The 54,953-nt window shown below is 63.3% G+C and carries 55 protein-coding genes, 4 pseudogenes and 2 riboswitches (2 of these 61 cut by a window edge); of the genes and pseudogenes, 35 read left to right on the forward strand and 24 right to left on the reverse strand.

The genetic code is table 11. From position 1 onward, the window contains the following. Positions 1 to 1,494, forward strand: partial view of an autotransporter family protein gene (locus tag KUO17_RS03710; RefSeq protein WP_217973671.1) — the 3' portion only. Its footprint begins 939 nt before the window's first position; 1,494 of the gene's 2,433 nt are visible here — the last part of the coding sequence; its start codon lies beyond the left edge, outside the window; its stop codon occupies positions 1,492 to 1,494. A 3-nt stretch (positions 1,495 to 1,497) separates the two neighbouring features. On the opposite strand, the gene KUO17_RS03715 is transcribed toward KUO17_RS03710, so the two are convergent. Next, on the reverse strand, positions 1,498 to 2,124 hold the full coding sequence (locus KUO17_RS03715) for a LysE family translocator (RefSeq protein ID WP_217973672.1): 627 nt from the start codon (positions 2,122 to 2,124) through the stop codon (positions 1,498 to 1,500). Between the two features lie 160 nt (positions 2,125 to 2,284). Here KUO17_RS03715 and KUO17_RS03720 point away from each other — a divergent pair, with 160 nt between their 5' ends. Further along, a complete protein-coding gene (locus KUO17_RS03720) occupies positions 2,285 to 2,560 on the forward strand; it encodes a hypothetical protein (protein ID WP_217973673.1) in 276 nt (91 codons plus the stop codon). Here the strand turns inward: KUO17_RS03720 and KUO17_RS03725 are convergent. After that, positions 2,557 to 3,243 (reverse strand): metallophosphoesterase, encoded by a 687-nt coding sequence (locus KUO17_RS03725; RefSeq protein WP_217973674.1) that lies wholly within the window; start codon positions 3,241 to 3,243, stop codon positions 2,557 to 2,559. The two genes, KUO17_RS03720 and KUO17_RS03725, sit on opposite strands and share 4 nt — an antisense overlap. A 64-nt stretch (positions 3,244 to 3,307) precedes the next feature. Between KUO17_RS03725 and KUO17_RS03730 the strand changes: the two genes are divergently transcribed. From KUO17_RS03730 to KUO17_RS26515, 4 genes are all read left to right on the forward strand, one after another. Continuing rightward, positions 3,308 to 3,535, forward strand: coding sequence for a hypothetical protein (locus tag KUO17_RS03730; protein WP_217973675.1), 228 nt, complete (start codon positions 3,308 to 3,310; stop codon positions 3,533 to 3,535). A 63-nt stretch (positions 3,536 to 3,598) separates the two neighbouring features. Beyond that, positions 3,599 to 3,823, forward strand: a complete 225-nt coding sequence (locus tag KUO17_RS03735; RefSeq protein WP_217973676.1) for a hypothetical protein — start codon at positions 3,599 to 3,601, stop codon at positions 3,821 to 3,823. Between the two features lie 168 nt (positions 3,824 to 3,991). Next, entirely contained in the window at positions 3,992 to 4,357 is a 366-nt protein-coding gene (locus KUO17_RS26510; protein ID WP_255263390.1) for a hypothetical protein, read from the forward strand. Continuing rightward, positions 4,338 to 4,622: a hypothetical protein gene (locus tag KUO17_RS26515; protein ID WP_255263391.1), complete on the forward strand. Its 285-nt coding sequence runs from the start codon at positions 4,338 to 4,340 to the stop codon at positions 4,620 to 4,622. Before KUO17_RS26510 ends, KUO17_RS26515 begins: the two co-directional genes overlap by 20 nt. A gap of 154 nt (positions 4,623 to 4,776) precedes the next feature. Here the strand turns inward: KUO17_RS26515 and KUO17_RS03745 are convergent, their stop codons facing one another. The 3 genes from KUO17_RS03745 to KUO17_RS03755 form a co-directional block, all read right to left on the reverse strand. Further along, on the reverse strand, positions 4,777 to 4,953 hold the full coding sequence (locus KUO17_RS03745; RefSeq protein WP_217973677.1) for a hypothetical protein: 177 nt from the start codon (positions 4,951 to 4,953) through the stop codon (positions 4,777 to 4,779). A gap of 101 nt (positions 4,954 to 5,054) precedes the next feature. After that, positions 5,055 to 5,210, reverse strand: a complete 156-nt coding sequence (locus tag KUO17_RS03750) for a hypothetical protein (protein ID WP_217973679.1) — start codon at positions 5,208 to 5,210, stop codon at positions 5,055 to 5,057. Positions 5,211 to 5,360: 150 nt separating this feature from the next. Next, on the reverse strand, positions 5,361 to 5,981 hold the full coding sequence (locus KUO17_RS03755) for a hypothetical protein (protein ID WP_217973681.1): 621 nt from the start codon (positions 5,979 to 5,981) through the stop codon (positions 5,361 to 5,363). A 113-nt stretch (positions 5,982 to 6,094) separates the two neighbouring features. Between KUO17_RS03755 and KUO17_RS03760 the strand changes: the two genes are divergently transcribed. Further along, entirely contained in the window at positions 6,095 to 6,424 is a 330-nt protein-coding gene (locus KUO17_RS03760) for a hypothetical protein (protein WP_217973682.1), read from the forward strand. A gap of 67 nt (positions 6,425 to 6,491) precedes the next feature. Then, a complete protein-coding gene (locus tag KUO17_RS03765; RefSeq protein ID WP_217973683.1) occupies positions 6,492 to 6,659 on the forward strand; it encodes a hypothetical protein in 168 nt (55 codons plus the stop codon). A 407-nt stretch (positions 6,660 to 7,066) separates the two neighbouring features. On the opposite strand, the gene KUO17_RS03770 is transcribed toward KUO17_RS03765, so the two are convergent. Next, a complete protein-coding gene (locus KUO17_RS03770) occupies positions 7,067 to 8,125 on the reverse strand; it encodes a linear amide C-N hydrolase (RefSeq protein ID WP_217973684.1) in 1,059 nt (352 codons plus the stop codon). 76 nt (positions 8,126 to 8,201) lie between these two features. Further along, positions 8,202 to 9,020 (reverse strand): ETX/MTX2 family pore-forming toxin, encoded by an 819-nt coding sequence (locus KUO17_RS03775; RefSeq protein WP_217973686.1) that lies wholly within the window; start codon positions 9,018 to 9,020, stop codon positions 8,202 to 8,204. Positions 9,021 to 9,698: 678 nt separating this feature from the next. Here KUO17_RS03775 and KUO17_RS03780 point away from each other — a divergent pair. Both KUO17_RS03780 and KUO17_RS03785 read left to right on the forward strand, forming a co-directional pair. Continuing rightward, positions 9,699 to 11,285: an ABC-F family ATPase gene (locus KUO17_RS03780; RefSeq protein WP_217973687.1), complete on the forward strand. Its 1,587-nt coding sequence runs from the start codon at positions 9,699 to 9,701 to the stop codon at positions 11,283 to 11,285. Positions 11,286 to 11,454: 169 nt separating this feature from the next. Further along, on the forward strand, positions 11,455 to 12,645 hold the full coding sequence (locus tag KUO17_RS03785) for an MFS transporter (RefSeq protein ID WP_217973689.1): 1,191 nt from the start codon (positions 11,455 to 11,457) through the stop codon (positions 12,643 to 12,645). 155 nt (positions 12,646 to 12,800) lie between these two features. Here the strand turns inward: KUO17_RS03785 and KUO17_RS03790 are convergent, their stop codons facing one another. Next, positions 12,801 to 13,412: an FMN-dependent NADH-azoreductase gene (locus tag KUO17_RS03790; RefSeq protein ID WP_217973691.1), complete on the reverse strand. Its 612-nt coding sequence runs from the start codon at positions 13,410 to 13,412 to the stop codon at positions 12,801 to 12,803. 133 nt (positions 13,413 to 13,545) lie between these two features. On the opposite strand from KUO17_RS03790, the gene KUO17_RS03795 reads away from it, so the two are divergent. Continuing rightward, positions 13,546 to 14,454: a LysR substrate-binding domain-containing protein gene (locus KUO17_RS03795; protein ID WP_217973935.1), complete on the forward strand. Its 909-nt coding sequence runs from the start codon at positions 13,546 to 13,548 to the stop codon at positions 14,452 to 14,454. Then, positions 14,447 to 14,807: pseudogene (locus KUO17_RS03800) on the forward strand (MmcQ/YjbR family DNA-binding protein). The gene KUO17_RS03795 and the pseudogene KUO17_RS03800 overlap by 8 nt, the downstream one beginning before the upstream one ends. An 89-nt stretch (positions 14,808 to 14,896) precedes the next feature. Here the strand turns inward: KUO17_RS03800 and KUO17_RS03805 are convergent. Next, complete coding sequence (locus KUO17_RS03805; protein WP_255263392.1) at positions 14,897 to 15,298, reverse strand: DUF1294 domain-containing protein; 402 nt, start codon at positions 15,296 to 15,298, stop codon at positions 14,897 to 14,899. A gap of 1 nt (position 15,299) precedes the next feature. Further along, positions 15,300 to 16,130, reverse strand: a complete 831-nt coding sequence (locus tag KUO17_RS03810; protein WP_217973693.1) for an undecaprenyl-diphosphate phosphatase — start codon at positions 16,128 to 16,130, stop codon at positions 15,300 to 15,302. Positions 16,131 to 16,507: 377 nt separating this feature from the next. Here KUO17_RS03810 and KUO17_RS27045 point away from each other — a divergent pair. From KUO17_RS27045 to KUO17_RS03855, 10 genes and pseudogenes are all read left to right on the forward strand, one after another. Then, positions 16,508 to 17,194: pseudogene (locus KUO17_RS27045) on the forward strand (cache domain-containing protein); the annotation flags it as partial. Between the two features lie 123 nt (positions 17,195 to 17,317). Beyond that, on the forward strand, positions 17,318 to 18,052 hold the full coding sequence (locus KUO17_RS27050; protein WP_425274826.1) for a methyl-accepting chemotaxis protein: 735 nt from the start codon (positions 17,318 to 17,320) through the stop codon (positions 18,050 to 18,052). Between the two features lie 118 nt (positions 18,053 to 18,170). After that, on the forward strand, positions 18,171 to 18,737 hold the full coding sequence (gene pnuC, locus KUO17_RS03820; RefSeq protein ID WP_217973696.1) for a nicotinamide riboside transporter PnuC: 567 nt from the start codon (positions 18,171 to 18,173) through the stop codon (positions 18,735 to 18,737). Beyond that, positions 18,734 to 19,285, forward strand: coding sequence for an AAA family ATPase (locus KUO17_RS03825; protein WP_217973697.1), 552 nt, complete (start codon positions 18,734 to 18,736; stop codon positions 19,283 to 19,285). The genes pnuC and KUO17_RS03825 overlap by 4 nt, the downstream gene beginning before the upstream one ends. A 296-nt stretch (positions 19,286 to 19,581) precedes the next feature. Continuing rightward, on the forward strand, positions 19,582 to 20,031 hold the full coding sequence (locus KUO17_RS03830) for a hypothetical protein (RefSeq protein ID WP_425274822.1): 450 nt from the start codon (positions 19,582 to 19,584) through the stop codon (positions 20,029 to 20,031). 1 nt (position 20,032) lies between these two features. Continuing rightward, positions 20,033 to 20,605 (forward strand): adhesin, encoded by a 573-nt coding sequence (locus KUO17_RS03835; RefSeq protein WP_217973699.1) that lies wholly within the window; start codon positions 20,033 to 20,035, stop codon positions 20,603 to 20,605. Positions 20,606 to 20,671: 66 nt separating this feature from the next. Then, complete coding sequence (locus KUO17_RS03840; protein WP_217973700.1) at positions 20,672 to 21,658, forward strand: heme utilization protein; 987 nt, start codon at positions 20,672 to 20,674, stop codon at positions 21,656 to 21,658. Positions 21,659 to 21,718: 60 nt separating this feature from the next. Continuing rightward, on the forward strand, positions 21,719 to 22,399 hold the full coding sequence (locus KUO17_RS03845; RefSeq protein WP_217973701.1) for a C39 family peptidase: 681 nt from the start codon (positions 21,719 to 21,721) through the stop codon (positions 22,397 to 22,399). A gap of 36 nt (positions 22,400 to 22,435) precedes the next feature. Beyond that, entirely contained in the window at positions 22,436 to 23,176 is a 741-nt protein-coding gene (locus KUO17_RS03850) for a hypothetical protein (protein WP_217973702.1), read from the forward strand. A 46-nt stretch (positions 23,177 to 23,222) separates the two neighbouring features. Next, a pseudogene (locus tag KUO17_RS03855) lies at positions 23,223 to 24,513 on the forward strand (hypothetical protein). A gap of 80 nt (positions 24,514 to 24,593) precedes the next feature. Here KUO17_RS03855 and KUO17_RS03860 read toward each other — a convergent pair. After that, on the reverse strand, positions 24,594 to 25,919 hold the full coding sequence (locus tag KUO17_RS03860) for a sigma-54 dependent transcriptional regulator (protein WP_217973703.1): 1,326 nt from the start codon (positions 25,917 to 25,919) through the stop codon (positions 24,594 to 24,596). Between the two features lie 325 nt (positions 25,920 to 26,244). Here KUO17_RS03860 and KUO17_RS03865 point away from each other — a divergent pair, with 325 nt between their 5' ends. Then, entirely contained in the window at positions 26,245 to 26,511 is a 267-nt protein-coding gene (locus tag KUO17_RS03865; RefSeq protein WP_217973705.1) for a hypothetical protein, read from the forward strand. A gap of 116 nt (positions 26,512 to 26,627) precedes the next feature. Here KUO17_RS03865 and KUO17_RS03870 read toward each other — a convergent pair whose 3' ends face one another. From KUO17_RS03870 to cobW, 4 genes are all read right to left on the reverse strand, one after another. Beyond that, positions 26,628 to 27,191, reverse strand: a complete 564-nt coding sequence (locus tag KUO17_RS03870) for a vWA domain-containing protein (RefSeq protein ID WP_341869581.1) — start codon at positions 27,189 to 27,191, stop codon at positions 26,628 to 26,630. A 101-nt stretch (positions 27,192 to 27,292) separates the two neighbouring features. Then, the gene (locus KUO17_RS03875; RefSeq protein ID WP_217973707.1) at positions 27,293 to 28,297 is read right to left on the reverse strand and encodes a magnesium chelatase ATPase subunit I; all 1,005 of its coding nucleotides are present in this window, start codon (positions 28,295 to 28,297) and stop codon (positions 27,293 to 27,295) included. Between the two features lies 1 nt (position 28,298). Continuing rightward, positions 28,299 to 32,054 (reverse strand): cobaltochelatase subunit CobN, encoded by a 3,756-nt coding sequence (gene cobN, locus KUO17_RS03880; protein ID WP_217973709.1) that lies wholly within the window; start codon positions 32,052 to 32,054, stop codon positions 28,299 to 28,301. A gap of 3 nt (positions 32,055 to 32,057) precedes the next feature. Beyond that, the gene (gene cobW / locus KUO17_RS03885; RefSeq protein ID WP_217973711.1) at positions 32,058 to 33,128 is read right to left on the reverse strand and encodes a cobalamin biosynthesis protein CobW; all 1,071 of its coding nucleotides are present in this window, start codon (positions 33,126 to 33,128) and stop codon (positions 32,058 to 32,060) included. Between the two features lie 98 nt (positions 33,129 to 33,226). Next, positions 33,227 to 33,424: riboswitch (cobalamin riboswitch) on the reverse strand. A gap of 56 nt (positions 33,425 to 33,480) precedes the next feature. Continuing rightward, positions 33,481 to 33,706, forward strand: a riboswitch (cobalamin riboswitch). Between the two features lie 106 nt (positions 33,707 to 33,812). Between cobW and KUO17_RS03890 the strand changes: the two genes are divergently transcribed. The 8 genes from KUO17_RS03890 to KUO17_RS27435 all read left to right on the forward strand — a co-directional run bounded on the left by KUO17_RS03890 (position 33,813) and on the right by KUO17_RS27435 (position 40,420). Beyond that, positions 33,813 to 34,001: a CbtB domain-containing protein gene (locus KUO17_RS03890; RefSeq protein WP_217973713.1), complete on the forward strand. Its 189-nt coding sequence runs from the start codon at positions 33,813 to 33,815 to the stop codon at positions 33,999 to 34,001. 11 nt (positions 34,002 to 34,012) lie between these two features. Further along, positions 34,013 to 34,702 (forward strand): CbtA family protein, encoded by a 690-nt coding sequence (locus KUO17_RS03895; protein ID WP_217973715.1) that lies wholly within the window; start codon positions 34,013 to 34,015, stop codon positions 34,700 to 34,702. Next, positions 34,702 to 35,106 (forward strand): cobalamin biosynthesis protein, encoded by a 405-nt coding sequence (locus KUO17_RS03900; RefSeq protein ID WP_217973716.1) that lies wholly within the window; start codon positions 34,702 to 34,704, stop codon positions 35,104 to 35,106. The genes KUO17_RS03895 and KUO17_RS03900 overlap by 1 nt, the downstream gene beginning before the upstream one ends. A 28-nt stretch (positions 35,107 to 35,134) precedes the next feature. Then, on the forward strand, positions 35,135 to 35,881 hold the full coding sequence (cobM, locus tag KUO17_RS03905) for a precorrin-4 C(11)-methyltransferase (RefSeq protein ID WP_217973717.1): 747 nt from the start codon (positions 35,135 to 35,137) through the stop codon (positions 35,879 to 35,881). A gap of 67 nt (positions 35,882 to 35,948) precedes the next feature. After that, positions 35,949 to 36,194, forward strand: coding sequence for a DUF1272 domain-containing protein (locus KUO17_RS03910; RefSeq protein WP_217973718.1), 246 nt, complete (start codon positions 35,949 to 35,951; stop codon positions 36,192 to 36,194). Positions 36,195 to 36,500: 306 nt separating this feature from the next. After that, complete coding sequence (locus KUO17_RS03915; protein ID WP_217973720.1) at positions 36,501 to 37,115, forward strand: response regulator transcription factor; 615 nt, start codon at positions 36,501 to 36,503, stop codon at positions 37,113 to 37,115. 7 nt (positions 37,116 to 37,122) lie between these two features. Further along, positions 37,123 to 38,910, forward strand: a complete 1,788-nt coding sequence (locus KUO17_RS27430; RefSeq protein WP_255263394.1) for a transporter substrate-binding domain-containing protein — start codon at positions 37,123 to 37,125, stop codon at positions 38,908 to 38,910. A gap of 61 nt (positions 38,911 to 38,971) precedes the next feature. Continuing rightward, positions 38,972 to 40,420, forward strand: coding sequence for an ATP-binding protein (locus tag KUO17_RS27435; protein ID WP_255263407.1), 1,449 nt, complete (start codon positions 38,972 to 38,974; stop codon positions 40,418 to 40,420). Positions 40,421 to 40,427: 7 nt separating this feature from the next. On the opposite strand, the gene KUO17_RS27060 is transcribed toward KUO17_RS27435, so the two are convergent. The 3 genes and pseudogenes from KUO17_RS27060 to gntR form a co-directional block, all read right to left on the reverse strand. Then, on the reverse strand, positions 40,428 to 40,922 hold the full coding sequence (locus tag KUO17_RS27060) for a methyl-accepting chemotaxis protein (RefSeq protein WP_425274827.1): 495 nt from the start codon (positions 40,920 to 40,922) through the stop codon (positions 40,428 to 40,430). Positions 40,923 to 40,964: 42 nt separating this feature from the next. After that, positions 40,965 to 41,747, reverse strand: a pseudogene (locus KUO17_RS27065) (PAS domain-containing protein); the annotation flags it as partial. Positions 41,748 to 41,836: 89 nt separating this feature from the next. Continuing rightward, positions 41,837 to 42,856 carry an HTH-type transcriptional regulator GntR gene (gene gntR, locus KUO17_RS03930; RefSeq protein ID WP_217973723.1) on the reverse strand — a complete coding sequence of 340 codons (1,020 nt, stop codon included), beginning with the start codon at positions 42,854 to 42,856 and terminating at the stop codon, positions 41,837 to 41,839. A gap of 207 nt (positions 42,857 to 43,063) precedes the next feature. On the opposite strand from gntR, the gene KUO17_RS03935 reads away from it, so the two are divergent. Both KUO17_RS03935 and KUO17_RS03940 read left to right on the forward strand, forming a co-directional pair. Continuing rightward, complete coding sequence (locus tag KUO17_RS03935; protein WP_217973725.1) at positions 43,064 to 43,603, forward strand: gluconokinase; 540 nt, start codon at positions 43,064 to 43,066, stop codon at positions 43,601 to 43,603. A gap of 98 nt (positions 43,604 to 43,701) precedes the next feature. Continuing rightward, on the forward strand, positions 43,702 to 45,054 hold the full coding sequence (locus KUO17_RS03940; protein ID WP_217973727.1) for a GntP family permease: 1,353 nt from the start codon (positions 43,702 to 43,704) through the stop codon (positions 45,052 to 45,054). 86 nt (positions 45,055 to 45,140) lie between these two features. Here KUO17_RS03940 and yiaY read toward each other — a convergent pair whose 3' ends face one another. The 3 genes from yiaY to KUO17_RS03955 form a co-directional block, all read right to left on the reverse strand. Next, entirely contained in the window at positions 45,141 to 46,289 is a 1,149-nt protein-coding gene (gene yiaY / locus KUO17_RS03945; protein WP_217973728.1) for an L-threonine dehydrogenase, read from the reverse strand. 76 nt (positions 46,290 to 46,365) lie between these two features. Beyond that, positions 46,366 to 47,928 carry a threonine ammonia-lyase, biosynthetic gene (ilvA, locus tag KUO17_RS03950; RefSeq protein ID WP_217973729.1) on the reverse strand — a complete coding sequence of 521 codons (1,563 nt, stop codon included), beginning with the start codon at positions 47,926 to 47,928 and terminating at the stop codon, positions 46,366 to 46,368. A gap of 316 nt (positions 47,929 to 48,244) precedes the next feature. Continuing rightward, the gene (locus KUO17_RS03955) at positions 48,245 to 48,916 is read right to left on the reverse strand and encodes a DUF3313 domain-containing protein (protein WP_217973731.1); all 672 of its coding nucleotides are present in this window, start codon (positions 48,914 to 48,916) and stop codon (positions 48,245 to 48,247) included. An 82-nt stretch (positions 48,917 to 48,998) separates the two neighbouring features. Here KUO17_RS03955 and KUO17_RS03960 point away from each other — a divergent pair, with 82 nt between their 5' ends. Together KUO17_RS03960 and KUO17_RS03965 are read left to right on the forward strand one after the other, a co-directional pair. Next, positions 48,999 to 49,646 carry a DUF1345 domain-containing protein gene (locus tag KUO17_RS03960; protein WP_217973732.1) on the forward strand — a complete coding sequence of 216 codons (648 nt, stop codon included), beginning with the start codon at positions 48,999 to 49,001 and terminating at the stop codon, positions 49,644 to 49,646. Between the two features lie 377 nt (positions 49,647 to 50,023). Next, the gene (locus KUO17_RS03965; protein ID WP_217973734.1) at positions 50,024 to 50,281 is read left to right on the forward strand and encodes a DUF1652 domain-containing protein; all 258 of its coding nucleotides are present in this window, start codon (positions 50,024 to 50,026) and stop codon (positions 50,279 to 50,281) included. A 3-nt stretch (positions 50,282 to 50,284) separates the two neighbouring features. Here the strand turns inward: KUO17_RS03965 and KUO17_RS03970 are convergent, their stop codons facing one another. The 3 genes from KUO17_RS03970 to KUO17_RS03980 all read right to left on the reverse strand — a co-directional run. Then, positions 50,285 to 52,363 (reverse strand): putative bifunctional diguanylate cyclase/phosphodiesterase, encoded by a 2,079-nt coding sequence (locus KUO17_RS03970; protein ID WP_217973736.1) that lies wholly within the window; start codon positions 52,361 to 52,363, stop codon positions 50,285 to 50,287. 188 nt (positions 52,364 to 52,551) lie between these two features. Then, entirely contained in the window at positions 52,552 to 54,039 is a 1,488-nt protein-coding gene (locus tag KUO17_RS03975) for an efflux transporter outer membrane subunit (RefSeq protein ID WP_217973737.1), read from the reverse strand. Then, a protein-coding gene (locus tag KUO17_RS03980) for an efflux RND transporter permease subunit (protein WP_217973739.1) crosses the window boundary here: on the reverse strand, positions 54,036 to 54,953 show its final stretch. 2,190 nt of this gene lie beyond the right edge of the window; 918 of the gene's 3,108 nt are visible here — the last part of the coding sequence; the start codon falls outside the window, past its right edge; its stop codon occupies positions 54,036 to 54,038. The genes KUO17_RS03975 and KUO17_RS03980 overlap by 4 nt, the downstream gene beginning before the upstream one ends.

Genomic DNA, 54,953 nt, shown 5'->3' on the forward strand with positions numbered 1-54,953 from the left:
CAGCTGATCTCCCGCAGCGGGCAGGTCACAGCCGTCACATCCGGCCAGCAGGTGACGGTCAAAAATGCCGGGGTCATCGACCTCGGCAGCGGCGCTGACGCACAGGGTCAACTGGCGCTCAACGGCCACTACGTGGGCAACAACGCCGTGCTGCGGCTCAACAGCGTGCTGGCAGGCGACGGCGCAGCATCCGACAGGCTGGTGATACACCAGGGCACGCTGGAGGGCGCTACCCGCCTCGACATCACCAACCTGGGCGGGCGTGGTGCAACCACGTCTGCCAACGGCATCGAAGTGGTAAGGGCCGCCGCCGGCACGACCAGCAGCGCGACGGCGTTCAGCCTGGGGCAGCCACTGTCGGCCGGACCTTATCAGTATTACCTGTTCAAAGGCGGCGTGACCGCCGACAGCGAGAACAGCTGGTACCTGCGTTCGAGCGTGGTGGCTGCGCCACCGCCGGGGCAGCCTGCGCCGTCGGTGCCTGTCGCCGCGCCGGGCACCCCACTGCTGCCTGGCGCAACGGCCGGCCACCCCATCGTGCTGTATCGCGCCGAGGTACCGGTGTATGCCACTGCCAGCCGCGCGGCGGCCTTGATTACACGCACCAGCCTGGCCACCTTCCACCAGCGCCAGGGCGAGCAGACGCTGCTCAAGGAAGACGGCGCAGTGGCCGCGGGCTGGGGGCGTACGTTCGGCGAGCACGTGCGCCGGCACTGGTCAGGTACCGTCTCGCCCAGCCTGGCGGGTAATCTGAGTGGGTTTCAGGTGGGCCATGACCTATACGCGCGGCGCACCGACAGCGGCTATCGCCAGCACGTCGGCGTGTCGATCAGCCACACGCGGCTCAGCGGTGCTGTCAAAGGCTTTGCCTTGGGTTTCGTCGACACCGCGGTGGGCGACATCAAGCTCGACGGTGACAGTGTGGGGGCCTACTGGACGCTGATGGCGCCGCAACAGTGGTACCTGGACACGGTGCTGCAATACACCGACCTGCAGGGTCGGGCCCGTTCAGAGCGCGGGGTGAAGCTCGACCTGAACGGCCATGCGCTGGCGGCATCGGTGGAAACGGGCTATCCGCTGGCGCTGAGGGATCGCTGGGTGATCGAACCGCAACTGCAACTGATTGCCCAGAACGTCGAGTTCGATACCCGCAGCGACGGCATCTCGCGTGTGAGCCAGCGTAGCCAGACCCAATGGACGGGGCGCCTGGGAGCCCGCGTGAGGGGCCACTACATGGCTGGCGGTGTTGCCCTGCAACCCGTTGTGCGCAGCAACCTGTGGCGTAGCTTCGGCGGCCACGACACCCTCGCGTTTGACTCGATCAACCCGATCAGCACCGATCAGGCCGGCACCTGGATGGAGATCGGCGCTGGCTTGAGTGCGCAGTTGAGCCCCGCCGTGGCGGTCTACGCCGGGGCCAACTACAGCGCCAACCTCGATAGTCGCCAACAGGCGTCGGTGGGCGGCACCCTGGGCCTGCGGGTGAGCTGGTGACGTTCAGGCGCGCCGCGCGGCCAACAGTCCTGCCCCGGCCACGCTCAACAGCGTGGCACTGACACGGTTGAACACACGGCGCGGCCCGGGCTGGCTGAACCAGCGCTGCATATAGGCACCCAGCCAGCCGTAGAGCGCAATGGCGACCCACTCCAGCAGCAGGAACAGACCGCCCAGCCAGGCGAACTGCTCGCTCACCGGCGTAGGGCTGGCGACATTGACGAATTGCGGCAGGAAGGCGGTAAAGATAAGGATCGCCTTCGGGTTGCCAGCGGCCACCAGGAATTCCTGACGCGCCAGGTGCAACGTCCCCAGGGTGCGCCCGTCGGCCTGCGCCGCCTCGCCTACCGGGGCCCGCCACAATTGCCAGGCAATGTAGAACAGGTAGCCGGCGCCCAGCACCTTGACCAGCAGGAACAGGTATTCGCTGGTGTGCAACACCACTGCCAGGCCCATGGCGGCCAGCACGATCATGCCGGCGAATGCCAGCAGGCGACCGGCGCCGGCCACGCAGGCGGTATGCAGGCCATAACGGCTGGCGTTGTTGAGCGACAGCAAGTTGTTGGGGCCCGGTGCCATATTCAGCGCAAAACAGGCGGGGACGAACAATGCGAGGGTGGCGAGGTCCATGGCAGGCTCCAGCGGCTTGAGCAGCGAGTGTCGAGGCACCGCCGGTGCCCGTCAAGTAGGGTATGATCGCGTGCTTTCCCGACAGCCGCCAAGGAGGCAACGATGTTCGAACGCAGCGCGTGGGGCGTGCCCGTTGATTGAGTTCTTTGTGATAGGGGCCTTGCTGATCATCATCGCCGTCGGGCTGGTGGCGGTGAATCTGTACTTCCTGTCCATCGGCAGCGTACACGGCTACATCAATCACCGGATCGGTGGCGGACGGCATGTGGTGTACACGCTGCGCGATAACGCCGATGCCTTTTACCTCACGATTACAGCGAATCTGGTGTTCTGCGCCGGGATGGCCATAGTCGGTGTGATCCTGGCTTGGTATGCCCTGCGCCAGTTGCGCAAGCGTCCGACCAAGCCCAACGGCGAACCGTGGTGGTTCATCTAACGTGGGTTGACCAGCGTGAGGTGGGCAAGGTCCAGCAGGCTGAAATGGCCGCTGGCCCAGCCAGCTGTATCGATATGCCAGACATTGCCCAGCACCCGCACCTCGCGCAGTGGTGTATGCCCGACCACCAGCGCGCGCAGACCGCCCACACCAGACGCATCGTCCTGCTGCAGGCGCCGTCGCGACCACTGGCAGACCTCTTGGATATCGGCCGCTGGCGCGTGCTTGAAGTGCTCGCATAACGACTGCCAGTGGGCGAACGGACAATCAGCGTGCAGCAAGCCGATCAGGCCCTCGGCCGTGTCCAGTTGCAGGGCCAGCGGCATCCGTTCGAACGCCGCCGCGAACCGAGCCTGAAGCTTCGCGTCCAGGTCAAGAAACCAGCCGCCGCCACTGGCCCGGTACAGGCCACGGTCCAGCCACTGGCCACGCACATGGGCAATGGCCAACGCCTCGTGATTACCCTGCACGGCATGAAACCAGGGCAGGCTCAGCCAGGCCAGGGCCTGTTCACTGTGCGGGCCGCGATCGACCAGGTCGCCCACACTGAAAAGGCGGTCGGTGACAGGGTCGAAGCCAACAGCATCCAGCGCCTGTTGCAGGCGCGCAAAATGCCCGTGCACATCACCGACTGCAAGGTCGCGACCGCGTGGATTGGCGCTCAGGCGCTGTACACCGTTCATGCTCGCTCCTCTTCGGACGGTTGCACACCTGTTAGACTGGCGCTTTTTGAGGGAATCGTCACCCATGGGCATCAAGAAATCCTCCGCCGAACTCAAGCGCGACCTTAAGCTGGTGGCGACCAGCCTGGAGCGTACGGCGGGTGAAATCAGCAAGCTGGCAGAGCGCATCAAGGATGTGGACGTGGTGGCGGTACTGCACCTGATGAACCGCCTTTACCGCGACTCGGACAAGCTCAAGGCCTACGCCGACGAGGTCAAGGACGGGCGTATCGTGCGTGGTAAATCCGACTGAGGGTGCCCCGGGACGTTTCGCGGCTGGCTGCTACACTTAGTTCGCTGACGGGAGGAATACACCATGTCCGACAAAGAGATCACCACCCTGCTGACCCTGATCAACCACCGCCAGGACCGTTTGGCTGTGGCCTGCAAGGAAATTGCCGACTGGATCGACCGTCAGGGCGACATCCCTGTAGCGGGCAAGATCCGCGACACACTCAAAGCTGTCGAAGCCGACGAGGTGCTGGTGAAAAAGACCCTGACCACGCTGACGCTGGATCGCCCGCTACCCCGGTTTCGCTAGCACTTGCGGGTAAGCCCACTGTTTGCCAGGTGCGCGCTGCCATTGCAGCGCACTCACTCGTGCCCCAGTTGCCGGGTAGCCGCCAGGGATAATGGCCTGGCAATATCACTCAAAGCACATTAAATTCCCCGTCGCCTCTCCATCACCGATCAGGGAATGAATGTAATCATGAAGCTTTTCTACGCACTTGCCATTGCGGCGCTGGCTTTGGTCGGCTGTGACAAACAGCCAGAATCCTCGACAACCGGCAGCGCAACGGCCCAGTGCCACAAGGACACCGACTGCAAGGGCGATCGGATCTGCGAAGCGGGTGTCTGCACCTCGCCACAGTCGGCCGCCAACCTCACCGGCGCCAAGCCTGAGCCTGCCCTGCAAGCCCCTGCCGCGCCGTCGATGGCCTACACGCCGATGGCGATCAGTGACGACCAGGTCGGCGGTGTATTCACCCTGGACACCCGTGAAATGGGGGGGCGCCGCGATCAACTACGTCTCCCGTGCCGGTGTGGTCAACGTCATGGAGTTCGTGGTCGATGATGTCGACCTCACCACCTATGTCGGCGTAGAAAAGGCCTATGCCTTTGGCGGCAAGTACCTGCTGGTGGTATCGACCGGTGAATCGGGCATGTCCTGCCCCGCCACCACCTATGCGTTCACCTATGACAGCGCCTCGGAATCGGTCACCGGCAAGACCGAGATCGATGGCTGCTCCGAGAACGTCGAGGCACTGGCCGAGGGCAACAAGCTGACCGTGAAGAAGGAAGGCAAGGCCAGCGTGTTCTACAACGGCGACGTCAAGTAATCCACGCCTGCAAGGACGTGCTGGACAAGGGGTCCATTCAGGACGGTGCGTCATGCTGAGCGCCGACCATGACCTAGCCGTACACTACCCGATCAGGCTCACCGCCGCTGGGGGATAATCTGAAAAGCCCGGCATTGCGCCGGGCTTTTTGCCATCAGTCATTGGGCAGTGGCATGTCTTCATCGTCTGGCACCCCATCGCCACTGGCGGGGTCCTTCCAATCCTCGGGTCGGTCCTCAGGCACCACCTGCGGGCGTCCAAGCGGGTCGATGTCTTCGGGCTCCGAAGGCTGAGCAGGGTCTTGTCCTTGGGCAATCGATTGGTCAGTCATATTCACCTCGCCATGAGCCCCGGAAAAGCCGGGCCTCAATGGTTCGAGAGCACTGCAGTGAAGTGGTGCGTGCGAGGCGACGAATGGGCCCGGTTCAGCCGTTACTGATCGTGCTCGACATCGTCCAGCAATCCCCAGGCGTCATCCTCCTCGTCATCGAACAGCGGGTCGACTTCCTGCTCGCACACGCCATGGTCATCATGAAACTCGTGATCGAGCAGGTGATCGTGTTCGGGTTCATGGAGGTCATCGTTCATCGGTGGTGTCCGCAGTGTTGCTGGAAGTAGGGCCGGTATTTAACCAGACTGCACAGCTGTTCCATAGCACGCCACGTCTCTCCAGGTGATCTGCCGCCAGCAACGCCTTGTCATCGCGGCCTTGGGCCTTGATTGATGCGTTGGCGTGTATCAGCGACGCCCGCCTTGCCTGGAGAAATTTATGACCACGCCGGCGTCTTCCCCCTGGCCGGTCAGCAAGAGTTCGGCAGCGCGAATGCTGCGCACTGAAGCAGACAGCATTGCACTCATGCTGGGGTAATTACTGCGGACATCGACACCTTCAAGAAAGGTGTAGGTGAAGTCACCGGACTTCGCGCCGGCACGTTCATAGCTGGAGAGCCTGGCTGCATAGTCCTCTTGGTCTGGCGACCGCCATTTCAGCTCAAAAAGGTCCAGTTGCGTCTTGCCATCGGACATTGCCACGAGCGTGAGCGACTGCCTCAGCGCCCCTAGGGCAGACGCATACAGGTCCTGGTCGAACCTGCTCACCAGCGAAACAGTCGTGAGCTTGGCGTCTGAGAAAAACAGCGCAAGGGAAAATTTCTCGCCGTTGAAATCGACGTCGTCCTTGCACATCGCGGCAGCGCCGACGTACTCGGTACAGTCATAAAAGCCCTTGGCCGCGGTGTAGGCTTTTTGCGGCGAACCGTAGGTAAAGTCCTTGAAGAGGTTATCCTGTGCCGCCGCTGCAGCACACATGCCCAGCAGCATCGCCAAGGTGGTCCCGGCAGACACAATAGTTCTTGCCATCAGGCACATCCTTACACTGTGATAGCCTTGCCGACGCAGGCCCCCCCCACAGCAGCGTATGACACGAGGGGTTGCTTGCCAGATGACATGGCCACATGACAGGGAGTTGCGGGTTGGAACACGTTCTAAGGCATCTTGCCGTATCAGGCTTAATGCTGGTCATCTTTCTATCAGTGGTCTGGCGCCTGGGCAACACTCGGCGCTGGGAGCTGCGCGTTGAAGAAGACCTGGCGGCGGCGTTGCAGCGGTTTAACATCATGCAGCATGATCTGCTCATGGATCAGGTCGTACGCCCAGGCCCGAGCAGGATGGGCCAGGTTTATCGCATTCTGCATGACCGGCAGGGGCATTATTTTCTGTACCTGCACATGCAGGGCCACAAAGGCATGCTCAAGCCACTGACCCCGGAACAGGCGTTGCTGGCCGTGAAGATGAACGCCTGATGCCGCCTCGATTCAGCGGCGCCACACGGTTACGGAAATTTACTGACATGCCAAAGGATGATGCCTGATGTGGCTGCTTGAGCTTGTGTCCGACCTGCTCGTGGCACTGGGCAATTACCAGTCGCCAAACTGGAAACCGCGCCGAGTCTTTACCCGCGGCTTTGTCGCGTTCTGCGTGTTCGTGGCGGTGTTTGAGTTGTTCACGTTGTACATGATGTTCGGCGGGCGCGAGTAACACTCATTCGCCGCCGATGCATCGGGGTTTCAGCCAGGAGCTGGCCTCAGGCCCGGCGGTACTTTGACCAGAGCGCCGTTGCGAGCAGTACTACACCGGGAATGAGCAAGCCCACTGCGGTGTAGCCGAATGCCGGTTGGCCCGAAAGGCCTACAGCGGCAAAGCCAAGGCCAACGGCAGTCATTGGGCCGCCTGCGATGAGGAATGGGTTGCGCGTTGTCCTGCTCATGTCTGTCCTCCTGTGGGTCGCCCATTTAACCATACAAACCCGCACGGGCAGGTATGCTCTGGCGCGGCAGCACTGAAAGCGTCAGTTGCGATAAGGTGATCCAGCATAGGGATGCGCTTGTCGACGCGTCTTCCAGCACTGCCAATACCTTCTAAGCAACAGAGGTACTCAAGGCAAGTCAAAGGCCCTCGAATTCAAACGGTGCGGACTCCTTGAAGTGAGCGGAGACTTCACCCGAGTAAATCGTTGCCTGGTGCGGACCCAGGTCCAGTTTTCTGACTTTTCCGGTTGCCTTGCTGAAGTCAAGCTTCTTCAGGTCAACCCAGAACGTGTTAGGGGTTACAGCGGACTCAAAAAAATACTGCTTCTGCTTATGATCCACCACGGTGCGCCAGCGGGTGAACGAAATCAGGGGTTGGTCTGGCGTCGTGAAACCGAAGGGCACAGAGACATTTCTGATCACGCTGAAGACGCTGGCCAGTGTAAACCGTGCATCCTGATTCTTGGGTAGCGCGTTCACATAGAACGAGGCCCGAGCAAAGCGATCTGGGGAACGGTTAGTACCCGGCAACTCCTCTGTGCCATCAATGGTTTGCCAATAGGCGTTCATTTCCAACTGCTTTTCAAATACCGGAGAGTTCGTCATCACCTGGTATCGCCTGGCATGGTGAATGACCTGCCTCCCACCGATGTACTCGATGATAGCGCTATCGCCTGTTGCATCGGATATCGAGAGGTGCAACGTCGCCAGGCGTGTCTCGCCAGGGGCTGGTTTGCTCACGATGTGGAGCGGCTTGGCCTCCAGCGACTCGACCGCTTCAGCCACTGTCTTGAAATTATCCAATACATATTGAGCCCACGCCGCGACACTGAGCCCTGCCTTGCCCCGGTCAATGTCGGGATACTCTGACTCGGCCAGCCAGAGCAGGTTGGCCGCCAAGCCCACTTCATTGATGCCATCTGTCGTGGAAATATCATACCCCGACGCAATGACACTGCCATATTTAGAGGTCCAGACAAGTGAAAGTGGCCCTGCCGCCCCCTCGCGGTGCATACCCTGCGGGAATACCCACAAGTTGGTTTCGATATCCTTTGTCCAGTCCATTGAGCGTGCGGTCATTACCTGCTGATTGTCCCCAAGGTATACCAGCCGTGTGCACGCGTGCACGACCGGTAATGATGAGCAGAATCCAACCAGAGCCAATGCAACTCCTTTTGCTGCGGGTGACAGTTTCATTCCTTTGATTCCTTGGATGGGCTGTTTTATCAACAGGCGCGGGCACAAGGGCCCGCGCCTGTTCATTCACGCAGCATCAAGCGGTTTCGCAATCAATATCAGCCAGTCTCGCCACGCCGGCACCTGGTGTCGCGGGGATAAGCGTGTAGGCCTTCAATACTTTGGACGGATCGCCAATTGGGCTCTCGGTAAGTTCCAGCCGGGTACCAATACCTGCCACGCCATCAAAACTCCCATCACCCGAATAAAAAACCTGATTGCCGCGCACGGTAAAACCGGCCTGAGGGAATTTGGTGAAAATATCAGCAACCGAATGGAACCAGTAATAGTGACCATCAATTTTGCTGGGGCTGTTGCTGCACACAGAGCCACTCAATGTAAATTTGTTGTGAAAGTTCTGCGTGACCCTGCTTTCATCAATGATAAGCACCGACTGCACCTGGGTTTTGGCAGGGACAATGACCGGTTGCGCGACCTCCCATGTCTTCGTCTCTGTCTGCGTGTTTGTTTGCGTACTTGAAAAGCTGAGTTCGCCGCTGATAGTGGTTTCCACTGACATGATCGGTGCCACACCCACCTTATAGGTCACGGACATCCCAAGCTTGATGCCCTCCTGGAGGGACCAGGTGAAGGTGCTCGACGTGGCTTTGGAAAACTTCACAGACTGTGATTGTTCAACAGAGGTGGCGTTGACCAGCACCTGCTGGGAAGCAATTTGTGGCACGACCACCTTGTTAGGGTTTCCGTAGTATTCAATATGTTCGTCTGACACCACCATCTTGTACTGTTCGTACCCTGACTGCACCGGATTCATGCGATCGCACTTTCCGCCTTTCTGCTTGCACCACCAGTCACCGTAGCGCTTGAAAATAGCATCCAAATCTACAACGCTCATATTCACTTTCCTTAGTAAATAGTGAAATGCCCATCTGCCAATGCAGATATTGGCTTGACTGTTAACAGCAGCGAAACACAAACCAATAAAGCACGGACAGAATAAAAATCAAGATCCGACAAAAGAAAGGGCATTCACTTACAAGCAACGCAGCCTCGGCTTACTCCGCGCGATCCTATATGACCTTTTTCAATTGCTTACTTCTGGTTGGTCTGGAAAGAAAGGTAGCCGCCTTTTTTCTACCGCTGCAGATCGGCTTGTACGGTTCAATGAGAGAGCCTGGCCCGCACTGTAAAAGACACGACGCGTGACGAATCCCCCCGAATTCCCGCGTAACCCGTGTCCACGACCTGCCCTTTTGCGTTGCGGCCTGGCAAAGGCAGGATGTGAATCAGACAGCCAAGTGATACAATCTCGGCCTTCAAGCCCGCGCTCCTGGCATCGGGCATCCGTGAACGTCGGCAGTACGACCCGCGCCACACCTACGCAACTCTGTGCCTGCTGGCTGGATGAACCTCTGTTCATTGCATTGCCGCCAGAGCAGTGCGTCGAGATGTTGCCCTCTACCTACGCAGAATGGATCGGCTCCTCCTCGGATTGGGGGCGCTGCACAAGCTGTCTGCCCGCGAGTCTGGCCGGCACCTACACACACCTCTTGATACTCCGCAGGATAAGCACTTGATCTCCACCGCTAACATCACCATGCAGTTTGGCGCCAAGCCCTTGTTCGAGAACGTCTCGGTCAAGTTCAACAATGGCAACCGCTACGGCCTGATCGGCGCCAACGGCTGTGGCAAGTCGACCTTCATGAAAATCCTCGGCGGCGACCTGGAGCCGTCCGGCGGCCAGGTGATGCTCGAGCCGAACGTGCGCCTGGGCAAGCTGCGCCAGGACCAGTTCGCCTACGAAGAATTTACCGTGATCGACACCGTGATCATGGGCCACGAAGAACTGTGGCGGGTCAAGGCCGAGCGTGATCGCATCTACTCGCTGCCAGAAATGACCGAAGCCGACGGCATGGCCGTGGCCGAGCTGGAAACCGAATTCGCCGAAATGGACGGCTACACCGCCGAATCCCGCGCCGGTGAACTGCTGATGGGCCTGGGTATCCCGCTCGAACAGCATTTCGGCCCGATGACCGAAGTTGCCCCAGGCTGGAAGCTGCGCGTGCTGCTGGCCCAGGCGCTGTTCTCCGACCCGGAAGTGCTGCTGCTCGACGAGCCAACCAACCACCTGGACATCAACACCATCCGCTGGCTGGAAAGCATTCTCACGGCGCGTAACAGCACCATGATCATCATTTCCCACGACCGTCACTTCCTCAACAGCGTCTGCACCCATATGGCCGACCTGGACTACGGCGAGCTGCGCCTGTTCCCGGGCAACTACGATGAGTACATGACCGCCGCCACCCAGTCGCGCGAGCAACTGCTGTCGGACAACGCCAAGAAGAAAGCCCAGATCGCCGAGCTGCAGACCTTCGTCAGCCGCTTCTCGGCCAACGCCTCCAAGGCCAAGCAGGCCACCTCGCGCGCCAAGCAGATGGACAAGATCCAACTGGCCGAAGTCAAGCCGTCGAGCCGCGTCAGCCCGTTCATCCGCTTCGAGCAGACCAAGAAGCTGCACCGCCAGGCCGTGACCATCGAGAAGATGTCCAAGGGCTTCGACGGCAAGACGCTGTTCGAGAACTTCAGTTTTACCGTCGAAGCCGGCGAGCGCGTCGCGATCATCGGCCCCAACGGTATCGGCAAGACCACCCTGCTGCGCACCCTGGTCGGTGAACTGACCCCGGATGCCGGTGCAGTGAAATGGACCGAAAGCGCCGAGCTTGGCTACTACGCCCAGGACCACGCGCACGACTTCGAAGATGACGTCAGCCTGTTCGACTGGATGGGCCAGTGGACCCAGGGCGAACAGATGATCCGCGGCACGCTGGGGCGCATGCTGTTCTCCAACGACGAGATCCTCAAGTCGGTGAAGGTGATTTCCGGTGGTGAGCAAGGCCGCATGCTGTTCGGCAAGCTGATCCTGCAAAAGCCCAACGTGCTGGTGATGGACGAACCGACCAACCACCTGGACATGGAATCGATCGAGGCGCTCAACCTGGCGCTGGAGAACTACCCGGGCACGCTGCTGTTCGTCAGCCACGACCGCGAGTTCGTGTCGTCGCTGGCCACGCGCATCATCGAGCTGAGCCCCAGCGGCGTGATCGACTTCAGCGGCACCTATGACGACTACCTGCGCAGCCAGGGTGTCGTGATCTAAGACCGCACCAAAGCTTCGCCGGCAAGGCCGGCTCCTGCAGGGTTCGTCGCGTTCATGCGAGCCGGGTAGGAGCCAGCCTTGCTGGCGAAGGCTTATTCGTTAGCCTGCTTCCTTTTCCCGCCTCCACCCGCCATCATGGTCGCCTCCAGCCTTGCCCGCGAACGAGCCCATGTCTGCGCCGCCCCCTGCCCTGCCCCACACCGAATCGGTCACCCAACAGATCCTGTCGATCGTCTTCTATACCTTCATCGCCTTCCTGTGCATCGGCCTGCCTATCGCCGTATTGCCCAGCCATGTGCATGACACGCTGGGGTTCAGTGCTGTGGTCGCAGGTTTCACCATTGGCCTGCAATACCTCGCCACCCTGCTCAGCCGGCCCATGGCTGGACGGGTCGCCGACGGCCTGGGCACCAAGCGCGCAATCATCTACGGCCTGCTCGGCATCGGCCTCAGCGGGCTGTTGACCTGGGCGTCGGCACTGGTAATCAGCCTGCCCGCGCTGAGCCTGCTGGTGCTGCTGGTCGCCCGCGTGGCGCTGGGCGTCGCCCAGGGCCTGATCGGCGTCGGCACACTGAGCTGGGGGATCGGCCAGGTCGGCGCCGAACACACCGCACGGGTGATCTCCTGGAACGGCATCGCCTCGTATGGCGCCATCGCCATCGGCGCACCACTGGGCGTGATCGTGGCTGCCGAGCTGAACTTCGCAACCCTCGGGCTGAGCCTGACCGCATTGGCAGGGCTGGCCCTGCTGGTAATCCGCAACAAGCCCTCGGTACCTGTGGTGCGCGGTGAACGCCTGCCGTTCTGGGCCGCGTTCGCCCGCGTTGCCCCATGTGGCGTGGGCCTGACCCTGGCCTCCATCGGCTATGGCACGCTCACAACCTTCGTGACGCTGTTCTACCTGGAGCGCGGCTGGACCGGCGCGGCCTTGTGCCTGAGTGCGTTTGGGGTGTGCTTCATCCTCTCGCGCCTGTTGTTCGTCAATGCAGTCAGCCGCTGGGGTGGCTACCGCGTGGCCATTATGTGCATGGGCGTGGAGACACTCGGCCTGGTGCTGCTGTGGCTGGCCCCGTCACCGGTGGTGGCACTGCTCGGCGCCGGGCTCAGCGGCTTTGGCCTGTCGCTGGTGTACCCCGCGCTCGGGGTCGAGGCGATCAAGCAGGTGCCCAGTGCCAGCCGTGGCGCCGGGCTGGGCGCCTACGCGGTGTTCTTCGATCTGGCACTGGCGATTGCCGGGCCGGTGATGGGGGCCATCGCCGCCCACCTGGGCTACGCGTGGATCTTCTGCGTCGCCGCGTTGTTGTCGCTGCTCGGTGTAGGGCTGACCTTGCTGCTGTTGCAGCGTACCGGTAAGCGCTAGTGGGTGCTGGGCGTGTCTCAGCACCCGCGTGAAAAAGCGCGTGGACGCGCCAGAGCGCTGGCGAGATCATGCAGGGCCAGCTCCGCCTGAATGAAAGCTGCATGAAAAGCCGACTCGCGGCATGACCGGGAGTCGGCTTTTTTACATCAGGATGATCAGGCGGCGGCAAACAGCTCGCTGTCGATCTGCGCCTGTGCGGCCTGCAGGGCGTTGCTGCGATGCTCGTCACCGTAGGCCAGGCCATGGGCGCGCACGAACTCCACGTCGGTGATGCCGATGAAGCCCAGGAACACCTTGAGGAAGTCTTCATGGCCTACGCCGGTAGGCTGGCCGACATGCAACCCGCCAGAGGTCGACACCACGATGACCTTCTTGTTGCCGCACAGGCCTTCAGGGCCGGCTTCGGTGTAGCGGAAGGTCTGGCCGGCAACGGCGATGCGGTCGATCCAGGCCTTGAGCTGAGTCGGTACGGTGAAGTTGTACATGGGCGCTGCGATCACCACGGCATCGGCGGCCAGGAACTCCTGCAGGGTTTCGCTGCTGAGCTTGGCTTCATGCTGCTGTGCGGCATCGCGCAGTTCGTCCGACGTGCCGGCGGCGACCAGGGTGGCGGCGGAGAAATGGCTGATGGCATCGGCGGCCAGGTCACGGTAGACCACTTCCACTGCTGGCTCGCTTGCTTGCCAGGCCGCGACCACGCTGTGGCTGAGCTGGCGCGAAGCCGAGTTGTCGCCGAGGATGCTGGAATCGATATGCAACAGTTTCATGGGGATCTCCTGAATGAGGACCGCGGCTCGGCGATCACGATGGGGAGGATACTACCGGGATGGCGAATAGCTGATAAGATCGCAATTTCACACTTCTTCGTCCCACTGGCAGGACAATGCTCCGATGGCAGGTATGCAGGACCTCAATGACCTCTTCTATTTCGCCCGCGTGGTGGAAGCCGGCGGCTTCGCGGCTGCCGGCCGTTTGCTGGGCATCCCCAAATCGCGTCTGTCGCGGCGCATCGCCGAGCTGGAGGAGCGCCTGGGCACACGCCTGCTGCAACGCACCACCCGGCAACTGAAGCTCACCGCCGTGGGCGAGCGTTACCTGCGCCATTGCCAGGCCATGTTGCTGGAAGCCGAAATGGCCGACGAGGCCGTCGCCAGCATGACCAGCGAGCCGCGCGGCCGCTTGCGCGTATCGTGCCCGGTAGGGCTGGCACACGAGTTTCTGCCGGTGGTGATCAGTCGATTTCTCGAACAGTACCCTCAGGTGCAACTGGACATGGTGCTGCTCAATCGCCGGGTCGACCTGATCACCGAGGGCATCGATGTGGCGCTGCGTGTGCGTGACCTGGGCGATGAAGACCCTGCCCTGGTCACCCGGCGCCTGCGTCAGGCGCAGATGTGGCTGGTAGCGTCGCCGGCCTTCGCTGCGGCGCACCCCATTCAATCACCCTCGGACCTTGCCCGGTTACCGGTGCTGGGCGCGGTGGAAGCCGACCGCCTGGTGCACCTGCGCCTGCTCGACCGCCAGGGCAACAAGCATGACCTGGCCATGGAAGCTCGTCTGGCAATCGACGACTTTGTGGTACGCAAGGCCACTACCCTGGCCGGCCTGGGTTTCACTACCTTGCCGAGCCTGCATTGCGAAGCGGAGCTGCAGCGCGGCGAGCTGGTGCGCCTGCTGCCGGACTGGTCGTTGCCCGGCGGTTACTTGCAGGCGGTGTACCCTCATCGGCGCGGCGTGTTGCCCGCGGTAAGGGCATGGATCGATCACCTGGTGACCTCGTTCGAGGAATGTGGAGAGCGTTATGTCTGAACGAAACATGAGTGAAGCCCAGGTGGCGGCCCTGTGCCTGAGCCTGCCGGGTGCACAGGAAGACTACAAGTGGGGGGGGCGTGCGGGTGTTCTCGGTGGCCGGCAGCAAGATGTTCGCGGTCATGGACCTGGCCGGTGCGGGCCTGTCGTTCAAGGTCGATGACGAGCTGTTCCTGGGGTATGTGGATCGACCTGGGGTGCGGTCAGCTCCTTATCTGGCCAGGGCACACTGGATCAGCGTGGCGCGGCCTTATGCGATGGGGCGTGAGGAGCTTGAGGACTTGCTGCGCCGCTCGCACCAGCTGGTGGTACGGCGCTTGCCCAAGCGGGCGCAGGTGGGGTTGTTGCTGTGAAGCTGATGGCCCCTTCGCTGGCAAGCCAGCCCACAGGGTTTTATGGCGCACGCACAACGTGTGGGAGCTGGCTTGCCAGCGAAAGCAGACTAGAGGCTGAACAGCCGCCCGGCGAAGAACAGGTAGTCGGCCCAGAACACCTGGTGCACCAGCACAATGCCCCAGAACACCAATTGATAGGACAGCTTGCGCGTCTTGTGCCTGTATGCCTGTTGCGCCACCAGCGCGCCTGGCCAGCCACCCAGCAGTTCGACAGCATGCAGCACGTTCTCCGGGGTGCGCTGGCCCTGGGCGCGAGCCTGGCGCTTGTCGTACCCGTACAGGCCGACACACACCAGGCTCAGCAGCGCATACCCCACCAGCCCCAACCAGTTACCCGCGCCCAGCCCGATCTTCAACGCCCCCAGCAACGGCAACAGGCATAGCAGCGCGAATGCCAGCAGCTTGAGCCGGACATAGCGCATGGGCGGGCGCGCCTCGCTACGACTCATCTCAGCCGTTCGCCACGGTCCAGTCGACCCAGCCGAACTGCCAGGTCGCCAGGATCACCAGGCCGAATGCGATGCGGTACCAGGCGAACACCGCATAGCTGTGGCTGGCAATGAACTTGAGCAAACCGCGCACGGCAATCATGGCGAAGATGAACGACACCACGAAACCGATGGCGAACACCGCGAAATCATCCGGCTGGAACAGCTCGCGGTACTTGTAGCCCGAGTACACCGCAGCACCGACCATGGTTGGCATCGCCAGGAAGAACGAAAACTCGGTGGCCGCCTTGCGCGACAGGCCGAACAGCAGCCCGCCGATAATCGTGGAACCCGAACGCGAGGTGCCCGGGATCATCGCCAGGCACTGCGCCAGGCCGATCTTGAGTGCATCGCTCCAGCGCATGTCGTCGACTTCCTCGGCGCGCACCACATGCTCGCGGCGCTCGGCCCAGAGCATGATCCCCCCCCCGATCACCAGCGCGATCGCCACCGTGATCGGGTTGAACAGGTACTCGTGGATCAGGTCGGCAAACAGTACCCCCAACACCACGGCCGGCATGAACGCGATCAGCAGGTTCACCGTGAAGCGCTGGGCCTGAGCCTGACGCGGCAGACCCACCACCACATCGAGGATCTTGCGGCGAAACTCCCACACCACCGCCAGGATCGCACCCAACTGGATGATGATGTTGAAGGCCATCGCCCGCTCACCACCGAAGTTGATCAGGTCGGCGACGACGATCTGGTGACCGGTGCTCGAAATCGGCAAAAACTCTGTCAGCCCCTCGACGATGCCTAGAATCACTGCCTGCATGGCGGTCCAAAAATCCATCATTCCCCCGCAAGACACTGCCCCTGGCAGGTCTTATCAATCGTTGTTTGGTTGCCCGAAACCGGGCATGTTACGGCAACGCGCCATCGAAAAAACCGATGGAAAGCGTGCCCTCGGCCTTCAGGTTTGCGCTGTTCAGGCCGAAATCCTATCAGACCTCTCGTTTAAACGCTGCCGAAGCGGCGCACCAGGGCCTGACGAATCAAGCACTTAGCCCTTGGTCGAGTAGGTAATTCGAGCAAAGCATGGTTGGATGCGGACAATAACAAGAACATAGGGTGACCTTCATGAAGACTTTACGCAGTATGTCGATCAGCCGTCGGCTGTGGCTCATCCTGGTGGTGGCGGTACTGATGCTGGTGACCCTGGGCCTGCTGATGCTGCGCCAGATCCATGGAGACCTGTACCAGGCCAAGGCCGAGAAGACCCGGCACGTGGTTGAAACCGCCGCAGGTGTGCTGAGCTATTACCAGGGCCTGGAAGCCACTGGCACCCTGACCCGCGAAGCCGCCCAGCAGCAAGCCCTGAGCGCGGTGCGCGGCCTGCGCTACGACCAGAACGACTATTTCTGGATCAATGACCTGGGGCCGAAGATGATCATGCACCCCATCAACCTCAAGCTCGAAGGCCAGGACCTGTCGGGCATCCGCGACCCCGACGGTTACGCGCTGTTCAACGAGATGGTCACGCTGGCCAAGGCCCAGGGCGCCGGCAGCATCGATTACCGCTGGCCCAAGCCCGGCGCCAGCGAGCCGGTGGAAAAGACCTCCTACATCCAGCTGTTCAAACCCTGGGGCTGGGTGATTGGCTCTGGCGTGTACATCGACGACATGCAGGCCGAGTTCGCCCGCCAGGTGCGTGACGCTTCGCTGTTGGGCCTGGGCATCGCCCTGGTGATGGCACTGGTGGTGATGCTGATCGCACGCAGCATCGCGCGTCCATTGCAGGAAGCGGTCGATGCCATGGCCACCATTGCCAGCGGCGACAGCGACCTCACCTATCGCCTCGACACCCACGGCCGCGACGAAGTCACCCAGCTGGGGCTGCACTTCAACAGCTTCACCACCCGCCTGCAGCATGTGGTGACACAGTTGCAGGGTGCGGCCCAGGCCCTGGGCCATGCAGCAGGTGATGTGGGCAACAATGCCGGCCAGGCACACCAGCGCAGCGAACAGCAGTCGCAGCAGATGGAACAGGTGGCCACCGCCATCAACGAGGTCAGCTACGCCGTACAGGACGTGGCCAAGAATGCCGAGCACGCCTCCGGCGAGATGCAAAACGCCCAGCAGTGCGCCGCACAAGGTCAGCAGAGCATCCATGGCAGCCTGCAGAAGATCGACGAGCTGTCGGGCACCATCGACCAGGCGGTGCAGGTGATCCAGGCACTGGCCGGCCAGAGCACGCGCATTGGCAGCGTGCTGGAGGTGATCCGCTCGATCGCCGAGCAAACCAACCTGCTGGCGCTCAATGCGGCGATCGAGGCAGCGCGGGCGGGTGAACAAGGTCGCGGGTTTGCGGTGGTGGCGGATGAAGTACGCCTGCTCGCACAACGCACGCAACAGTCCACGGCCGAGATCCAGCAGATGATCGAGCACCTGCAGGGCCAGTCGGAAGCGGCCGTGAAGGCGATCGATGCCAGCAGCCTGGCGTCCCGCCAGACGGTCGAGCAGGCCAGCGAAGCGGGTGCCAGCCTGGACGCGATCAGCCAGGCGCTGCACAACCTGACGGCCTTGAACGCCTCGATCGCCAGTGCCACGCTGCAGCAGTCGCATGTGGTCGAAGAGATCAACCGCAACGTCACCGACACCGCCGACCTGTCGCGCCAGACGGCCGTGGCCGCGCAGCAGTCGAGCAGTGCCGGGGTGGCATTGAACCAGTTGAGCGAACAGTTGGGGCAGCTGTTGCGCCAGTTCCGCGTCTGACCTTCGACCCGTTCGCCGGCCTTGCCGGCGAACGCCGCACGGCATCACCCAAAGGTGGCACACGGCGTGCCACAGGGTACAATCCCCGCCCCACTTTCGAACCTGCCAAGGAACGCCGATGTCCGGCCTCGAACTGTTCGCCGCCGCACTCGGCGTCATCGCCGTCTGGCTCACTGCCCGGCAGAACCCATGGTGCTGGCCGATCGGCCTGGTCATGGTGCTGCTCTACAGCTGGGTGTTCTTCGAGGTGCGCCTGTACTCCGGCGTGCTGCTGCAGCTCGTGTTCGCCGTGCTTCAGGTGTATGGCTGGTGGCAATGGACACGCCCGGCCGATGACCGGCCCGTGCGCCAGGTGACTCGCCTGGACACACCCTCGGTGCTGCTCGGCCTGGGCACAGGCCTGATAGCCAGCCTGGCCCTGGGCGCTGCCATGGCCACCTGGACCGACGCCGCACAGCCCTGGCTGGACGCCACCCTCACCGCCTTCAGCCTGGTCGCCCAGTGGTGGATGGCACAAAAGCGCGTGCAGTGCTGGCCCCTGTGGATCGTGCTGGACGTGATCTTCGTCGGCCTGTTCCTGTACAAGCAGATGTACCTCGTCGCCGCACTCTATGCCGTCTTCACCCTGATCGCCGTGCAAGGCTGGTACGCCTGGCGACGCGACCCCGCGCTGGCCGGCACATGAAGGTCCTGGTACTGGCAGGCCCCGAATCCAGCGGCAAGAGCTGGCTGGGCGCTGAAATCCAGGCGCATTTCGGCGGCGAGCTGGTCGGCGAGTACGTGCGGCACTTTATCGACGAACAGGGCCGTGACACCCACTACGGCGATATCGCGCCCATTGCCCGTGGCCAACTGGCCTGGGAGGACGCTGCGCGAGCGCGTCAGCCCGAGCTGCTGATTCTCGACACCCACCTGCTCAGCAACATCCTCTGGAGCCGCGCGCTGTTCAACGATTGCCCCGACTGGCTTGAGCCAGCATTGCTGGCACGGCGCTACGACCTGCACCTGCTGCTCAGCCCTCAGGGCGTGCCCTGGATCGGGGACGGCCAGCGCTGCCAGCCACAACTGGCGCAACGCCAGGCGTTCTTCGATGCCAGCCAGCAGTGGCTGGGAAAGCACCACCAGCCCACGCAGCTCATCGACGGCGACTGGACTCGCCGCCAGGCCCGCGTACTGGCTGCGGTACAGGCGCTGCTGCACGGCAAGGCACCTGCCTGCGCCACCGAGTGTTAATGCTGCGTTACACCCCCCGCTAGTCCAGCCCGCGAAGCAGAGCCCCCGACCGACAGCGCGAGCCAGCTGTTAAGCCGTTGATACAGTCGACCCAAGACCGGGCTAGGCTCCCCCGCAGCCGCAGCGCCGCCGTGGTCGACAAACCACTGTCTCAGCGGCGTTACACATTTGTTTGGCAGTACGCCTGTGCAAGTCCTATTTACTTGATTTACAAGCAAAAACAAAAAGCGGCACAGCTTCTGCTCTCCTTCTCGCAACGCTGATAGGGCCAGCGCATCGAAGAAGGAATCGCTGCCGTGGGGAATCACACTAACAAGCTGCTGAGTCTGTTCATGATTGGGTGTGCATTGAGTGCCACAGCAAGTCTGCCGGTGTTGGCCGCCGGCGATGGCACCATCATTCTGCAACGTGAAGTCCAGGCCCGCTCGGCCTTTCGCCCGACCGGCACCCCCGACCCTCGCCCCAACACCGTCAACGCCAATGCCTCGGCACGGGTGATGAACCAGACCAACGAGCTCAGCGACGGCGACTTTGCCAGTGTCGCCAGCGGCTCCAGCGTCAACCGCGTACTGGTCCCCGACGCCTCCGGCAATATCCGTGGCATGGGTGCAGTGCCCACCAGCCTGCCAGGCTTGCGCGGCGGTGCCGGCCCTGGCGCAGGCGGTGGCAACAGCATCTCCAATTCGGTCAATCAGAACGTGCAGCGCGGCCTCGCCCCCCTGCAGATCCTGAGTGGAGGCCGCTGAGATGAACTACTCGCTCCTGTTCCTGGCACTGGGTTGCGCCACCTCGGCCTTTGCCGCCCAACCGGTCAACGACAACGCCAGCATCAATACCAGCGGCCAAGGCTACAAGGGCAACCTGACCGTCAACCAGGCCGCCGGTGACCAGCAGCAACAGAACAACAGCCGTGCCATCGCCATCGGCCATAGCGCCACGGCCACCACCCAAGTGCGCCAGCGCATCGATACCCCCGCCAGCAGCGCGATCAATGCGCACGCCAGTATCGGCGGCAACTCATTCAGCAACGGTAACGGGATGATTGGGATCAACCAGTCGGCCGGTGCCAACACACAACAAGTCAATGCGGTACGGGTGAGCATCAGTGCCAACCCGCAAAGCATCGACGACAGCGTCCTCGAGCAACAGAACGTGGCGCTGGCAACCGGCTCAGGTTCGACCGATCACACCCCAGGCAGTCGCCAGGTCACTACCAGTGACCGGGCCTTCACCGGCAGCCGTGGGGTGATCCAGTTGAACCAGAGCGCCGGGGTGGGGAACCGAATGGCCAACACCCTGAGCGTACGGGTCGCAGATTGACCCGAGCACTACACAACGCAACACAACACAACACTTGACAATCTAACAATAATGCGGAGAAACACCATGAAACCCACAATGGCACTCAAGCCTCTGGTATTCGCACTGGCCGCGGTCATGGCAGTTGCTGCACAAGCGGATGGACGTGGAAACGGCGGCCACAATGGCGGCGGCCACGGTAACAACAACAACGATCCAAGCCCTCTGCTGGCACTGCTGATCAATGCTGGCGCTGCTGCCACCGTGATCGACACCCAGGCCAATGGCGGCAACGGTGTGCTCAACGAAAACACCCGCAACAATGCCACCATGGACAATTCGGCCAATGGCTCCCAAGGCAACCTGGGTGCAAACGTGGCTGCCGGCGACGGCAACCAGCAGGATAACGTTGCAGCCATCGCCACTGCCGACGAACGCTTCATCTTCGGCAGCGCAGTAGCAGTCTCCAGCGCTACCCAGACCAATGCCAGCAACACGGTCAGCAACTTCTCCACCCAAAACAACGCCAACCTGACCAATTCGGCCAACAACAGCTCCGGCAACATTGGCGTCAACGTCACCGCCGGCGACTTCAACCAACAGAAAAACAACCTGGCGATTGCCGTGTCCGGCGGCCGTGTGGCCGTGGCCAGCGCAGCCGCCAACCAGTCCACTTCCGGCCTGAATGTGAGCAACAAGGCCGACCGTACCTACGCAACCCATACCCTGGGTGGCGGTTTTGTCGCCTACGGCAGCTACGAAGGCGAAGGTCATGGCTACGTGGAACGCAAAGACGACAAACCTGGCCACGGCGGCTGGGATGATCGTGGCGGCAACAAACCACAGAAAGACAAGCTCACCTTCACCGAAGAAGGCAGCTTTGTACTCGGTGGCGTCTATACCTACCAAGTGCTCAAACCAAACGGCTGGGCCAACCCAGTGGTCAACAACGCCACGATGAGCAACTCGCTCAATGGCGTGTCTGGCAACGTGGGCGCCAACGTCTCGGCCGGCTCGGGCAACCAGCAGAGCAACTCGCTGTCGATTGCAGCAGGCTGCCGCGCCTGCCTGTAAGCAGAACAAGGATGGGGCCCTTCGGGGCCCTTTTCCTGCCATTCACAAGGTGTGAAGACCATGCGCATTGCCCTGCTTGCCGCACTGATGTTTCTGGCCAGCCTGGTTGAGGCCGCCCAGATGCCCATCGCCGCCCTTCCTGGCGGTAATGTCATTTACAAGCCCATCCAGAGCATCCGCGAACGGCGCTTCGCCGACCTTGTACAACAGAAGACCGACTTCAGTTGCGGCGCCGCCGCCCTGGCCACCGTCCTCAAACAGGCCTACTGGCTGGACGTTGACGAGGAACACATCATCGATGGCATGTTGGCCAACGCCGACCAGGAGGTGGTCAAGACCCAAGGCTTCTCCATGCTCGACATGAAGCGTTACGTGGAAAGCATCGGCATGCGCGCCCGGGGCTACCGGATCCCGCCAGAAAGCCTGCAAAGCGTGACCATTCCAGTGGTGGTACTGATGGACATCCGTGGCTACAAGCACTTCGTGGTACTGCAACGTACCGAGAAGGAATGGGTGTACATCGGCGACCCGGTACTGGGTCACAAACGCTACAAATTCGACGATTTCGTCAAAGGCTGGAACGGCATCATCTTCGCCGTCATCGGCCCCGGCTACGACAAGGCCAACGCACTGCTCGACCCGCCGCTACCCTTGACTGCCAAGCAGAAGATCAATGGTTTCTACCCGGTGGATGACGCGCAGTTGATGGACTTCGGTTTTATCCAGAGTGATTTCTTCTAACTACAAGAAGGGGCACGAAGCTCCGGGGAGCACCCGATGAAGACTTCAACCTGGCTGGTTGCCGCGTGTCTGGCGGCCAGCTTGCCTGCGCATGCGCAGTTCAAACCCATCGAAATCAAGGACCAGGAGCTGTCCGAGCTGCGCGGACGCTACGTGATGCCTGGGCGCATCATCAGCTTTGGCGTGGTCATGAGCAGTACCTGGCAAAACGCCCGTGGTGATCGCATCAGTGGCACAGCGACCATGCAGGTGCAGCAATCTTCATTCAAACCACAGTTCTATGTATCGCTCAACGGCCAACAAGGCAGTGGCGCGGCCGTCGGCCAGGGCAAAGGCACGGTCAGCGGCGGTGCAGGGCTCAACACCACCCAGGGCGTGACCCAGTCGGTACGTGCAGCGGGCGACTACAACAGCGCCTACAACAACGTCTCGATCAATGTCAAAGAGGCTAACAGCGCATCCGCAGCGGGCACACCACAAGGGCAGCTGCTTGGCGCAGGGCAGACCATCAGCGGCACCAACGGTGCGGGCACCCTGAGCGTCTCATCCACCGGCAAGGGCATCCAACTGGGTATCCAGGCCAACAACAACCAAGGCAACAGCGTGCAGCGCCTTGCCCAAGGTGGCCTTTTGCAGGCAACCACCCTGCTGGGGGGCAACAACGCTGTCAACAACATGACTCAACTGAACGTGGTGTTGCGTAACAACCTCCCGACTGCCGGGGCCCTGAACTGCAATCTCGATCAACTCAAAGGCCTTCGCATTTCAGGATATTGATCTACGCTCTGTCTCAATCATCGCAGTTGGAAGGGACGGCTAATCCATGCATCGATCGTTTTCGTTGAAGGCAGTGGTCTGTGTGAGCACCCTGGCGTCTTCGGCGCTGCTGCAGGCAGCGCCCGACCCGCAAGTGGAGGCCTTGAAACAGGAGTTGCAGGCACTCAAGCAGCGCTATGAATCACAACAGCAGGCACTGATGGTACTTGAGCAACGCGTGCGCCAGGTCGAAGACCAGCCGGCAGCAGCCCCCCCCCAAGCGCCTTACCCGCTCACCTGCCGCATCTACCCGCTCCGGCCAGACCGTTACTGCCTCCGGCGCAGCACCCGGCACGGGCAGCTCTTACGGCGAGTCACTCAAGGACGACGCAGAACCGGCCCAGAGTGTTTCCAACCTGTATGACGAAGCCAGCGGCTTCTTCGGGGGCGGCAAGTTCAGTGTCGAAACGGGCATCACCTATGCCCGCTATGACACTCGCCAGTTGATTCTCAACGGATTTCTCGCACTCGATTCGATCTTCCTGGGCAACATCAACCTGGACCGCATCAAGGCCGACAACTGGACCCTGGACGTGACGGGGCGCTACAACCTCAACCAGCGGTGGCAGTTCGATGTAAACGTGCCCGTCGTGTACCGCGAGTCGACGTACCAGTCTGGCGGTGCCGGCAACAACGCCCAGGGGGTATCGGAAAAAACAGTGACCCGTGACCCGACCATTGGCGACGTCAACTTCGGGGTGGCCTACAAGTTTCTCGACGAATCGGAAAACACGCCGGATGCGGTGCTGACCCTGCGCGTCAAGGCGCCCACAGGCGACGATCCGTTCGGCATCAAGCTGATTCAGGATCCGAACAACGACAGCCTCGCCTACCCCGAAGACCTGCCAACCGGCAACGGCGTCTGGTCGATCACCCCCGGCATTTCGCTGGTCAAGACCTATGATCCCGCCGTGCTGTTCGGCAGCCTGTCCTACACCCACACCTTCGAAGAGTCGTTCAGTGACGTAAGCTCCGCGGTCGGGGTCAAGGTTCCGGGCAAGGTCAAGCTGGGTGACAGCTTCCAGATCGGTGCCGGTATCGCCTTTGCGCTGAACGAGAAGATGAGCATGTCGTTCTCGGTGTCGGACCTGATTGCGCGCAAATCCAAGATCAAGTCTGCCGAAACCGGCGATGACTGGGTCACGGTACCCAGCAGTGATGCCAACGCGGCGTACTTCAACGTGGGCATGACGCTGGCGGCCACCGACAACCTGACCATCGTGCCCAACCTGTCGATCGGCCTGACCGACGATGCGCCGGACTTTACCTTCAGCCTCAAGTTCCCGTACTACTTCTGATCGCCAGCAACGCCTTCGCCGGTCAGGCCGGCTCCTGCGGGGTACAGGAGCCGGCCTGGCCGGCGAAGGCGTATGCGGGGTCAGCGGATCTGGTGCTTGTGCAACAACCGATAGAACGTAGGTCGGGACACGCCCAGCACCTTCGCCGCGATGCTCAGGTTGTCGCTATGGCGGTTGAGCACGTCACACAGTGCCTGGCGCTCGGCGCGGTGCTTGTAATCCTCCAGCGTCCCCATCGGCGAAACCTCGGCCTGCTGGCCCTGCAGCCCCAGGTCCTGGGCCTCGATCTGGCGCCCCTCGGCCAGTACCAGGCCCCGGCGCACACGGTTGGCCAGCTCACGCACATTGCCAGGCCAGTCATGCTTGCCCATCGCGCTCAGTGCATCTTCGCTGAAGGTGCGCGGGCGGCGCCCGGTTTCAAGGCTGTAGAAGCGTGAGAAGTGGCTGGCCAGCATCGACAGGTCACCATGGCGGTCGCGCAGTGGCGCGGTCACCACTTGCAGCACATTGAGCCGGTAATACAGGTCTTCACGAAAACGCCCGCTGGTAATGGCGCTTTCCAGGTCGACGTGGGTCGCCGCCAGCACGCGCACATCCACGGCAATCGGCTGGCTGCCACCCACCCTTTCGATGTGCTTCTCCTGCAGAAAGCGCAGCAGGTTGGCCTGTAGCTCAAGGGGCAGGTCACCGATTTCATCAAGAAACAATGTGCCGCCGTTCGCCGCCTCGATACGCCCGACCTTGCGCTGGTGCGCCCCCGTGAACGCGCCCTTCTCGTGGCCGAACAGCTCGGACTGGATCAGGTGCTCGGGGATGGCTCCGCAATTGATGGCCACAAAAGGCTTGTCATGGCGCTGGGACTGACGATGCAGCGTGCGCGCCACTAACTCCTTGCCGGTACCGCTCTCACCACGGATCAACACCGGCGACTCGGTGGGCGCCAGCTTGCTCAGCAATTTGCGCAGGTCGCGAATGGGGCGACTGTCACCCAGCAACTCATGTTCGGGCTCGTCGACGTGCACCGTACCCTTGCCGCGCAAGCGCGCCATGCCGAACGCCCGGCCCAGGGTGACCTGCACCCGGGACACGTCGAACGGCAGGGTATGGAAGTCGAAAAACCACTCACAGACGAAATCCCCCACATTTTGCGCACGCAGTTCCTGGGGGCTCAGCACGGCGATCCATTCGGTGCCACTGCGGCTGATCAGGTCCTTGACGGCATCGGGGTGCTGCAGGTGCGACGCCTGCAAGCGCAGCAGGCCGACATCGCACGGATGTTCCAGCGCAGTCGCCAGGGTACAGCTGTGTACATCCCACCCCACGCTGCGCAGGCCAGGCAACAGTCGATGGCAGTCGTCACAAGGGTCAACGATCAGCAGGCGGCGATTCGGTACCGGTTCTAGCATGACCTTTTCCTTGGCGCCAATTATTGGAAATGTTATTAGAAACAGCATGTTGGCAAGCCCGTTTGTAACAGTAGCAATGAACGTCGGAATGCCCACTACCGTCTGTCAGTAAAGCGACAGGGCGTTTTAACGCTGTGAAATTTTCCTGTTAATTCAACGTCACACACGCGCACGGCGAAAGCGCCGTTTGTTGAATGTTTAAAAAAAAACCGGTGCCCGGTGTGACTCCACCCACTACTGCGTGCATCAGTACAAGTAACCTGCGGCAAGGAACACGCCTTGCAGCAACTTTTCCAATGTTTGGGACCACAGAGAGACCGCCCCCATGAATGCCCCGCTCCGTGTCAACGAAGCACTGCTGATTGCCGACCACGCCTTCGAACCCTTCCAGTGCGTCGCCTGGGATGTACCTAACGGTACCGGCGAGCTAAGCCTGGCAGTGATCGACCGGACCAATACGCGCATTGGCAGCAAACAAGTTCCGAGCAGCACCTATTCTGACCCGGAGCAACTGGCACACCTGATCGAGGAAGTGCGCGCCGAGTTGAGCCAGAAAGGTTATGACTTGCAGCCGTGGAGCATGCCGAAGTAACTTTCGGCGCCTCTGGCTCACAAAAAAAGTGCATCCCTGGATGCACTTTTTTTATGCTTGAAGTGCAGTGCTGATACAGCGGCCATTCGCCGCACAGCGGCCAGAAGTTGCAGGTTTCAGCGCACCTCAAACTGCTCGAGGTGTTGATAATCGGCACCCAGTTGTTGCGCCAGCTGACGCGCTCGCCCCAGGCGCACCGGGGCACTTTCCATATCTACCAGCAGGCTGCTGCAGGGCAAAGGTTCCAGCGCCGGCCAGGCGCTGAGCCGGCCATCGGTCAGCACCAGGCAACGCTGTTGCTCCTGCGGGTATCGACGTTGGCGTGCCAGCAGCCAATGCCGGGCCTGCTGCAGCGCCTCCAACAACGGCGTGCCACCGCCTGCGCCCAACGCGGCCAGCCACGGTTGCAGCGCTGCAGATGCTTTCAGGCCATGGCGCTGCCAACACGGTTCACGGCCGCTGGCCGTGAGCAGGGCCAGCCGCGCACGCTCGCGATAGGCCTGATCGAAGAACTCGGCCAGCAAGCCTTTGGTCCGGCTCAAGGCCTTATAGCGTCGCGTGGAGGCTGACGCGTCGACAATCACCAGCCACAGCTGCGAAGGGGCTGCGGTGCGCTGCACCCAGCACAGGTCCGCGCGATGACGTGGGCGCCCCTTGAGCAAGGTGGCCGCCCAGGCCACCACCCCCTGCCCGGCCGCCCGCGCCCGACCGCGCGTCCCCTGATCGAGCTTGCCGGCTCGTGGCCTGGCATCCGCCGCATTGCGCAAACGCGGGCGGATGCTCAGGGCTTTTTTGGCCAGCGCGGGACCTCGCGACGCGCACCCACGGCGACCGGCTGAGCGGGCAGTTCTCCCCATTCACCCGTGCCCTGCTGCTCGGCAGACGGGCCCGCCTGGCCTTGCGATGCGTGCGGCTGAGGGGGGTGCTGCGGTGGCATGGCGTGGCGACGATGGCGCAAGGCGAACTCGGCTACCGCCTCGATATCCTCGGCGTCTATGCCGGCCGCCCCGCGCCATGCTGCGTGGGCCCGTGCGGCACGCAGCCACACCAGGTCGGCGCGCAGGCCGTCGACACCCGCGTCAAAACAGCGTTCGGTGATCTGCGACAAGGCCTGATCGTCCAGCGCAATCCGCTCAAGACGCTCGCGCGCCGACTGACAGCGGTTGCGCAACTCAGCCTGGGCATCGGCCCACTGCGCGCAAAAGGCCTGCGGGTCGGTGTCAAAATCCAGGCGACGACGGATGATCTGGCCGCGGGCCGCAGGCACCGGTTGACCGTGCAAGGCTACATTCAAGCCAAAACGGTCGAGCAACTGCGGACGCAGCTCGCCCTCCTCCGGGTTCATGGTGCCGATCAGCACGAAGCGTGCGCTGTGACGGTGGGAAATACCGTCACGCTCGATACGGTTGGTGCCGCTGGCTGCGACATCCAGCAGCAGATCAACCAGGTGATCGGGCAGCAGGTTGACCTCGTCCACGTACAGCACGCCACCGTCGGCGTTGGCCAGCACGCCCGGCGCAAATTGCGCACGGCCCTGGCCCAGCGCGGCATCCAGGTCCAGCGTACCGACCAGGCGCTCCTCGGTAGCCCCCAACGGCAAGGTCACGAACGGCCCGTCACCGAGCAGGTCGGCCAGGCCTCGGGCCAGGGTGCTCTTGGCCATGCCGCGTGGCCCCTCGATCAGTACGCCACCAATCTTCGGGTCGATCGCGGCCAGGCACAACGCCAGCTTGAGGTCGTCCGAGCCGACGACGGCGGCCAGCGGAAAATGTACGGGTTCACTCATCTCAGGCATCTTCCTCGCCCTCCAGCAACTGTTCTTCAAGGGCCTGCCGATAGTCACCCGGTGCTTGCCACAGCCCGCGCTGCTGGGCTTCGAGCAAGCGTTCGGTGATGTCGCGCAACGCCTCGGGGTTGTGCTGGCGGATAAATTCTCGGGTCGCGGCATCGAGCACGTAGGCCTCGGCCAGCGACTGGTAATGGTGATCGTCGATCAGATGCGTGGTGGCGTCGAAGGCAAACAGGTTGTCGACCGTCGCGGCCAGCTCGAATGCACCTTTATAGCCATGGCGCTTGGCCCCGTCGATCCACTTCGGGTTGAGCGCACGGGCACGGATCACCCGGTTCAACTCTTCCTTCAAGGTGCGGATACGCGGACGGTCGGGCTGACTGTGATCGCCGTGGTAACTGGCTACGCCGGCCCCGGCAAGCGTCTCCGCGGCGGCAAGCATGCCCCCCTGAAACTGGTAGTAATCGTTGGAGTCGAGCAGGTCATGCTCGTGGTTGTCCTGGTTCTGCAACACCGCCTGCACCTGGCTCAGGCGCCGGGCAAACGGCTCGCGCGCGGTCGTGCCCTCATCGGCAGCGCCGTAGGCATAGGCGCCGTGATTGAGATAAACCTCGGCCAGGTCCTCGCGGCTGTGCCACAGGCGACCATCAATAGCGTTCTGCACGCCTGCACCATAGGCGCCGGGCTTGGAGCCGAACACCCGCCAACCGGCCTGACGCTGGGCCTGTTCGACGTCGAGGCCGGCAGCCAGCAATTCGGCACGTTCACTGCGGACCTTGGCCGCCAACGGGTTGAGTTCATCGGGTTCGTCCAGGGCCGCCACGGCCTGTACGGCGGCGTCGAACAGCTTGATCAGGTTGCCGAAGGCATCGCGAAAGAACCCCGACACACGCAAGGTCACATCCACCCGCGGGCGGTCGAGCAGGCTCACCGGCAGGATCTCGAAGTCATCTACCCGCTGGCTGCCGCTGGCCCACACCGGACGCACGCCCATCAGGGCCATGGCCTGGGCGATATCATCACCGCCCGTGCGCATGGTGGCGGTGCCCCACACCGACAGACCCAGCTGGCGCAAATGATCGCCATGCTCCTGCAGGTGACGCTCCAGAATCAGGTTGGCTGAGGCAAAGCCGATGCGCCACGCCGTGGCGGTGGGCAGGTTGCGCACATCCACGGTATAGAAGTTGCGTCCGGTGGGCAGCACGTCCAGGCGCCCGCGACTGGGCGCACCGCTGGGGCCGGCCGGCACGAAACGCCCGTCCAGCGCAGCCAGCAGCCCGTGCATCTCGGCCGGGCCACAGCGATCCAGCTGCGGCGCCACCTGCGTGTGCAGGGCGTGCAGCACTGCCCATACCTCTACCCAGTGCTCGCTGACCTGAATATGGCCCTCGAGTGCCCGCTCGATCAAGTGTGTCGCATACAGCTCAAGGCGCTCCCGGGTATCACCCGCAGTGCGCCATGCTTCGCTGCTGAGGTCCTTGAGCACCTGCGGCTGCGGCCCCTGCCAAGGCTGGCCGAGGTCACAGTCCAGCGGATCGAAGCCCAGTGCCATGGCCTTGGCCAGCACACGCAGCAGGCTGGCGTTGGCGCCGCGCCCATCGCCACGCTCTACACGCAACAGGGCCAGCAGCGTGTCGATGCGCAGGCGCCCGGCAGGCGACTGGCCAAACACATGCAGGCCATCGCGAATCTGCGATTCCTTGAGGTCGCACAGGTAGGTGTCCAGGCGCGGCAGCCATACGGCAGCATCGTCCAGTGCGCCTTCCAGTTGCAGTTCGCGGTCGATGTGGTTGTGGCGCACCAGGTCGAGAATCTCGCGCTGCAGCTCCCGGGCCCGACGCGGATCCAGCAGTTGCGCTTCGTAGTACTCGTCGGCCAGCACCTCCAGGTCGCGCAGCGGGCCGTAGGTTTCAGCGCGGGTCAGCGGCGGCATCAGGTGATCGATGATCACCGCCTGGGTACGGCGCTTGGCCTGGGCGCCCTCGCCGGGGTCATTGACGATGAACGGATAGATGTTCGGCAGCGGCCCGAGCAGTGCGTCCGGCCAGCACTCGGCCGACAGCCCCACCCCCTTGCCCGGCAGCCACTCGAGGTTGCCGTGCTTGCCGACGTGAATCAGCGCATCGGCCGCATAGACGTGGCGCAGCCAGAAATAGAACGCCAGGTAACCATGTGGCGGCACCAGGTCCGGGTCGTGGTACACCGCACTAGGGTCGACCTGATAGCCGCGCGCCGGCTGAATGCCGACAAAGGTCAGGCCAAAGCGCAGGCCGGCCACCATCATGCGCCCGCTGCGAAACATCGGGTCCTGTTCCGGCTCGCCCCAGCGTTCGCGCACGGCCGCCTGGTTGGCCACCGGCAGCCGTTCGAACGCGGCGCGGTAGTCCTCCAGCGCCAGGCTCTGGGCACAGGGGCGCTGGTCGAGGGTGTCCAGGTCGTTGCTCACGCCGCCGAGCAACGCCTGGATAAGCGCCGTGCCGCTGTCGGGCAGCGGCCCGACCGGGTAGCCCTGCCCGCGCAGGGCTTGCAGAATGCCGAGCGCGGCGGCTGGCGTGTCCAGCCCCACGCCATTGCCGATACGCCCATCGCGGGTCGGGTAATTGGCCAGGATCAGCGCCACGCGCTTTTGCGTATTGTCCAGACACGCCAGCGCGCACCAGCGCCGCGCCAGTTCGGCAACGAAGTCCATGCGTTCCAGGTGCGGCTTGTAGCACACCACGTCTGACTGGCTGCGCTCACTGCGCCAGGCCAGGTCCTTGAAACTGATCGGACGGCTGATGATACGACCGTCCAGCTCCGGCAAGACAATGTGCATCGCCAGGTCGCGTGCGCCCAGGCCCTGCTCGCTGGCTTCCCACGCAGGCTGGTTGTCTTGTGCGCAGATAGCCTGCAACACCGGGATATCACGCCGGAACGGTCGCAGGTGCGGCTGCTGCGGGCTGGATTGGGCGAAGCCGGTGGTATTGATGATCAGTGCGGCATCGACCTGATCCAGCCACAGTTCGACCTGCTCCAGGCAACCGGCCTCTTTCAGGCTGGCCACGGCAATGGGCAGCGGATTGAGGCCGGCGTTGTGCAGACGCTCGCAGAACGCATCGATGAACGCCGTATTGGCGGCCTGCAGGTGCGAGCGGTAGAAAAGAATCGGCACCACCGGTTGCTCGGCTTGCCAGTCGGCAAACCAGTGTTCCAGGGTCGCGTGGGGGTGTTGCGGGTGGTAGACGCTGGTGCGCGCCAGTTGCTGTGGTTCATCCCAGCGGTAATCGTGGCCCAGCCACTGGCTGGCCAGGCAGTGATAGAGGTTCAGCGCGTTGGCCTTGCCGCCCTGGCGCAGGTAGTGCCAGAGCCGTTCGGCCTGCTGCGGGGCAACCGTGCTCAGGCTGCTCAGTTCCGGGTCGGGGCGGTCGTCGCCCGGCACCAGGATCAGGTGAACGCCGCTCGCCGCCAGTTCCACCAACTGCTCCACACCATAGCGCCAGTAACCGATGCCGCCGTGCAGCGACACCAGAATGACCTTGGCGTGGCGCAGCACCTGGTCGACGTACAGGTCGACCGAGGCGTGGTTCTGCACCTGCATGGGGTTGGCCAGGCGCAGGCTGGGGTAGCCGTCGGGCAACTGCTGGGCGGTTTCGGCCAGCAGTGCCAGGTGCGAGTCGCCGCTGCAGAGGATTACCAGGTCGGCGGGTGTCTGGCCGAGGTCGGCGATGCTGTCGTCCGGCACAAAGCCGCCGGGCTGGGTCCGCAGCAGGTGCATGGGTCAGGCGCCCAGTGCCGCGCGCAGGGTGGCTTCGAGATGGGCCGCGTCAAGTTCCTGGCCGATCAGCACCAGGCGCGTGGTACGCGGCTCGTCAGCACGCCAGGCGCGGTCGAAGTGCTTGTCGAAACGGGTGCCCACCCCCTGGATCAGCAAGCGCATCGGCTTGCCCGGGATGGCGGCGAAGCCTTTGACGCGCAGGATGCCGTGCTGCACCACCAGTTGGGTCAGGGCATCGAGCAACAGGCTTTCGTCGGCCTGGGGCAGCTCGATGGAAATCGAGTCGAACGCATCGTGGTCGTGATCGTCGTGGTCGTCATCGCCGTCGTGGTGTGAATCGTGGTGCGTGCGACGAGCATCGATGTGCACCTCGGACTCGGCGCCCAGCCCCAGCAACACTTCCAGTGGCAGGCGACCGCTGCTGGCCTCGACCACTTTTACCGCTGGCGGCAGTTCTTCCTGCACCTCGGCGCGCACCGCGGCCAGGGCGTCGGCGTCGATCAGGTCGGCCTTGTTCAGTACCACCAGGTCGGCGCTGGCCAACTGGTCAGCGAACAGTTCATGCAGCGGCGACTCGTGGTCCAGGTTCGGGTCCAGCTTGCGCTGCGCATCGACCTGGTCGGGATAAGCGGCAAAGGTGCCGGCAGCCACGGCCGGGCTGTCGACCACGGTGATCACCGCATCGACGGTGCAGGCGTTGCGAATCTCTGGCCACTGGAAGGCCTGCACCAACGGTTTGGGCAGCGCCAGGCCGCTGGTCTCGATCAGGATATGGTCCAGGTCGCCACGGCGCGCGACCAGTTCGCGCATCACCGGGAAGAACTCTTCCTGCACGGTGCAGCACAGGCAGCCGTTGGCCAGCTCGTAGACGCGGCCATTGGCCTCTTCTTCGGTGCAGCCGATGCTGCACTGCTTGAGGATCTCGCCGTCGATGCCCAGTTCGCCGAACTCGTTGACGATCACGGCGATGCGGCGGCCCTGGGCGTTGTCGAGCATATGCCGCAGCAGCGTGGTCTTGCCCGAGCCGAGGAAGCCGGTGACGATGGTGACGGGGAGTTTGGCCAGTGTTTTCATGTCGATGCCCTTGGCAGGATGGCGGGCATGCAGGACGAGAGCCGCAGGTGCCTTGCTACCTGAGCGCATTCGCCACCGGATCACCCCGCCCGGTTGAAAGTCGGAAACTGTCCGAGGCAGGTCTCCTGGCTCGCGCTGCGCCGGTGGCAACACCGGCAACATCGACGCCTTCCCGCCGAGGCAGTGGCAGTGTCGATGCCGTTCAACGCTTACAGTTGCGGGGGCAGCCGCGGCTTGAACCGCGTTCCCGTCTTAGCTGCGACCTGGGCCGCAGAACCTCGAAGCGGCTAGGCTACGCAGTGGCCTCGGGCAGGTCAACCGCTGTATTGACGGATGCCGGCGCGCATGATTTGCTAGCCGCATTCGTTTGGGTGCCTTTTAACAAGGTGAAACGGGAAACCGGTGCGTCAGTCGCGTCTTCAATCGCGACCGATCATTCCGGTGCTGCCCCCGCAACGGTAAGCGAGAAAGCGTCTTGACCACTGTGCCCGCCGTTCGGCATGGGAAGGTGACGTACTTGGCTGAGCAAGCTGCCAGCCCTCGCAAGCCCGGAGACCGGCCCACTATCGTCTTGACAACCCCGCGGTGGGCGGGCGCAGTTGCACCCCTGGGCGTCCTTCGCACAGGGGTTCGCCGCGCTTGCCTGTTGCCGACAGCACCGACAACACTGAAAAGGAACGCGCCATGCCCATCATCAGCACCGTCAACCCGCCACTCTCTACCCCCACAACCCTCAGCCAGCGCCTGGCCGTGGCCGTCGGTGCCTCGCTGCTGGGCCTGTGCCTGGTGTACTTCGCCGGTTTCTCGCACATCGAAGCGGTGCACAACGCCGCCCACGATACCCGCCACAGCGCCGCGTTCCCTTGCCACTGAGACCTGCCACGATGATCAAGCGCATTGCCCGCACCGCCGGTTTCGCCGGCCTGCTTGCCGCCCTGCTGCTGACCCTGCTGCAAAGCTTCTGGGTTGCGCCGCTGATTCTGCAGGCAGAAACCTACGAGAGCTCGGTCCCGGTGGTCGAGGCTCATGAACATGCCGAGGGTGCCGCCGAAGGCCACCAGCATGACGCCGACGCCTGGTCGCCGGAAGACGGCTGGCAGCGCGTGCTGTCCACCACTGGCGGCAACCTGGTGGTCGCGGTCGGCTTCGCGCTGATTCTCGCTGCGCTGTACACCTTGCGTGCGCCGGGCCGCACCGCCAGTGGCGCCCTCTGGGGCCTGGCCGGTTTCGCCGTGTTCTGCCTGGCGCCGACCCTCGGCCTGCCACCGGAGTTGCCGGGCACCGCTGCGGCCGACCTGGCACAACGCCAGCTGTGGTGGGTCGCCACCGCGGCAGCAACGGCAGCGGGCCTGGGGCTGATCGTGTTCGCGCGCCACTGGCTACTCAAGGCGCTGGGCGCAGCCTTGCTGGTCATTCCACATGTGGTCGGAGCACCGCAACCCGAGGTGCACCATAGCCTGGCGCCCGCAGCGCTTGAAACCCAGTTCAAGGTGGCCTCGCTGCTGACCAATGCCGCGTTCTGGGTGGCCCTGGGCCTGCTCAGCGCCTGGCTGTACCGTCGCCAGCAGGCCTGATGCAACTGTATGCCGGGCTGGGTTGCCGTCGCGGTTGCCCGGCCCCTGTACTGGCGGCCCTGCTTGAACAGCTGCTGCACGCGCATCAGTTGCCTCTCTGCGCCCTACAGGGGCTTGCCAGCATCGACCTCAAGCGCAACGAGCCTGGCCTGCAGCAACTGGCCGCGCAACTTGGGCTGCCGCTGGTGTTCTTCAGCGCCGCGCAACTGGCCCCCTTCGACAGCCGCCTGAGTCACCGCTCCGAGGTGGCATTCACCCACAGCGGCTGCCATGGCGTGGCCGAAAGCGCCGCCTTGGCGCTGGCCGAACACTGCACTGGCGGGCGGGCCGCATTGCGCCTGCAGCGCACCGTGCAGGCCGATGTCACCCTGGCATTGGCCTGGGCCCCGCCGTTTGAAGGATAATGCGCCGCATACCCTTTAAGGATTCACCATGACCGTTTATTTCATCGGTGCCGGCCCCGGTGACCCGGAGCTGATTACCGTCAAGGGCCAGCGCCTGATCCACAGCTGCCCGGTCATCATCTATGCCGGTTCCCTGGTGCCGACCGCCGTGCTTGAAGGGCACCGCGCAGAAACCGTGATCAACAGCGCCGAGCTGCACCTGGCGCAAATCATCGAGGCCATCGAGGCGGCCCATGCCAAGGGCCAGGATGTGGCTCGCGTGCACAGTGGCGACCCGAGCCTGTATGGCGCGATCGGCGAGCAGATCCGTCACCTGCGCGAACGCGGCATCCCCTACCAGATCATCCCCGGGGTGACCGCAACCGCCGCCAGTGCAGCCCTGCTCGGGTGCGAGCTGACCCTGCCGGACATCGCCCAGACCGTGATTCTGACGCGCTACGGCGACAGTTCGCCGATGCCGCAAGGCGAGTCGCTGGCGAGCCTGGCCAGCCACCGTGCGACGCTGGCCATTCACCTGGGCGTCAAGCACCTGGCGAAGATCGTCGAAGAGCTGCGCCCGCACTACGGCGACGATTGCCCGATCGCGGTGGTGCACCGTGCCACCTGGCCTGACCAGGACTGGGTGCTGGGCAGCCTGGATGACATTGTCGAACAGGTGCACGCCAAGGGCTTCAAGCGTACCGCGCTGATTCTGGTCGGGCGCGTGCTGGCCAGCGACACGTTCAGCGAGTCGGCGCTGTATCGAGCCGGGCATGCACACCTGTACCGGCCCTGAGGGGGATTGCACAGCCGGCGTCGACACCGCACAGTAGCGCCTCGACACACGCCCGAGGAACCCCATCATGCTAGCGCTTCGCCCCTGCTGTGAATGTTGCGCGACCGCCCTGCCCGGCGACAGCCGTGACGCCTTTATCTGTTCGTTCGAGTGCACGTTCTGCCGGCAATGTGCCGAGCAGCAGCTCAAGGGACGCTGCCCCAACTGCGCCGGTGAACTGGTGTCGCGACCAGCCCGGGTAGGCGACGCCCTGCAACGCAACCCGGCATCCACCGAGCGGGTCGTCAACGACCAGGGCTGCGCACACCGCTGAGACAACGGCGGGGGCGGCAGTGCCACGCCCGCCATACGCCTGACCAGCCCGATCTACAGGCCGCACCCGCCTGCGGCCGCCTCGCTTGAGCCCCCGCCCTACCTATGCTGCAGGAAACTTCCTGCAGATAATTCCTGTGCCGTGTCGGAAAATTCCTCTAATCGTGCTGATTTCTTCTTCACCTCTATACTTCGCATACTCTTGCCCAACGTTTCCACGTATCGTTGCCGCCTTGCCGGCGCCTGGGGTCGGCGTCATCCCGAACGCTTCGGGGAATGGATCACCTCTCTGACAAGGAGTTGCGCGATGCACAAAATCCTGATCGTCGATGACCACACCACCATCCTCTTCGCCATTCGCACGCTGCTGGAGCGCGAAGGCTACAAAATCGTCGGCGAAGCTCGCGACGGTGTCAGCGCCGTGAGCATGGCGCGCGAGCTGAAACCGGACGTGGTCATCCTCGACCTGGGCCTGCCCAAACTGGATGGCTTGAGCGTGCTCGAGCGCCTCAGCCAGCAGAGCCCGCCGACGCGGATCCTGGTGCTGACCGGTCGACCGCCGCGGCTGTTCGCGCGCCGCTGTATCGAGTCCGGCGCCTCGGCGTTCGTGCGCAAGGACGAAGACATCGAGATCCTGCGTGCAGCCCTCAAGGCGGTGCTCAATGGTTATTCCTACCTGCCCGACGCTTCGCGCTTCGCCGATCGCTCAAGCTCGGACCTGGAGCGCCTGGACACACTGTCCAACCGTGAATTCGAGGTGCTCAGGCAATTGGCCAAAGGCGCCGGCAACCGTGAAATCGCCGAGGCGATGATCCTCAGTGCCAAGACCATCAGCACCTACAAGACACGCATCATGGAGAAACTCGGGGCTCAATCGCTGGTAGAACTTATCGACGTAGCCAACCGCAACGCCCTGACCTGAGCCTTTTATGAAACTGCGTTACCTGCCCGCTCTGCTAGTGGCGTGCCTGGCCCAGTTGCTCGCGATGGGCGCCGTGGCGCACGAGCAAGGCATCCCCCGCCATTTGCTGGCGCGCTCGGTCAGCAGCAGTGCGCCGCCGCCCCTCACTGGCGCCGAGCGCCGATGGCTCAAGCACAAGCAGGTGCTGCACCTGGGCAGCTCGTTACCCGACTACCCCCCCTTCGACATCAACATCACCCAGCATGACTACGAAGGCGTCAGCGCAGATTTCGCCGGCCTGGTCAGCGAACAGCTGGGCATCCCCGTGCAGGTGCTGCTGTACCCCAATCGTGCGCAGGCCATTGCGGCATTGCACGCCGGCGAGATCGACCTGCTGGGCAGCGCCAACGGCTTCGAGGCCGCTGACAGCAACCTGGTCATGAGCCAGCCGTATGCCGACGACCAGCCGATCATCGCCACACGCTCGGGCAAGACACTCGACAGCGAAGACCCGCTTGACGGCCAGACGCTGGCCATGGTCGAGCACTACCTGCCCCCGCAGCAGATCCGCCACCTGTTCCCCAAGGCGCACCTGCAACTGTACTCCTCGACCATGGCCGCACTCTCGGCGGTGGCGCTGGAGCAGGCTGACGCCTTCATCGGCGATGCGATCAGTGCCGATTACCTGATTGGCAAGAATTTGCGCGAGACCCTGCAAATCTCGCACTACGTCAAACCCCAGCGCTCTTTCTTCGGGTTTGCCCTGTCACGCGACAACACGACCCTGCATGCGCTGGTCAACAAAGCGCTGGCAAGCATCACTGACAGTGACCGCCTGAACGTCATGCGGCGCTGGAGCAGCGGTGTCAGCAGTATCCTGCTCAACCGCGCCGAGCTGGAACTGACCCCGGCCGAACGCACCTGGATCGAGCAGCACCGCACTGTTCGCGTGGTCATCAACAAATACTTCGCGCCGTTGAGCTTCTTCGATGCAAACCAGCAGTTTCGAGGGATTACCGCCGATGTGCTGCAACAGATCAGCCTGCGCAGCGGCCTCACCTTTCAGGTCATCGAAAGCGATTCGGTGCCCGCGATGATCAACCTGGTGGAAAGCGGCGAGGCCGACATGGTCGGAGCCCTGAACTACGGCATCGAGCGTGCCAGGACCCTGGACTTTACCCGCCCCTACCTGGCCAACCCGAGGGTCCTGGTCACCGGCATGCGCGACACCGCGATCAGGCACCCCGATCAGCTCAACGGCAAGCGCCTGGCGGTGATCCGCAGCACCCCGGTGAGCGCCGAACTGCGCCGGCGCTACCCGGACATCAAGCTGATCGAAGTGGATGATCCACTGGCCCTGATGGAGTATGTTGCCCAGGGCCGCGCCGATGCCGCCCTGAGTTCGCAGATCAACGCCGCCTACTTCATCAGCCGGATGTTCAAGGATCGCCTGCGCATCGCCACGCTGCTGGACGACACCCCGGCCCTTGCTGCCTTTGCCACCCTGCGCGAGTCCCCGCTGCACAGCATTCTGGACAAGACGCTGCTCAGCATCCCCCCCCGAGCAGATGACCCAGCTGGTCAATCGCTGGCGCATCAATGCGTTGATCAGCGATACGCCATGGCGCAACTACCGCTCGCTGGTGCTGCAGATCCTGGGCGTAGCGGCGCTGATGATCGCCGCCATCGCCCTGTGGAACCGCTACCTGCGAAAACTCATGCACCAGCGCGCGCAAGCCGAGCAGGCGCTGCAACTGCAACTACGCATCAGCGAGCACCTGCTCGAGGAACTGCGCCTGGCCAAGGAGCAGGCTGACAGCGCCAACCACGCCAAGAGCACCTTTCTCACCACCATGAGCCACGAGATCCGCACCCCGATGAACGCGGTGATCGGCTTGCTCGAACTGGCCCTGAAGGACGCCGAGAAAGGCCTTACCGATCAGCACTCGCTGCAGGTCGCCTTCGACTCGGCCAGCGGCCTGCTGGAACTGATTGGCGACGTGCTGGACATCGCTCGCATCGAGTCTGGCCACATGACCCTGGCCCCGCAGCCCACTGACCTTGGGGCACTGGTGCGCAGCACCGTGCAGGTGTTCGACAGCAGCGCCAGGCTCAAGGGGCTGACCCTGAACCAGACCCTGCGAGCGCCACCGGAACCCGTGGAAATCGACCCGCTGCGTTTTCGACAGATACTGTCCAACCTGGTGAGCAACGCAATCAAGTTCACCGAAAACGGCACCATCAGCATTCAACTCGATTACCGGCTCGACCCCTGCGCGGGCAGCGTGGACATCGTATTGCACGTGCAAGACAGCGGAATAGGGATCAGCCAGCAGGATCAACAACGGCTCTTCCATCCCTTTATCCAGGCCGGCAGCCAGCCCGCCCGGCAAGGCACCGGGCTGGGCCTGGTCATCAGCCGCACCCTGTGTGAGCTGATGCACGGCAGCCTCGAGCTGCACAGCACGCCGGGTACCGGCACCCAGGTCACGGTCAGTTTGCCGCTCAAGCTGGCAGCCAGCGTGACCCAACCCGCACCGGCGGTGTTGCAGGCTCCGGTGCAGGACAGCCAGGCGCTGAACATTCTGGTGGTGGATGACTATCCGGCCAATCTGATGTTGCTGGAGAAGCAACTGAGCCTGCTGGGTCATCAGGTCACCCAGGCCAGCGACGGGCTGAGCGGCCTGCAGGCCTGGCAGAAGCATCACTTCGACGTGGTCATCAGCGACTGCAACATGCCCGGTATGGATGGCCATCAACTGGCCCGCGAGATTCGGGCTGAAGAAACGCGGCTACAGCAGCCGGCCTGCCTGATCCTGGGCCTCACCGCCAATGCCCAGGCCGATGAGCGCGAGCGCTGCCTGGCCTCGGGCATGGACGACTGCCTGTTCAAGCCCATTGGCCTGGGCGCGCTGCGCCGTCAGCTGGCAGGCATCGACACGGTGCAACCTCAGCAGGCAGCCGAACCACGGGCCGAGGACAACAGCGGCTTCAATGTCGACAACCTCAAGCACCTGACGCTGGGCGAGCCGCTGCTGATCAAGCGCCTGCTGGTGGAGCTTGCGCGCAGCAGCGCCGAAGACCTGCAGGCGCTGCGTGCACTGGGCCCCAGTGCCAGGCGCCAGGAGCTGCGTGGCCTTTCTCACCGCATCAAAGGCGGTGCCAAAATGCTCAAGGCACATGGCCTGGTGGGCCACTGCGAGGCACTGGAGCAAGCCTGCACCGGCAAGGCACCGGAGAAGGCCATCGAGACCTTGCTCAAGACCCTGGAACAAAGCCTGCAGGACTTGCATGACCACCTGCAACGCTCGATCAACAGCGCATGACAAGGCCTCAGTGCAGTTGCAGCGTCGAGTTGATCTGGCTGATCGCGTCCACCACGTGTTGCGAACCCTGCTGAATCTCCAGGATCATTTCCCCGGCCTCATTGGCCAGTTCCACCCCAAGCCCCGTGCGGCTGAGGCTTGACTGCATGCTGGCCACGGCGGTCAGCGAAAGGTCATGGTTCTGGCGTACCACCTCGATGATTTCCAGGGTCGCCTTGCTGGTGCGGGCCGCCAGGTTGCGGACCTCGTCCGCCACCACCGCAAAACCGCGACCATGCTCACCGGCCCGTGCGGCTTCGATGGCCGCGTTGAGGGCCAGCAGGTTGGTCTGGTCGGCGATGCTGCCGATCGTCTGCACGATCTGCCCGATCAACTCCGACTGCTTGCTCACCGCATCGATGCTGCGCGCGGCAGCATTGAGGTCGCGGGAGATCTGCTCGATCACCTGCACCGTGTGCTGCACCACCTCGGACCCCTTGCGCGCGCAGGCGTCATTTTGCACCGAGGTGGCGTGCGCGGCCTCGGCCGCCGTCTGCTGGGTGCAGACCTGGTGGGTGATATCGCTGGCGAACTTGACCACCTTGTACAGGCGTCCACGGGTGTCGAAAATCGGGTTGTAGGAGGCTTCGAGGTAGACCATCTGGCCAAGCTTGTTGACCCGTTCGAAGCGGTGGGAATGGTACTCGCCACGGTTGAGCGAAGCCCAGAACGCCTTGTAGGCCGGCGATTCGCTCTCGCTGCGGTGGCAGAACAGCCTGTGGTGCTGGCCGATGACGTCTTCGGCGCGGTAGTGCATGGTCTTGAGAAAGTTCTCGTTGGCGCTGATCACGTGCCCGGCAGGGGTAAATTCGATGGTCGCCATGGAGCGGCCGATGGCGTTGAGCAAGCTGTCATGCTCATGCTCCTCGATCACCCGCCGGGTGATATCGGACGCCACCTTGATCACGCTGGTGACGACCTGATCGGCGCCGAACACTGGCATATAGCTGGCCTCCAGCCACACATCCTGATGCGCCTTGTTCAGGCGCAGGAACGTGCCGCTCTGGGGCTCGCCCCGGGCCAGGTTTCGCCACAGCTGGCGATAGGCGTCGGTTTTGACGTAATCCTCCTCGCAGAACAGCCGATGGTGCTTGCCGCGAATTTCGTCTGCGCTGTAGCCCATGGTCTTGCAGAAGTTCTCGTTGGCATCGAGGATGACCCCCTCCGGGCTGAACTCGATCATCGCCATGGAGCGGCCGATGGCTTCCAGTTTGGCGGTGGCGCTGGACAATGCCTGGGTGCAACGCTCGATTTCAGCCAGGTCGGACTTGCGGTGGGCGTTGAACATGAGGGGACCACTCCATTGGCGGATTTGCTGAGCATAGATCCCCCCGGCGCCGGTGCAAGCCTACTGCCATCACCGTTGATCGCCCGTCATCAACTGCTTTCACGCACCACCAGTTCGAAGCCCAGGTCCTGGGTACGCGGTTGCCCGCTCTTGCCATCGAGCAAGGCCAGCAGTGCCTGGGCGGCCTGACGCCCGACGGCGGCCCGCGGGGTGCGAATCGAGGTCAGGCGCGGCACCAGGTGGGCCGAGGCCGGCAGGTCGTTGAACCCCACCATCGCCACCTGCCCCGGCACCGCAATGCCCTGGCGCAAGGCCTGCAGAATAGCGCCCTGCGCCAGGTCGTCGTTGCAGAAGAACAGCCCGTCCACGTCGGGGTGGCGGTCCAGCAGTTGGCTGAACAGTTCGCCGCCCAGGCCAATCGAGGAGGGTTGCGGTGCCAGCCTCTCCAGGGCCGGGTCATACAGACCGGCCTCCTCCAGCGCCTGGCGGAACCCGTCGGCACGCTGCATCACCCGCGGGTCCAGTTGCGCGGCGATAAAGCCCAGGCGGCGACGCCCGCGCTCGATCAGGTGCCTGGCCGCAGCCCGGCCAGCCTGCTGCTGCGAGAACCCCACCGAAGTCGCCGTGCTCGGCCCCCCCAGCTCCATCATGTGCACACAGGGCACACCACTGGCGGCGAGCATCTGCTGCGACGCTTCGGTACGGTCGAACCCGGTCAGCAGGATGCCGCACGGCTGGTAGGCGAGGTAATTGCGGATCAGGTTCTCTTCCTCGGCCACGTCGTAGTGGAAATTGCCGATCAGCACTTCCAGGCCGCGCGGGCGCATCACATCGTGGATGGCTTCGAGGGTTTCGATGAACAGCTGGTTGGACAATGACGGGATCAGCACCACCACCGACTGGCTTTGCGCCGACGCCAAGGCACGCGCCGCCGGGTTGGCCACGTAGCCAAGCGCGGCAGCCGCTTCCTTGACCTTCTGCACCAGCTCCGGCGCCACCGTGGCGATGCCGCGCAGCGCGCGTGAGGCAGTGATCGGGGAAACCCCGGAAAGCCTGGCCACTTCAGCCAGGGTGGGACGACCGGTAGTACGGGAGCCGATGCGGGTCATGGGGAATTTTATTTTTCGACTTGCAAAGAATAGGGAACGGGCACTAAGGTAGCGCTGTCTCAGTCGTCAGGCAATGCATACGTGCAGGTGTGCTGCGATGAGCGTCCAAACTGCTTCTACAAAACCAATAACATCCGGGTGGGTAGCCACCGAGGCGTTTTCAGTCTCGGCCAAAGATAGCGCTATCTTGCCCCGCAGGAGGTACCGATGAACTCTCCCCTGTCCGCTATTGTGGTGATGGGCGTGGCTGGCTGCGGCAAGAGCTGCGTCGGTTCTGCCATTGCCGATTACAGCGGCGGCCGCCTGATCGAAGGCGATGCTTTCCACCCCGCAGCCAATATTCGCAAGATGAGTGCCGGCACCCCCCTGGGCGACGACGACCGCGCCGGTTGGCTGATCCGCCTGGGTGAAGAACTGCAAGCCACCATCAAAGCTGGCGAACGCCCCATCCTCACCTGCTCTGCCCTGAAAAAACGTTACCGCGACGCCTTGCGCCGTGCCGTACCCGGCCTGGGCTTCGTGTTCCTCGACCTGTCCCCGCAGGAAGCCGAACGCCGTGTACTGGCGCGCCCCGGCCATTTCATGCCGGCCAGCCTGATCGAAAGCCAGTTCGCCGCCCTCGAGTCGCCACAGGGTGAAGCCCTCACCCTGACACTGGATGCCACCTTGCCGATTGCCCAGCTCGCCGAGCAGGTCGACACCTGGCTAAAGCCCTGCGGTGAACCGGTGCTGGCGCGAACCGCCTGATACAGGCGGTTTTTCCGGCTCACCAAAGATAGCGCTGTCTCAAGCAACGATGCTGTAAACGCTACGCCCACAAAAACGACAATATGAGGCACTGAACCATGTTCGGTTTGGCAACTGATACCTACCTTCTGCTCGATGCACTGGTGACCATCGTCGGTCTGGTGCTGCTGATCACCCACTTCAAGGTGCACCCTTTCGTCGCCCTGACCCTGGCCGCAGGCTTCCTGGGCCTGACCTCCGGCATGCCGGTAGTCAAGGTGATGAAGTCGTTCCAGGATGGCTTTGGCGGGGTGCTGGGCTTCGTCGGCATCGTGCTGGCGCTGGGCACCATGCTCGGCAAGCTGATGGCCGACTCCGGCGGCGCCGACCAGATCGCGCAGACCCTGATCCGCGCATTCGGCAAACGGAAGGTGCACTGGGCCATGATGTTCGCCGCGTTTCTGGTGGGCATCCCGCTGTTCTTCGAAATCGGCTTCGTGCTGCTGATCCCCCTGGTGTTCATCGTCGCACGGCGCACCGGGGTGTCACTGATCAAGATCGGCATCCCGCTGTTGGCCGGGCTGTCGGTGGTGCACGGGCTGGTGCCGCCCCATCCGGGGCCGCTGCTGGCCATCGGCATCTTCAACGCCGATATCGGCAAGACCATCTTCTACGGGCTGATCGTCGCCTTGCCCACGGCGATCATTGCCGGGCCGCTGTACGGCACCTTCATTTCGCGCTACATCCCCGGTTCGCCGTCCCAGGAGCTGATGGACCAGATCGCCCGTGAAGGTGATCGCAAGCAGCTGCCCAGCTTCAGCATCACGCTGATCACCATCCTGCTGCCGGTGTTCCTGATGCTGCTCAAGACCTTCGCCGACGTGGTGCTGCCGGCCGAACACCTGTTCCGTCAGTGGATGGACCTGATCGGCCACCCGATCACTGCGCTGCTGGCAGCCCTGCTGCTGGCCTTCTACACCTTTGGTGCAGCGCAAGGCTTCAGCCGTCAGCAGATCATGAAGATGCTCGACCAGAGCCTGGCGCCGACCGCCGCGATCGTGCTGATCGTGGGCGCCGGGGGCGGCTTCAAGCAGATGCTGGTAGATACCGGCGTGGGCAATGTGATCGGGCAGATGGCCGTGCAGGCGCAGATCTCGCCAATCATGCTGGCCTGGCTGGTGGCGGCGGTGATTCGCATCGCCACCGGTTCCGCGACCGTGGCCACGATTACCGGCGCCGGCATCGTGGCACCGGTGATCGGCATGATGCCCGGGGTCAACCGCGAGCTGCTGGTGCTGGCCACGGGAGCCGGTTCGCTGATCCTGTCTCACGTGAACGACGCCGGTTTCTGGCTGGTCAAGCAGTACTTCAACATGACCGTGGCCGAGACCTTCAAGACCTGGAGCATGATGGAGACCATCCTGTCGGTGGTGGGCATCATCTTCATCATGCTGTTGTCGCTGGTGGTCTGACCGACCGAGGCGACGGCTTCGCTGGCACGCCAGCGCCCACAGGGATCACGCCGGCCTTGTGGGCGCGGGCTTGCCAGCGAAGAGGCCTAGAAGGCCGCCTTGAAGATTGCTTCGATCTCCACCTGGCTGGCCGGGCGCGGGTTGGTCAGCCCGCACGCATCCTTCAGTGCATTGGCCGCCAGTGTCGGTACATCTTCCACCCGCGCGCCCAGCACCTCGAGCCCCGGCGGAATCTCGATATCATCGCTCAACTGCACGATCGCCCTGATCGCCGCCTCAGCGCCCTGCCCCGCATTCAATCCTTCCACCGGCACCCCCATGGCCCTGGCCACATCACGCAGGCGCACAGCACTGACGGCCGCGTTGAAACGCTGCACGTGCGGCAGGAGCACGGCGTTGCACACCCCATGCGGCAAGTCGTAGAAGCCGCCAAGCTGGTGCGCCATCGCATGCACGAACCCCAGTGAGGCGTTATTGAACGCCATGCCCGCCAGGAATTGCGCATACGCCATGTTCTCGCGTGCCGTCAGGTCGTGACCATCCGCCACCGCCTGGCGCAGGTTGCGGCTGATCAGCTCGATGGCTTTCAGCGCACAGGCATCGGTGATCGGCGTCGCGGCGGTCGACACGTAGGCCTCGATGGCGTGGGTCAACGCGTCCATCCCGGTAGCCGCGGTCAGTCCCTTGGGCATGCCGACCATCAGCGCCGGATCGTTGACCGACAGCAACGGCGTGACGTTGCGATCGACGATGGCCATTTTCACGTGACGCGCCTCGTCGGTGATGATGCAGAAGCGCGTCATCTCACTGGCCGTGCCGGCCGTGGTGTTGATCGCGATCAACGGCAGTTGCGGCTTGGCCGAGCGGTCGACACCTTCGTAGTCGCTGATATGCCCGCCGTTGGTGGCGCACAGCGCAATGCCCTTGGCGCAGTCGTGCGGCGAACCACCGCCCAGCGAGATGACGAAGTCACAGCGCTCACGCTGCAGCATCGCCAGGCCCTGTTCGACATTGGCGATGCTCGGGTTGGGCTTGGCCCCGTCGAACACCACCGAATCGATGTCGCGCACCGCCAGTTGCTCGGCGATGCGCTGCGCCACACCGGCCTTGGCCAGCCCTGCGTCGGTGACGATCAAGGCTTTGGCGAAACCGTAGCCGACAATCGCGGTCATGGCTTCATCGAGGCAATCGATGCCCATGATGTTGACGGCTGGAATGAAAAACGTGCTGCTCATGGCGGTATCCCTCAGGCTTTATCTCTGCCTCAAGGATCCGCCCATGGCTGGCTGCGCATGTTGATCTGCGGCAAATTCACCCAAGAAACAGCCGATAGGCCGGGTTGTCGGTCTCGTCCCAGTACCGGTAGCCCATGCTTTCCAGGCTGACCGGCAACTGCGCCAGTTCATCGGCTGGCACTTGCAAGGCCACGAATACCCGCGCTTCGGCGGCGCCGTGGTTGCGGTAATGGAACAGGCTGATGTTCCAGCGCTTGCCCAGACGCTCGAGAAACCCGAGCAAGGCCCCTGGCCGCTCCGGGAACTCGAAGCGCAGTACCCGTTCATCCGTCGAAGGCATCGCATGCCCCCCTACGGTATGGCGGATATGCAGCTTGGCCAGTTCGTTCTCGGTCAGGTCCAGTACCTCGTAGCCCTGCCCCTGCAAGCTGGCGAGCAACTGCTGGCGCGGGTCGGTCTGCGGGTGAGTCTGCACGCCGACGAACAGGCGCGCTTGCTTGCCAGGCTGGTAGCGGTAATTGAACTCGGTGATCTGGCGCTTGCCCAGTGCCTGGCAGAAGGCGCGGAAGCTGCCCGGTTGCTCGGGGATGGTCACGGCGATCACGGCCTCGCGCTGCTCACCCAGCTCGGCACGTTCGGCCACATGGCGCAAACGGTCGAAGTTGACGTTGGCACCAGAGTCGATCGCCACCAGGGTCTGGCCCTGCACGCCGCCCCTGGCGACATACTTCTTGATCCCGGCCACGGCCAGCGCGCCGGACGGTTCGGTGATCGAGCGGGTATCGTCGTAGATGTCCTTGATCGCGGCACACAGCTCATCGCTGCTGACCGTGATGACCTCGTCCACATAGTGGCGGCACACATCGAAGCAGTGCGCGCCGATCTGGGCGACGGCTACGCCGTCGGCGAAGGTGCCGACCTGTGGCAGCACCACCCGCTCGCCGGCCGCCAGCGCGGCTTGAAGGCAGTTGGAGTCATGCGGTTCAACGCCGATCACCCGGACCTCGGGGCGCAAGTACTTGACGTAGGCGGCGATACCCGCGATCAGGCCGCCGCCCCCTACCGGCACGAAGATCGCATCCAGCGCGCCGGGTTGCTGGCGCAGGATCTCCATGGCCACGGTGCCTTGCCCGGCGATCACGTCCGGGTCGTCGTAGGGCGGCACGAAGGTCGCACCTTCGCGCTGGGCCAGTTGCAGCGCATGGGCCAGTGCCCGCGGAAAGCTGTCCCCGTGCAGCACCACCTGCCCACCGCGCGAGCGCACGCCCTCGATCTTGAGCGCAGGTGTAGTGGTGGGCATGACGATAGTGGCCTGAATGCCCAGCTCGCGGGCTGCCAGTGCCACGCCCTGGGCGTGGTTGCCGGCAGAGGCGGTGATCACGCCGCGCTCGCGCTGGGCAGTGGTCAACCGGCTCAGACGGGTGTAGGCGCCGCGGATCTTGAAGGAGAAGGTGGGCTGCAGGTCTTCACGCTTGAGCAGCACCGTATTGCCCAGCGCGGCCGACAGTGCGCGGGCGGGCTGCAAGGGGGTTTCGATGGCCAGGTCATACACGGGTGCAGCGAGAATCCTGCGCACGTAGTCCGACAGCAGGTGGGTCGCGGTCGTCGCAGTGCTTGGGCAAGGGGTAAGGCTGGTCATCGATGACTCCTGGTTTTTTGAAGTGCCCAGGAGTCAGAGAGAAAAAACCCGCCTCCAGGGCGGGTTAGGTGCAAGGTGCTCGCTAGCCCGCCAATCTGATAATGGCGGTAATAATGCTGTGCGAAGGCAACGTTGCGAATAAGGTCATGGCAGCGAAATTAGCCCAGCGGTTTTTCCAAGTCAATCATTCATTTGCGGCCCCCCTGCGGCCTGACGCCGAACTACACAGGCTGACAACGCCGAGGCCATGGTGCTCGGGCCTGAACAAACCTGCGCCTGCCCATTCGAGGTTGACTCGAATGGGCAGGCCGCGGGCTCAGCGCGCCTTGAGCTTGAGGTACGACTGGTGCAGGTCGGAGGCCCAGCCATCGAGCACGGTCTTCACATCGTCAGCCTTCATCACCTGGCTGTCGTTCTCCAGCGGTTTGCCACTGCCCTTGCGCACCACCTGGGCCAGCACCTTGTTGCTGCCACCGTCGAGAAACTGCGCCTCGGTGGCGATATCGGTTTCCTGGTCACGAATGCCCGACGCGGTGCTCACCGCTGCCGCCACCAGCGCCACCGGGATCACCTCGTAGGCCTTGAGGCCCTCAGTCTTGCTGCTCACCGCAGTAATCGCAGGGCGCACCACGATCACCCCCGGGCCAGGCCCGGTTGCCAGCGGCAGCGACTTGCCCAGCTCACGCTTGAGTGCCTGGTCATAATACTGGGTGATGCCCTGCAGGGTGCCTTGCGGAATCCGCGCAGTCGGCGCCGGCTTGGGATACAACTGGCTAGGCTCGATGTACACGCTGGTGTAGCGATCAATCTTCAGGCTCGGATCGATCCAGCGCATCACGGTGGCCCCGGAGGGGGACTTGCTTTCGCTCAGATGGCTGTAGTCCTTGAGAAACCCCGAGTACTCGTCCGGCTGCACGGTACTGCTTGAGCAACCGGCCAAGCCTAGCCCGGTCAGGCACAAGGTGCCTATGATCAATGCGTGTTTCATGCTGTCGCTCCATGTGGTGCCTGAAGAAAGGCTTCATAGGTATAGGCTACAGTTGCTCGTGCATCCATCGACGTGAGGCAACATGGCTTTCCACAAACTGGCCCGCACCCATCCGCGCCTTAGCGCCGCCGCATTGCTTGGCTGCCTGGGCGGCCTCTTCGTCCCCGCCGACGACCTGGTGCAGCATGTACTTGCCGGCTGGAACATCGGGGTGTGGATCTACCTTGCACTGGTGCTATGGCTGACCCTTGGCTCAAACCCCGCGCACGTTCGCAAGGTGGCCTCCATCGAGGATGAAAACGCCGGCCTCGTGCTGTTTACCGTCAGCATTGCCGCCATTGCCAGCCTTGCCGCCGTCACTCTTCAACTGGCCGGCAGCCGTGGCCTGAGCGGTACCGCCCAGGCCCTTCATTACCTGTACACGGGCTTGACGGTGGCCGGCTCATGGCTGCTGATCGGCACTGTTTTCAGCCTGCATTACGCGCGCCTTTTCTATACCGGCAGCGACGCGCAACCCGCCCTGCGGTTCGCCGATGGCGAGCGCGAGCCCGACTACTGGGACTTTCACTACTTCTCGTTCACCATCAGTGTTGCAGTGCAAACCTCGGACGTAGGCGTGGCCGGCCGCACCCTGCGCCGCATCGTGCTGGCCCATTCGGTGATCGGGTTCGTGTTCAACACCGCGATACTGGGCTTCACCATCAATATCGCCGCCGGCCTATTGAGCTGAACGAGCGCAGTCCATCACGTGCGCGGCGCAGCCTGCGATGCGTCGGCGCCTTCACCGGCGATGCGTTGGGTCAGGGCGGAAAAATCCATGGCAGCGTCTCCTTGACGAAGCCGTTGGTCTGAAAGCTCAAGCCAGGCATCCGGGCCGATTGCGAGTAAAACCAGCAGATCATGCCGGGGGGGCAGCGCAATGGGCCAGACGCAAACGCTTGCGTGGCAGCTGCCCATGTGACGCCCGTCATACATCCGCCAACACCCAGAAAATACGGGCCTGCCAGGCGCCACCGAGATGCTATGGTTAGTGTCTTGCCCGACCCCGAGAAGTCGCCGGCACAGCCATGCTCAAGGGTATCGGTTCAGCAGTACAAGGAGGCTGGCATGAACAAACTGACTTTCCCAAGCGCCTGCCAGATGATGCGTTGGCATTTCCATCCGCTGGGTTTCGAGGCGAGCATGGACGCCCCGCGCAGCATGGTGGCCCGGCTGTTCGACCGGGCCACGGGCGAAACCTTGCTGGCGATAGCCGGGATCCCGTGCGCCACGCTGATGGCGGCCGCTGACGTGGAACGCATCATCGAAGCGGTCGAAGACGAGCTCGATGCATTCCAACCCTCGTGTACGTTGCGCTCGGCCTGAATGTCAGGCCTTGGCCAGTGACAGTTTCTCGATATCGGCGATGAAGCGCTCCGCCGGCATGGGCTGGCCCAGCAGATAGCCTTGCAGCGAATCACACCCCAGCCGGGTCAGGAAGTCCTGCTGGCGATCGGTTTCCACCCCTTCGGCAACAATCCGCAGCCCCAGTGCCTGGCCCAGTGCCACGATCGCAGAGACGATCGCGGCATCGTCGCTGTCCTGCTCGAGGTCACGTACAAATCCCCGATCGATCTTGAGCTCGTTGGCTGGCAGGCGCTTGAGGTACATCAGGCTCGAGTAACCGGTGCCAAAATCATCGATGGACAAGTCGACCCCCATGTCCGAAAGGCGTTGCAGCACCATCAGGCTGGCGTCGGCATCGCGCATGGCGGTGGTCTCGGTGATTTCCAGGGTCAGGCTGTTGGCGGGCAAGCCGTGGCGCTGCAGCGTGGCGGCGACGCTGTCGACCAGCCCGGCATGGCAGAACTGGATCGCCGACAGGTTTACTGCAATGCGCCAGTCCTTATGCCCCTGGTCCATCCAGATACGCATCTGGCGACAGGCTTCATCCAGCACCCAGTCGCCGATCGGGACGATCAGCCCGGTCTTTTCCGCCAGGGCGATAAAACGGTCCGGCAGCAACAGCCCCTGTTGCGGGTGCTCCCAGCGCAACAAGGCTTCAGCGCCAATGGGGTGACGGCCAACGGCATCGAACTTGGGCTGGTAAAACAGACGGAACTGGCCCTGTTCCAGGCCCATGCGCAGGTCTTGCAGCAGTTGCAGCTGCATGCGCGCGTTGCTGTTCATGGACACATCGAAAAAGCTGTAGGCGTTCTTGCCGGCGCTTTTGGCGTGGTACATAGCCGCGTCTGCGTTGCGCAGCAGCTCCAGCTGATCGCTGCCGTTGCCAGGGTACAGCACGATACCGACGCTGGCGGAGATCTGCAGGCTCTGTTCGGCCACGCGAAACGGTCGCGACACCAGGTTGACCTGCTTGGCGGCAACGCCCACGGCATCCTCCGGCTCGCCCAGTTCGACCAGCAGTACGAATTCATCGCCACCGATGCGCGCCAGGGTGTCCTGGCTGTGCAGGTGCCCCCGCAGGCGCAGCGCGACTTCCTTGAGCAACTGGTCGCCGGTGTGGTGGCCGAAGGCGTCGTTGACCGGCTTGAAACCATCCAGGTCGATGAACATCAGCGCAAAGCCACCACCCTGCTCCGCCACCTTGGCGATTGCCTGGTCGATACGATCTGCCAGCAGCGTACGGTTGGGCAGCCCGGTGAGGGTGTCGTGCAGGGCCAGTTGGGTGAGCTCCTGGTTGGCCAGGGTCAGCGATTGCGCCAGGTCTGCGGTGCGCGCCTCGAGCCGCGCGTCCAGCACCGAAGTCAGCAGCGCCACCGCCAGCACCGCCAGGGTGGTGATCAGCACCAGGTAGTCCAGGCCGTTGCCACTCAAGCCGCCGTCGATGGCACCGCAGAAGCTGCCGTCCGGGAAGCTGGCGGCGGCCATGCCGGTGTAGTGCATGCCGACGATCGCTCCGCCCATCACCACCGCCGCGCCACCGCGGATCTGGCGCACATAGGGCGTGCTGCGGCGCAGGCGGAAGGCAATCCACAAGGCCGCCACCGAGGCGCCCACGGCGATCAGCAACGAGGCAGCGAACAGCAGCGGGTCGTACTCGATGCCAGGCTGCATCTGCATGGCGGCCATGCCGGTGTAATGCATGCAACTGATGCCCGCGCCCATGATCAGCGCGCCCAGCGCCAGTACCCTGGCGGGCAGGCTGGGCTGGCTGACCAGCCATAGTGCAAAGCCCGAAGACAGCACTGCGATCAACAGCGAGAGCAACGTGAGGGTGAGGTCGTAGCCCAGCTCGATGGGCAGACTGAAGGCAAGCATGCCGATGAAGTGCATCGACCAGATGCCGGTACCCAGGGCAAACGCGCCACCCACCATCCACAGGTAGGCCGACCGGCCCTTGGCCGTGGCGATCCGACCGGTCAGGTCCAGCGCGGTATAGGACGCCAGGATCGCCACGCACAGCGAAATCAGAACCAGTGATGGAGAGTAACTACCGTTGAGCATGAAGTTCCAAGGCCCGGTGAACGGGCGCTGTCCCGGCCCGGATAAAAGCCGATGATTGTACTCAACCTTTAGCGAAACGCACGGAGTTTCAGCGGCTTCGGGGGTTTTTCTGGCGAATGGCCATTAGCCGGGATCATTGCCTTGCCCCCTTCGCTGGCAAGCCGGCGAAGGGGCCAGTGCAGCCCACCTCAGGGCTCGGGCTTGAACGCCACCTGCTCATCCCACCCGCCACCCAGCGCCGCAATCAGTTGCACGCTGGCCACCAGGCGCCCCTGCAACAGGTTCAACGCGCTGCGCTCGTTGCTAAGCGCCGTGGCCTGCACGTTCACCACGTCCAGGTAACCGATCAGCCCGGCCTTGTACTGGTTCTCGGTCAGGCGCAGCGATTCGCGCGCCGAGGCCAGCGCTTCATCGCGCACCTGCGCCTCGTCGGCATACACCTTCAACTGCACCAGGTAGTTCTCCACTTCCTGGAAACCCACCAGCACGCTCTGGCGGTACTGCGCCACGGTCTGGTCGTACACAGCCTTGGTGCGGTCCACCTCGGCCGAGCGCTTGCCCGCATCGAACAGGGTCATCGCCAGTTGCGGCCCCACCGACCAGAAACGGTTGGGCAAGCTGATCCAGTCGCTGAAGCTGCTACTGCTGTAACCGCCGCTCAGGCTCAGCGTCAGGTCCGGGAAATACGCTGCGCGTGCCACGCCGATGCTGGCATTGGCCGCCATCACCTTGCGTTCGGCCGAGGCAATATCGGGGCGGCGCTCCAGCAACTGCGACGGCAAGGCCAGCGGGATCTGAGGCAACTGCGGTATCTCGGTGCTCGGCGCCAGGGCAAACTCGGCCGGGGCCTTGCCCATCAGTACCGCAATCGCGTTCTCGAACTGCGCACGCTGCCAGATCAGGTCGATCAGGTCAGCCTGGGTGCTCTTGAGCTGGGTCTGCGCCTGGGCCACCGCATCCTTGCCCGAGACGCCGGCACGGTACTGGTTCTGGGTCATGGTCAACGAGCGCTGATACGCCGCCAGCGTCGCTTCGAGCAGGCGTTTCTGCTCGTCGATCACGCGCAACTGCAGGTAATTCTGTACCAGCTCCGACTGCAGGCTCAGGCGAATCGCCGCCAGGTCGGCGAAGCTCGCCTCGGCGCTGGCTTGATCGGCGTTCAGGCCTTCGCGCAGCTTGCCCCACAGGTCCGCTTCCCAGCTCACCCCCAGCTGCGTGCTGTAGGTGTCGCGAATACCGCTACTGTTGTTGCTCAGGCTCGAACTGCTGCTGCCGGTACCCTGGCTGGAGCGGGTCTTGCCTGCGGTCAGGTCCAGGGTCGGGAACAGCGACGCACGCGAGGCACGCACCAGGGTCTGGGCCTGACGGTACTGCGCCTCGTACTGCGCCACCGTCTGGTTGCCAGCGTTGAGCTGCTGCACCAGGCCGTTGAGCCGGGCATCGCCGTACAGCTCCCACCAGGCGCCACGCGCGATTGCGTCCGACGGGTTGGCCGCAGTCCAGCCTTCGGCATGCTTGAACGCTACCGGCTCCGGCGCGGAGGGTCGATGGTAATCAGGGCTCAAGGTACAGGCGCTGAGCATCGCCAGGCACAGTGCGCTGGCCAGCAACCGCGAGCCGCGTGCCGCCAGCACCGGCTGCAGCGAAGGTTGGCAACGTTTGGCAATTGGGGTCATAGCGGGGTTTCCAAGGCAGCATCGGTACGCACGCCGCGCCAGTGGTTGAAGCGATGGCGCAGGCGGTCCAGATAGAGGTAGACCACCGGGGTGGTGTAAAGCGTGAGGATCTGGCTGAACACCAGCCCGCCAATGATGGTCAGGCCCAGCGGCTGGCGCATCTCGGCGCCCTCGGCGCTGCTCAGCAGCAGCGGCAAGGCGCCCAGGATCGCGGCCAGGGTGGTCATCAGGATCGGCCGCAGCCGCAGCAGGCAGGCCCGACGAATCGACTCCTGTGGCGTCAGCCCTTGATGGCGTTCCAGTTGCAGTGCAAGGTCGATCATCAGAATCGCATTCTTCTTCACCACACCGATCAGCAGGAACAGCCCCAGCAGCGAGATCAGGCTGAACTCGCTGCCGACCACGTACAGCGTCAGCAAGGCACCGACCCCGGCCGACGGCAAGGTCGACAGAATGGTCAGCGGATGGATGTAGCTCTCGTACAGAATACCCAGCACCAGGTACACCGCCAGCAAGGCGCCGAGGATCATCCACGGCTGGCCCTGCGCATTCTTGGTGAAGGCATCGCCCGTGCCGCCGAGCTTGGCGATCACGTCCTCGGGCAGGCCGACCTTGGCCACTGCACGTTCCACCGCCGCCAGCGCCTGGTCCTGGCTGACCCCTTCGGCCAGGTCGAAGGAAATGTCTTCGGCGGCAAACTGGCCCTCGTGGCTGACACGGTCTTCGGCCAGGCTGTTCTCGTAGCGCGCGAAGGTCGATAGCGGTACCCGTGCGCCGTCAGCGGTGATCACCTGCACCTGTTCAAGGGTGCGCGGGTCCTGGGCGTACTTGGGATTGACCTCCATCACCACCTGGTACTGGTTGAGGCTGTCGTAGATGGTCGAGATCTGGCGCTGGCTGTAGGCGTTGTTGAG

It is taken from the genome of Pseudomonas aegrilactucae, from assembly GCF_019168305.1.
Taxonomy (GTDB): domain Bacteria; phylum Pseudomonadota; class Gammaproteobacteria; order Pseudomonadales; family Pseudomonadaceae; genus Aquipseudomonas; species Aquipseudomonas aegrilactucae.

What these genes read in the sequence shown, in the direction of transcription:
- KUO17_RS03715 (WP_217973672.1), bottom strand. Translation starts at nt 2,124, where the DNA reads ATGGACCTCGCCACCCTCGCATTGTTCGTCCCCGCCTGTTTTGCGCTG.
- KUO17_RS03725 (WP_217973674.1), bottom strand. Translation starts at nt 3,243, where the DNA reads ATGAACGGTGTACAGCGCCTGAGCGCCAATCCACGCGGTCGCGACCTT.
- KUO17_RS03730 (WP_217973675.1), top strand. Translation starts at nt 3,308, where the DNA reads ATGGGCATCAAGAAATCCTCCGCCGAACTCAAGCGCGACCTTAAGCTG.
- KUO17_RS03735 (WP_217973676.1), top strand. Translation starts at nt 3,599, where the DNA reads ATGTCCGACAAAGAGATCACCACCCTGCTGACCCTGATCAACCACCGC.
- KUO17_RS26510 (WP_255263390.1), top strand. Translation starts at nt 3,992, where the DNA reads ATGAAGCTTTTCTACGCACTTGCCATTGCGGCGCTGGCTTTGGTCGGC.
- KUO17_RS26515 (WP_255263391.1), top strand. Translation starts at nt 4,338, where the DNA reads ATGGAGTTCGTGGTCGATGATGTCGACCTCACCACCTATGTCGGCGTA.
- KUO17_RS03745 (WP_217973677.1), bottom strand. Translation starts at nt 4,953, where the DNA reads ATGACTGACCAATCGATTGCCCAAGGACAAGACCCTGCTCAGCCTTCG.
- KUO17_RS03750 (WP_217973679.1), bottom strand. Translation starts at nt 5,210, where the DNA reads ATGAACGATGACCTCCATGAACCCGAACACGATCACCTGCTCGATCAC.
- KUO17_RS03755 (WP_217973681.1), bottom strand. Translation starts at nt 5,981, where the DNA reads ATGGCAAGAACTATTGTGTCTGCCGGGACCACCTTGGCGATGCTGCTG.
- KUO17_RS03765 (WP_217973683.1), top strand. Translation starts at nt 6,492, where the DNA reads ATGTGGCTGCTTGAGCTTGTGTCCGACCTGCTCGTGGCACTGGGCAAT.
- KUO17_RS03770 (WP_217973684.1), bottom strand. Translation starts at nt 8,125, where the DNA reads ATGAAACTGTCACCCGCAGCAAAAGGAGTTGCATTGGCTCTGGTTGGA.
- KUO17_RS03775 (WP_217973686.1), bottom strand. Translation starts at nt 9,020, where the DNA reads ATGAGCGTTGTAGATTTGGATGCTATTTTCAAGCGCTACGGTGACTGG.
- KUO17_RS03785 (WP_217973689.1), top strand. Translation starts at nt 11,455, where the DNA reads ATGTCTGCGCCGCCCCCTGCCCTGCCCCACACCGAATCGGTCACCCAA.
- KUO17_RS03790 (WP_217973691.1), bottom strand. Translation starts at nt 13,412, where the DNA reads ATGAAACTGTTGCATATCGATTCCAGCATCCTCGGCGACAACTCGGCT.
- KUO17_RS03795 (WP_217973935.1), top strand. Translation starts at nt 13,546, where the DNA reads ATGCAGGACCTCAATGACCTCTTCTATTTCGCCCGCGTGGTGGAAGCC.
- KUO17_RS03805 (WP_255263392.1), bottom strand. Translation starts at nt 15,298, where the DNA reads ATGAGTCGTAGCGAGGCGCGCCCGCCCATGCGCTATGTCCGGCTCAAG.
- KUO17_RS03810 (WP_217973693.1), bottom strand. Translation starts at nt 16,130, where the DNA reads ATGGATTTTTGGACCGCCATGCAGGCAGTGATTCTAGGCATCGTCGAG.
- KUO17_RS27050 (WP_425274826.1), top strand. Translation starts at nt 17,318, where the DNA reads ATGGAACAGGTGGCCACCGCCATCAACGAGGTCAGCTACGCCGTACAG.
- pnuC (WP_217973696.1), top strand. Translation starts at nt 18,171, where the DNA reads ATGTCCGGCCTCGAACTGTTCGCCGCCGCACTCGGCGTCATCGCCGTC.
- KUO17_RS03825 (WP_217973697.1), top strand. Translation starts at nt 18,734, where the DNA reads ATGAAGGTCCTGGTACTGGCAGGCCCCGAATCCAGCGGCAAGAGCTGG.
- KUO17_RS03835 (WP_217973699.1), top strand. Translation starts at nt 20,033, where the DNA reads ATGAACTACTCGCTCCTGTTCCTGGCACTGGGTTGCGCCACCTCGGCC.
- KUO17_RS03840 (WP_217973700.1), top strand. Translation starts at nt 20,672, where the DNA reads ATGAAACCCACAATGGCACTCAAGCCTCTGGTATTCGCACTGGCCGCG.
- KUO17_RS03845 (WP_217973701.1), top strand. Translation starts at nt 21,719, where the DNA reads ATGCGCATTGCCCTGCTTGCCGCACTGATGTTTCTGGCCAGCCTGGTT.
- KUO17_RS03850 (WP_217973702.1), top strand. Translation starts at nt 22,436, where the DNA reads ATGAAGACTTCAACCTGGCTGGTTGCCGCGTGTCTGGCGGCCAGCTTG.
- KUO17_RS03860 (WP_217973703.1), bottom strand. Translation starts at nt 25,919, where the DNA reads ATGCTAGAACCGGTACCGAATCGCCGCCTGCTGATCGTTGACCCTTGT.
- KUO17_RS03865 (WP_217973705.1), top strand. Translation starts at nt 26,245, where the DNA reads ATGAATGCCCCGCTCCGTGTCAACGAAGCACTGCTGATTGCCGACCAC.
- KUO17_RS03875 (WP_217973707.1), bottom strand. Translation starts at nt 28,297, where the DNA reads ATGAGTGAACCCGTACATTTTCCGCTGGCCGCCGTCGTCGGCTCGGAC.
- cobN (WP_217973709.1), bottom strand. Translation starts at nt 32,054, where the DNA reads ATGCACCTGCTGCGGACCCAGCCCGGCGGCTTTGTGCCGGACGACAGC.
- cobW (WP_217973711.1), bottom strand. Translation starts at nt 33,128, where the DNA reads ATGAAAACACTGGCCAAACTCCCCGTCACCATCGTCACCGGCTTCCTC.
- KUO17_RS03890 (WP_217973713.1), top strand. Translation starts at nt 33,813, where the DNA reads ATGCCCATCATCAGCACCGTCAACCCGCCACTCTCTACCCCCACAACC.
- KUO17_RS03895 (WP_217973715.1), top strand. Translation starts at nt 34,013, where the DNA reads ATGATCAAGCGCATTGCCCGCACCGCCGGTTTCGCCGGCCTGCTTGCC.
- KUO17_RS03900 (WP_217973716.1), top strand. Translation starts at nt 34,702, where the DNA reads ATGCAACTGTATGCCGGGCTGGGTTGCCGTCGCGGTTGCCCGGCCCCT.
- cobM (WP_217973717.1), top strand. Translation starts at nt 35,135, where the DNA reads ATGACCGTTTATTTCATCGGTGCCGGCCCCGGTGACCCGGAGCTGATT.
- KUO17_RS03910 (WP_217973718.1), top strand. Translation starts at nt 35,949, where the DNA reads ATGCTAGCGCTTCGCCCCTGCTGTGAATGTTGCGCGACCGCCCTGCCC.
- KUO17_RS03915 (WP_217973720.1), top strand. Translation starts at nt 36,501, where the DNA reads ATGCACAAAATCCTGATCGTCGATGACCACACCACCATCCTCTTCGCC.
- KUO17_RS27430 (WP_255263394.1), top strand. Translation starts at nt 37,123, where the DNA reads ATGAAACTGCGTTACCTGCCCGCTCTGCTAGTGGCGTGCCTGGCCCAG.
- KUO17_RS27435 (WP_255263407.1), top strand. Translation starts at nt 38,972, where the DNA reads ATGAACGCGGTGATCGGCTTGCTCGAACTGGCCCTGAAGGACGCCGAG.
- gntR (WP_217973723.1), bottom strand. Translation starts at nt 42,856, where the DNA reads ATGACCCGCATCGGCTCCCGTACTACCGGTCGTCCCACCCTGGCTGAA.
- KUO17_RS03935 (WP_217973725.1), top strand. Translation starts at nt 43,064, where the DNA reads ATGAACTCTCCCCTGTCCGCTATTGTGGTGATGGGCGTGGCTGGCTGC.
- KUO17_RS03940 (WP_217973727.1), top strand. Translation starts at nt 43,702, where the DNA reads ATGTTCGGTTTGGCAACTGATACCTACCTTCTGCTCGATGCACTGGTG.
- yiaY (WP_217973728.1), bottom strand. Translation starts at nt 46,289, where the DNA reads ATGAGCAGCACGTTTTTCATTCCAGCCGTCAACATCATGGGCATCGAT.
- ilvA (WP_217973729.1), bottom strand. Translation starts at nt 47,928, where the DNA reads ATGACCAGCCTTACCCCTTGCCCAAGCACTGCGACGACCGCGACCCAC.
- KUO17_RS03955 (WP_217973731.1), bottom strand. Translation starts at nt 48,916, where the DNA reads ATGAAACACGCATTGATCATAGGCACCTTGTGCCTGACCGGGCTAGGC.
- KUO17_RS03960 (WP_217973732.1), top strand. Translation starts at nt 48,999, where the DNA reads ATGGCTTTCCACAAACTGGCCCGCACCCATCCGCGCCTTAGCGCCGCC.
- KUO17_RS03965 (WP_217973734.1), top strand. Translation starts at nt 50,024, where the DNA reads ATGAACAAACTGACTTTCCCAAGCGCCTGCCAGATGATGCGTTGGCAT.
- KUO17_RS03970 (WP_217973736.1), bottom strand. Translation starts at nt 52,363, where the DNA reads ATGCTCAACGGTAGTTACTCTCCATCACTGGTTCTGATTTCGCTGTGC.
- KUO17_RS03975 (WP_217973737.1), bottom strand. Translation starts at nt 54,039, where the DNA reads ATGACCCCAATTGCCAAACGTTGCCAACCTTCGCTGCAGCCGGTGCTG.